Raw genomic sequence first — 57,671 nt, 5'->3', positions numbered from 1 at the left:
ATAGCACTGGCGTATTCCGTCCTTGCGATCGCAACTTCTGGCAAATTGCCAGTCCGGTTTGTCTCGGTAGCATCCAATCCAAAATTAGCAAATCGTAATTGCCCTGCATGGCTAAATTGCTGCCACTTGCTCCATCGAATGCCACATCAACTGTATAACCTTCGCGGCTTAAAACTCGACTCAAAGGGTCAGTCAACTCAACTTCATCATCAACTAAAAGAATCCGCATCCTGATTTTAATTTTAAAACTTGAGATTTGAGGTTAAGTAAACTAATTTTTGCTACATTTTAAAATGTGTAATACTTTCCGATTCGCTGTAAGCTGCTGCTACCCATTCCTGGATGGCAGGCAAGGCTAAAATCGCATCCGCATAAGCTTTTGTTACTGAATCTAATTTGACTCCGTAGGTGACAAAACGCATGACAACCGGGGCAAACATAGCGTCAACTACTGTGAATTTTCCGAACAGCATATTGCCACCTGTTCCGAATTTTTGGCGGCATTGGCGCCAAATGGCAAAGATGCGATCGATCTCTGCTTCTACACCGGCAGTCATCCCTTCTCCCGGATAGCGGTTGCGGCAGTCCATCGGCATATTTTCGCGCAAATTTTGGAACCCCGCGTGCATTTCGGCACAGATGGAACGGGCGATCGCCCGTTCCGTTACATCTGTCGGCCACAAATCATTAGCAAATCGTTCTGCAACGTATTCGCAAATTGCTAAAGATTCCCACACTTTGATGTCACCGTCGATTAAAACTGGCACTTTTCCCGAGGGAGAATAGCGCCGAATTTCCTCATAGCTTGTCGGCAAGTATAAGGGGATTCTGACCTCGGTAAATTCCAGTCCAGCTTGTTTCATCGCTAGCCAAGGACGCAGCGACCAAGAGGAATAATTTTTGTTGCCAATAACGAGTGTCAATTTGGTCATAGTTTAGCTGTCAGTTATTTGTGATCGCCAGTTAAATTTTAAGTTTTAGAGTTGAATACACAAAGGCGTGAGACTGAATGACGATCCTCTTCGAGGGCTTTTCTTCAGATCGCTTCGCTAACGCTAACCCGCGTTAGCGAAGCCCTCGAAGAGGATTGCCCAGTTCTGTGCACCAACCTCTGCAAGCATTTTACCTTAACAGCCTCCCAGCGTTCCGCGTTTTTCTGCAAACGGCGATCGAGGGGCTTGATCGAACACGCTTGATTGCACATGAGATGAGAAGCCTCTGTCCCTGGGAACCCTTGCCTGGTTAGCGCTAGGTACAGCTACTGTATAGTCCATCTCCTCCCTCTCTACACCACCGCCTGAGAGGATTTCATCTACTGTAATCTTTTTCAGGGAATCCGGGTCTACACTGTGAAAATTTTCGTCAAATTCCTGATGGTTTTCCATACCGACAGTCGTTAAAAAATTGACTAAATAAAAAATTACTAAATATAATATATCCTCAAACAAAGGATCGAGCAATACCCGAAATTTATTTTTCGCTAGGAACTCTATGTGTTATTCTGAGTTGGGTAAAAGCTGTTTTTGCTTAGACCGCGATCGCCCCCTTGCCAAATTAAGCAATTTAGACTCTAAAAATTGACATGATTACTGTTGCACTTCCCAAAGGCGGATTGTTAGGAGATAGCATTCGGCTGTTTAAATCTGTTGGATTAGACTTCAGTGCTTTTCTCGATTCATCTAACCGACAACTTCAAATTTATGACCCGACAGGCGCTGCCAAAGCTTTGCTAGTAAGGACGCATGACGTACCGGTTTATGTGGAATATGGTCAAGCAGATTTGGGGATTGCTGGCTATGATGTTTTGCGGGAAAAAAAGCCGAAAGTTGCCAATTTAATTGACTTAAAATTTGGCAAGTGTCGGCTGTCGGTGGCGGTGAAGGAATCTAGTTCTTATCGACGAACTGTGGATTTACCTCCTCACGGTAGAGTTGCTTCTAAGTTTGTACACTGTGCCAGGGAATATTTTCACAATTTGAATTTGCCGGTGGAAATTGTGCCACTTTACGGTTCTGTGGAGTTAGGGCCGATTACGGGTATGTCCGAGGCAATTGTGGATTTGGTTTCGACTGGCAAAACTTTGCGAGAAAATGGTTTGGTGGAAATTGATGTTTTGTTTGAAAGTTCGGCTTATTTGATCGGTCATCCTCTGAGTTACCGTTTGAATACGGGGGGGGTTAATGAGTTGATCGGGAAGTTGAGAGAGCAAGTTTCGACGACTGTTTGATACTAACTCCACTGAGAGTAGGCTTATTGCATAAATCTTTCATTGATAGGGAAAGCAGACACGCAACGTAGATGCAATGCAGGATAGTTAGCGACTTTTGCAATAGGTCTAAACTATTGTGGGGTGGACACGGGAGCCTGCTCTAAAAGTTAAATATTTATGAGCTGCTACTCGCAGGTATAAAACCTAGTTTTTCCTCGCAGCGATTTATATAAAAACTGACGACTGTATCCGCAGGATTTTGTTCGATTAGTTGCTGAAAATATCCCAAGGCGGCGACAAATTTTTCGGATTGCCATCCTTGAATTCCTTTGTCAAATAAACCCTGGGTAAGTTGCTTTGCCTCCGAGTCGGGACAGGATGCGCTCCAGATTTCGTAGATTTCAATAGCTTCTTGCTTGCCGCGCGGGGTGACTCGATCGATCCAGCGATAGTAATAACTGTTGCTTGGCAAATCGCTGTCAGCAGCAGTCGCCCCAGAAGTAGAAATAATACTCTCCTGTGTTTCCATTTCTAAGTCGCACTTTAATAATAGACTTTCATTTGAGTTTGAGCTCGGACTTATGTTATTTAGAAATTCTCTCGCATGAACGATCGCATTTTCGCTAACAATAATTTGGCAGCCATATATTTTAGTTAAATTTTCTAACCTAGAAGCTGTATTGACTACATCGCCGATGACTGTAGAGTCCATGCGGCGATCGGAACCCAAAGTGCCGATCATGCCGATACCTGTGTTAATTCCTGTACCGATATAGAGTGGATTTGTTAAATTGTATTTGTGGCGACTGGCATTAAATTTTTGCAAACTTTCTTGCATTGCTACTGCGGCTTCGATCGCATCCATAGCGTGAGAATTCGGCTTGTCAAATACTGCCATGATTGCATCGCCTAGGTATTTATCAATAAACCCGCCGTGGGACGTTATGCAATCGTTCATTTTAGTAAAAAAAGCGTTCAACCATTCAAAAGTCTCGCGAGCTTCTTGAGATTCTGCGATCGCAGTAAACCCGCGAATGTCGCAAAATAAAATAGTCAGCTCTTCTTCTGTGACATTGCCCAACTGAATAGATTCTATTCCTTGCGGCGCAATTCGTCCGAGAATTTGCTCCGGCACAAATAGCTGAAATTTTTCGGAAAGATATTCGTTTGCCTCCCAAGCTGCGGCAATTTGGCGCTTGCTTTGCTCTTTCACTTGCTGATTGAATTGGGAAGATACAGCTTGCGATCGCATTTGACTCAACTGCAAAATATTTTCAACTTTTGCCAGCAGCAAGCGACTGTTAAAAGGCTTAGTCAAATAATCATCGGCCATCATTTCTAGCCCTCTGATGCGAGAGGTATCGTCATCGAGGGCAGTCAAAAAAATCACGGGTACAGTTTGCAATGCTGTATCCTTCCGCAGGATCTCGCACACATCAAAACCGTCCATCTCCGGCATCATAATATCTAGTAAAATTAAATCGGGTCGAGAGGTGCGGGCAAGGGAGAGCGCTTCATGGCCAGATAAAGCTGATACTGTAGCGTATCCTTTCAGGTGCAATAACTCTTCCAGTAAAGTCAGATTAGCTGGCTCGTCATCAACCAACATGATGCAGGGCGACTTGTTTGACATGGAATATGATATAATATATTGAATTTAGCTCAGGAGTTGCGCGTGGGGAAGCTCGAAAACTGGTTGATTCGTATATTTCTCCTTACTAAACTCGATATTTTTCGTAGGAACAGGATTTCGGAGGCAAGTGCGGGCAAGACATATACATATTTATCTACTCTTGAGTTTAACCTTTGTTGTTATTAATTATCATAAATGGCAGTGCTGGAACTGCAAATAATTATTGTTAGGTGAGAAAAGAACGGACAGTAGTGATCGTCAAATTCAAATCCAGCGGCTTGCTCAAATAAGCAGAAGCGCCCGCTTCCAAACATCGCTCGCGGTCACCGGGCATCGCCATCGCCGTCACAGCAATCATCGGTACCGACTCCCAGACAGGATCTGCTTTAACTCGACGCATCAACTCAAAGCCGTCAACATCCGGCAACTGGATATCCATCAAAACCAGATCCGGCAGCAATTCCGGTGCAGCAGAGGCGGCTAGAATACGATCGGCCATCGCTTTCCCATCCGCGAGTATCTCTACCCCGTACCCCTCCAATTCCATCACCTCAGAAATTAACATTTGGTTAAAAGGCTGGTCTTCGACAACCAAAATCCGCTTCCTGCTAATGGGTAAAGCAATAGCAGAAGCAGGAACTAACTTGGTATCCAAAGCACAAGAAGCAAAGTTTCCCAACTGTTGACGCATCTCCGTCAACGGCAGCCAAACGCGGAAAAAACTTCCCCGATCGCAAACAGATTGAAAAGAAACAGTTCCCCCGTGCAATTCTGCCAGACGCTTAGTCAAAGCCAAACCCAAACCTGTACCTTCGTGCCGCCTAGTCAGGGAAGAATCTACCTGTTGAAAAGGTCGAAATAGCAAGTGCCAGCGGTCTTGAGGAATGCCGATACCGGAGTCTTGTACCTCAAAACAAAAATAAGGAGTGCTGGCATTTATAGGAGAACAATCCGGCCGGTAGTCGCCGTTTATTTCACTGCCGTAGACCAGACGCCCGCTGAGTTTAACTTGTCCTTGTTCGGGGGTAAATTTGATGGCATTGGAAAGTAAATTAATTACAATTTGTCGCACTCGCCGTTCGTCGAGCAAAACTTTAGTAATGCGGTAGTCGAGTTCTACAGACAAACCGATTCGCTTTTTCTCTGCCCGTGGCTGCATCATTTTCAGACAGTCTGTCGCGAGTTCTTGAACGCGAACAGGCTGTAAGTTTAGTTCTACTTTCCCGGCTTCTATTTTAGAAAGATCAAGAATATCGTTGATTAGCTGTAACAAGTGCTGCCCGCTTTTTTCGATAAGTTCTACATAGGTGATTTGTCGATCGCTCAAGTGTCCGGCTGTTTGCCGCAGCAGCAAGTCAGAAAAGCCGAGAATGCTGTTGAGTGGCGTCCGCAATTCGTGGGACATCGAGGCTAAAAACTCGGATTTCAACTGAGAAGAATACTCTAATTGTTCGTTAACTTGGCGCAGGTTCTCTTGTGTCTGAGCCCGCTCGATCGCCGCCCCCAGAGTCCGGCAAGCAGCCTCCAGCACTTCTTGGTTGAGGGCGGTTTGCAGTTTTTTGACGTTGCGGGACTCCAGCGTCAGCACTCCGATGATTGTGCCGTTGGTAGCTGCGATCGGAAAAATGCCCAGTTGTCCGATTCCCGGATGCCGAAATTGCGGTACGGCATTGGGATGTTGGGCATAATCCTCGACAAACACAGGTTTACCAGTTTTCACCACTTCCCAAAGCAAACCGATGCCGTAGGGAATGCCTTGGTCGAGCAATTCTTGCATTCCTGCGACTACGGGTTCCCCGTATGTAGCCAGAAATTGACTAGAAACTTGGTTGCAAATCCCCGACGCTTGCCGATCGTTTCCCTTGCCGTTAATCACCTTGACATCTCCGAAAGCTGCATTCATTGCCTCTACTAAATAGGTGAGGGCAAACTGACCTATTTGTTGCAAACTGTCAGAGTTTTGCAGGCGTTCGGTTAAACCTAAAAGAAATCTCAGCCGCCTGACTTCTGCGTTCAAACTAGCTTGGGAGTTTTGATATACCGTAACGTCTCTAAAGGTCAACAGCCGTCCGCCACTGTTGGTAATCGTGGCGCACACCTCCAAACAAACCGCATTGGATTGCTCGAAATAAAATGATAAACTTTCATGCTCAGATGTTTCCAGTGCTTGCTGAAACTCTTGCCACTGTTGAACAGACAAGTAACCCCGATCGACAATTTCCGCAAACAGCAAGTGGCACTTCGGCTTTGTTGCCAGCCATTCTGGGGACAGTTCCCAGATTCCGGCCAATTTTTTGTTAAACAAAACTAAGCAGTCAGACGAGTCGAACAGAGCGATCGCATTGTCTACTTGATTGATAATCAGTTCTTGGTCTGCTTTCAACTGCTGCCAGTCTATCTCCATTTTTTCTGTGTCTGTAGCTCTTAGTTTTGTTGTCATAACTTTCGACGGATATGGCAAGAGTTGTTTGATAACTCTTTACTTAATGTTACATAATTTTAAGTTTTTTGGCAGTGAGAGGGATCGATCGGCTTTGTGATCTGAGACACTTGCTGGTTGCGGAGGGCGAGGGGAGCGGTTTTTCGACTGGATCGGCTACACTGCTCGATAATGAGGCCATAAGGATGGAAAGTATGATGACAGAGGGAGAATCTTTTAATAACAATGCTGTCGGGAGCATGTCACCTTTGTAGATAAATTAAATAGTGAAGAGACCATTCAGGTATGCACAACGATGCGCCAAGACTTGCGGCACATTCTCTGCGAGCCACTGCGCCCCAGAAATTTTAATTCGTCTACCAATTTGTTTTACTGCCGACTCGACCGCACCTGAACCAATTGAACAAATCTGTTCAGCTTGATAATATTGGTAGTTAACAATTCGATGCTGATGTTTTACTAAATAATTACAAAAATTTTGGCTCTTCTGGGTTTGGGGTGGAAACTGTATAATATAGGAACTTTATGCTAGAGGCTAAGCTCATGGATTTCCATCTTGACGGATTACTCAATTTGCCAGAAATTACGATTGAAAGATGTATTAAAGATGATAAAAAAACAATTTTAAAAGTGGGTTTTTTGACGATTATGCTACTTGTTTTCACTGTCAAAAGTCCACAGATGAACTCCATCAGATTCGTCCAATCTTGATTCGAGATTTACCGATTTCAGGTCAGTTAATCGAATTGGAAATTCCTCGTCGCCAATACTACTGTAAAAATTGTCAAAAATATTTCACAGAGCAACTGTGTTTTGTTGATGAAGGTCGGCGCTCTACTCAACGATATGAGGAGTATATTTATCACCGTGTTCAGGTGACAACAGTGGCACAGGTAAAACGAGAGGAAGAATTAAGTTGGGATCAGATTCAAGGAATTTTTAATCATAAGCGTTCACAAGTAAAAAAGCCTCATGGGGAGCGGTTAAACGTCTGAGTATCGATGAAATTAGTATGAGAAAAGGGCATCAAGATTTTGTGACTGTAGTTTCCGATATTGACCAAAGTCAATTGATTGAAGTGATCGACAGTCATGAACAGCAAGGTATCATGGAAGTCCTTCTTCAGCAACCGATTGAGGTTCGCGAGCAGGTGTTAGAAGTGAGTGTAGATATGTGGGGTGGTTTTCCCAAAGTAATCCAAGAAGTTTTTCCGAATGCGATTGTGGTGTATGACCGATTTCATGTGATGAAATATGTGAATGAGGAATTAAATAAAATCCGAATACAAAGCAATATTAAAGGAAAAGGTAGCAGATTTATTGTCCTGAGAAATGGTGTAGATTTAAAAGAAGAGGAACGGGTTAAATTGGCTACAGTTTTAAGTCAATCTAAGCGCATTAAGCTTGCCTATGAATTGAAAGAAGAATTCAGAGAGATTTTTGAAAGTCATCATAGTGTGGAAGAGGGGAAAGAATCACTGCTTGAATGGATTAAGAAAGCACAGCCAATTTACAGTGATACCCTAACCATGCTTCGCAATCATATCGATGGAATTTGTAACTATTTCTTGAGCCGAACAACGAGTGGTGTTATGGAGGGAATCAACAATCGTCTCAAACTGATTAAACGTCAAGCCTATGGATTTGTTAATTTTGACAATTTTCGAGTTCGACTATTAGCTTGCTTTTCTAATTAGTCTTTCTTATCACCGTAAACCCAGAAGACCCGCTGCGATTGAATTATTCCAGGTTAAATAATCCATTTTTAGGTTTTATATAATTTGACGGGAATTGGTAATTTTAAGTATTATAAGCCAAGTTGCTAAGCAGGTGAGTATGGATAAAATTAATTATGTCAAAAGCGCAACCGGAGATTGCTCCTAAGATTCTGCGATTGCTTCCGCATAGCGAACAATAACACGCTATATACCCGTGAAGTTACTGAATTAAATATGATGTCGTGCCAAAGTTTCATAAATTAATGACAGATAAGATCGATCGACCTTACGCAACAGTAATACTCGCGATCAGTGCCGATGGTAAAATTGCCGATGAAGTACGATCGCCCGCGAGATTCGGTTCTGCCAACGACAAAGCCCACCTCGAGCAGCAAGTAGCAGCAAGTGACGCGGTTTTGTTCGGCAACGGCACTTTACAGGCTTATGGGACGACGATGAGAGTGATTTCGCCGGAATTGCTCAAACAGAGGGAACTACAAGGGAAGCCCCCACAACCGGTGCAAATTGTGTGTTCGCGATCGTCCCAATTTGACTCAAACTTGCGGTTTTTCCAGCAACCGGTGCCTCGCTGGCTGCTGACGGGGCAATACTCTAGGGAAACGGCATTGCCGTCTCCTCTCAAGAACGGGCAAGATGCCCGTTCTACAAGAGATGAATTTTCTTGTGGAACAGGCATCTTGCCTGTTCATAAAATGCTTATTGAGAATGGTGCAACATCTCAATTCGATCGCACTGTCTATGCGAAAACCGCAGGTGGAGAGATTGATTGGATTGATGCGTTTCAACAGCTAGCAAGCTTCGGTTTAAAACGGTTGGCGATTCTGGGCGGCGGAAAACTCGTCGCGTCTGTGCTAGCTGCGGGCTTGGTTGACGAACTTTGGCTGACGGTTTGCCCGTTAATTTTGGGGGGCGCGGATGCACCGACGGCTGTTGAGGGAGAAGGTTTTTTGGGGGATTTAGCGCCGAAATTGGAGCTTTTGGCGGTTAAACAGGTGGGACAAGAGGTATTTTTGCATTATCGGGTCGATCGATTTAACTCGTTACCAGGCTCTGCCTAGTAACGAGTGTCGAACAGAGGAAATTGTATTAACTTAAATGAAGTTCGATCGCTCTACGCTCAAATCTCCCTATGCTGAAACAGCCAAAACCTGAATATTCTGTAGCCTGGATTAGCAAAATAGGCGAAATCCCGCAAGCATCGTGGGATGCCTTGGCGATGCCCCTCAAAACTCCTTTTCTGGAATGGGATTGGCTTAACAATCTCGAAATCTCCGGTAGCGCGTCAGGTAAAACCGGTTGGCTGCCGCATCACTTGACTGTGTGGCGCGACAAACAGTTGATTGCTTGTGCGCCGCTTTATGTCAAAGGCCACAGCTACGGCGAATTTGTGTTTGACAATCAGTGGGCCGATTTAGCTCAGCGTTTGGGTGTACAATACTATCCGAAGTTGATGGGAATGACGCCGTTTACTCCGGCTGAAGGCTATCGGTTTTTGATTGCCGAGGGGGAAGATGAAGATGAATTAACGGGAGTAATGGTAAGCGCGATCGACCATTTTTGTGATCGCCACAATATCTCCGGCTGCAATTTCCTTTATGTCGATCCCGAATGGCGCGAAAGAATGGAACGCCACGGTTTCAGCAGTTGGCTGCACCACAGCTATATTTGGCAAAATCAAGGCTATCAAAATTTTGACAATTATTTAGGCGCATTTAATGCCAACCAGCGCCGCAATATCAAACGCGAACGCAAAGCAGTTGACCAAGCTGGTTTGTTGGTAAAAACGCTGACGGGCGATGAAATTCCCCAAGCGATGTTTGCTCAAATGTATGCTTTTTATGAGAATACTTGCGACAAATTTGGTTGGTGGGGAAGCAAGTATCTGACTAAGCGATTTTTTGAACAGTTGCACCACAATTATCGCGATCGAGTTTTATTTGTAGCCGCCTACGACAAGGAAGATGAGAGACAGCCGGTGGGTATGTCTTTTTGTTTGTATAAGGGCGATCGGCTGTACGGGCGTTATTGGGGAAGTTTGCAGGAAATCGACTGCTTGCACTTCGATGCTTGCTACTATACGCCGATCGAATGGGCGATCGATCGGGGCATCCAAAGCTTCGATCCCGGTGCCGGCGGGCGGCACAAAAAACGGCGCGGCTTTCCAGCTACGCCAAATTATAGTTTGCACCGATTTTATAACAACCGTCTGGCGCAAATTCTCAAGTCTTATATCGGTCAAATCAACGAAAGAGAACAGGAAGAAATTGATGCAGTCAACGAGGATTTACCTTTTACTAAGTTGCCTCCGTTGTTACTCGGTGAGTGACGGTTGACTGGGAATTTGGAATAGGAAATTGGGAATTAGTAACAGCCCATCGGTGTCAACATAATACTAAAACCCTGTGTATATCTCGTTTGTATCGAAGTTTCGATCCCCCTCGCATCCCCCTTAAAAAGGGAGACTTTGAATGCTCTTCTCCCTTTATTAATGGGAGTTAGAGGGGACGTAAGAATACTCTTGTTCCCCCCTTATTAAGGGGGAGCGAAACTCAACTATAAACGATATTTATTATGGATTTTAGTCTTAAGTTGACACGAATGGTAACAGTCAACCGTCAACCGTCAACCGTCAACCAATTAACCTAATTCAAAATTACCTTGCCATCTTCCTGAATTTCCAACGATTTTGTATCAGTGCCCAACTCAGTTGTCGCGCCGAAACTGACTTGCAACATTCCCGGCATCGCGGTTGCTTGGGGGCGAACCAGCAGCAATCCGCCGTCTGGGCGCTGGTAAGTGAGGGTGATTGGCACTGGGATGGTTTTCAGCAAAATTTCCGATTGTTCGCCCAGAGTGCGCTGCTGGGTGACGCCTACGATTTGATAATTGATGACAGCATTGGTGGTATTCACCAGTTTAATTACTATCATGCCTTCGCTAGGCGTAACTCGCGCACTGGGCATTGGGAAGCGGGGAGGCGCGTTTGTGGGTGTAGAGGGCATCCCGCTGAGGCCCGGACTTGGTTGGCTGACGGGTTCTTCAGTGGCTGCGGGAGTGGCTGCGGGCTGGGAAACGGGTTTTCCTTGTTGGGGCGGTGGGCCACCGGCCTGGGAAAGTGTTGCGAGACTAACAAGTAAACCTCCGCAGGTGGCTGCTAGCAAGCTGATTTTTTTTAACGGTAGATTGTGGCGAAACATAAATAACTCCTCACAAGTTCGATCGAGGTTTTCCAACAACGTTTATGTTAATCTATGCTGGAATTGAATTTTAATAGCTGGGTTTGGGCGCGATGTAGGAAGAATCTGGCTTGAGGGGTAGATTTTTTTTAACCGCAGAGGGCGCAGAGGGCGCAGAGGAGGAGGGGAAGTTTTAGAGGCGAGATGCTTCTGATTTGTGTGGGGGGAGGGTGACGGTAACGGCGGAACCTCGATCGACTTCACTGTCAATGCGGATTTGGCCGCGGTGATTTTCGACAATTGCTTTGGCGATGGCTAATCCTAAACCGGAACCGGCGGCGCTGCGGTGGGTGCGGGCGGGATCTGCGCGGTAGAATCGATCGAACAAATGCGGCAGGGCTTCTGCAGAAATTCCGATACCGGTGTCTGTTACTTTGATTTGCAGTGCAGGATTTAACATCGGGGAATTCCTTTTGTTTTTCGCTGCAAACAGCAATTCTACTTCAATTTCGCCGCCAGAGGGCGTGTACTGCACCGCATTGCTGACAAGATTGGTAAACAGTCGCGCTAGTTGATCCCAGTCGCCTAAGACTGTAAAATTATTCTCAGCGTTGGGCAGATCGACTATTTCCAAAGAAAGAGAGAGATTTTGGGTAGTGGCGATCGCCTGTTGTTCTTCAATTACCTCCATCAGCAAAGCATCGAGAGGAACTTCAATCCACTGCTGCTGCACGATACCGCTATCTTGTCTGGCTAAAAACAGTAAATCATCAACCAAGCGCCCCAAACGGCGCGTCAGGCGTTCGATAACTTGTAGCTGTTGATGCTGCTGCGGTTCGATATCCGGTTCCGCCAAAGCTACTTGGACGTTAGTTTGAATAGTGGCGATCGGATTTCTGAGTTCGTGAGAAGCATCAGCGGTAAACTGTTTGAGACGCCCGTAAGACTCCCGCACCGGTGCCATCGCCAATCCCGACAGCAGCCAGCCAATAGCTGCAACGCAAATTAGAGTTAAACCCGCGCCCAAAATCAAATCAAGAATTAATTGGCGGATGGGTTTTGTCACTTCAAACCAAGGATGGCTGACGCGCAAATATCCCAGAACTTGGCGGCCGGTTTCTACTCGCTGCGTGACTTGTCTGAGGGAATAGTTTTGATCCGACTGCAACTTATTATTAATTATCCAAACTGTTTCGCCAGTGCGGTTAGCGTGAATGGGAATATTCAGCGGTTCGGATAATGTAGACCACAGCAATTCGCCCGTAGGACTGAACCATTCTAAATCAATGTGGTCGTCTTCTACGGCATCGGTGCTATCTGGAAAACTGGCTTGAATATTAACTTGTAACTTAATTTTATCTTCTCTAGTAGGGAAACTTAGCGGTTCGATAACGAGAGTTCGCTCTATTACTTCAACAACATGATTGAGGGTGTCGTCAATGCGATCGATCAAAGTATTGCGGACGTAGAAATAGAAACCAGTGGCGAATACAAGCAACAATACAGCAGTAACGGCTGTGTACCAAATAGCGAGGCGGCGGCGGGTAGTTTGAAACATTGGAAATGGGTAATTTTTTTTTACTAACGAACCGCGAAGACGCGAAGGGCGCGAAGGAAGGAAAGATCGAGAGAATCTTAAAGCGATTGTGAAGTAATAATCATTAACTAACTCTTAACCAACCATTTACAAATATAACGCTCTTCTCTTCTCTTCCTTTATGTCCTTCGCGCTTTCGCGGTTCGTTAAAAAAAGCCTTGTTCAGAAGTCCTGCAATAATTGCTACCACAATATTCCATTATTAATACTTCAGACAGATGTGGAGGTCGCTGTCAACCTGGTAATCTACTCGCTAAACTTTTTAGGTAAAAGCCTGTGAATAAATTTTTATTTCGAGCCGCGATCGGGCTATTAATGGCATTTTTTGGGGCCATTACCTATTTTACAAACGATGTACAAAATCCGGTAACAGGAGAGAGACAGCGGGTGCAGCTTTCTCCCCGCCAAGAGATAGTTTTGGGATTGCAGTCGCGAGATCAAATGGCAGCCAAGTACGGGGGGCTTTATCCCAGCCAGAGTATTCAGCAGTATGTCGATCGAGTAGGAGAACGAGTTGTCAACGGTTCGACGGCGAAACAAGCGGGTTATCCGTTTGAATTCCACCTGCTGCGAGACCCCGAAACTGTCAATGCTTTTGCTTTGCCAGGGGGACAAGTTTTCATTACTGCGGGGCTGCTGCGGCGGCTGAATTCCGAGGCTCAGTTGGCTGCTGTACTGGGACACGAAAGCGGTCACGTTGTGGCGCGCCACGCTGCGGAACACTTGGCCAAACAGCAGTTGGGCAGGTCTTTGGTAACGGCGGTTGGGGTGGCTACTAGCGACGATCGCGGGGGTGGCCAGCAGGCAGCATTAATTGCTCAAGCTGTCAATCAAGTTGTCGGTTTGCGGTACGGTAGAGCGGACGAACTTGAGAGCGATCGGCTCGGTTTTCGGTTTATGACGGAAGCGGGTTACGATCCTAGAGGTATTGTTGAGGTGATGCAAATTCTCGGTGCCTCTAGGAAGGGCGAAGCGCCGCCGGAGTTTTTGAGTTCTCACCCAAACCCTGAAAACCGAGTTGAAAAGTTGCAAGCTTTAATCGCGCAAAATTACCCTAACGGCGTTCCGGCTAATTTGGTGTCTGGACGCGATGAGTTTGCTAAGAATGTGTCGGGCGGTTAGCGAGAATTGCATCGGGCTTTACAAAAGTTATTACTAAAGGCGGATCAAAGTTCGGCTTAGATTTGACACGATCGACTTAATGAGCGATCGAGCAATTTGAAAGTTGAGAACCATGATTGAATCTTGGATGATTATTGGCGGCGTGACTTTCTCAGTCGCCTTCGGCACTTTGTTGTTTAAGCTCCGCGATATTAACTGGGCAGTCAAACTTCAAAGACCGGATTGGATGTTTTTTGAGCCTGCTATTCCGTTAATTTGGACGGTGATTTTCGCTTGCGGGGCCGGCAGCGCTACTTTCGTGTGGGAACAGGAGCCAGGGAGCCTTAAAACATGGCTGTTGATGGCTTTGTACTTGCTTTTAGAAATTGTCACAGTTGCTTATATTCCTGCTACTCTCAGAGCCAAAAGTCTCAAAGTAGGGACGATTTTGGGAGGGACTGGCGAGATTGTGGGAGTTGTGCTAACCTTGGCTGTTTTGCCAATTTCTCAAACAGCAGCTTTGTTACTTTTGCCTTACGTGATTTGGGGTGCGATCGGCACTTATACTACTTGGGAAATGATTGATTTAAACCCCGAAGCTGCATAAATATAACGAACCGCGAAGACGCGAATAATAACAGGCGAGACGCCTGTTCCACGAAGTAAGAAAAGAGCGAGAAAATTTTAAAGCGATTCTGAAGTAATAACCATTGAATAACTATTAATTAACTATTCACAAGGATAATGCTCTTCTCTTGTCTTCTCTTGTCTTGTGGAACAGGCGCGACGCCTGTTGTTATTCACACCTTCGCAGTTCATTAAAAAAAAGGATTGTTAATAGTAGCAAATCCTTGCAGCCTGGTTAACCGACCCAATCGAGTGAGGAAATCCGCTTGACTGTGCGTGCATATTTGATGAGAAAATAGATGAATAAAACTGGTTTAAATCAAAGGATGACAGTTATCAATGGCAATTAAAGACCAGCCCCAACCCCCTCGTTTTCGGCAAATTAGCAATATTTTGTTATTGCTATCAAGTTTGTTCCTGCTGGCAAATATCTTTTTGCCCAATTTGTTCGGGCCCCAAATTCCGCAAGTGCCTTACAGCTTGTTCGTCCATCAAGTGCAAGAACAAGATGTAGTCCGAGCTTCGGTAGGCCAAAATGAAATTCGCTACCAACTCAAAGGCGAAGGCGACAAACCCGGTCAAGTGCTCTCCACTACGCCGATTTTTGACCTGGAATTGCCTAAACTTTTACAAGAAAAAGGCGTTGAATTTGCGGCAACTCCCCCTTCCAAAAATGGCTGGATCGGCAGTGTTTTAAGCTGGGTGGTTCCGCCGCTGATTTTTGTGGCGATTTTTCAATTTTTCGCGAACAGGCAGGGTGGCGGGCCGCAGGGTGCACTGTCGATCGGCAAAAGCAAAGCTAAGGTCTATGTAGAAGGCGAATCGGCGAAAATTACTTTTGCTGATGTGGCTGGAGTAGAAGAGGCTAAAACTGAATTAGTCGAAGTTGTTGAATTCCTGAAAACTCCCGACAGATTTACGGCAATTGGCGCGAGAATTCCGAAAGGCGTGCTGTTAGTCGGGCCTCCGGGAACTGGCAAAACTCTGTTAGCAAAAGCAGTGGCTGGTGAAGCTGGCGTGCCGTTTTTTAGCATCTCGGGTTCGGAGTTTGTGGAACTGTTTGTAGGTGTGGGTTCTGCAAGAGTTAGAGATTTATTCGAGCAAGCTAAGAAACAGGCTCCTTGTATTATTTTCATTGATGAATTGGACGCGATCGGCAAATCTCGTAGCAGTAACGCTAGCTTCGGGGGGAATGACGAACGCGAACAAACTCTCAATCAACTGTTAACTGAAATGGACGGTTTTGCGGCGGGCAATACTACGGTAATTGTGCTGGCTGCAACTAACCGCCCGGAAAGTTTGGATGCTGCTTTGTTGCGCCCTGGCCGTTTTGACCGCCAAGTTTTGGTCGATCGCCCGGATTTGTCTGGCCGCGAAGCAATTTTGAACATTCACTCTCAAAAAGTGAAGTTGGGCCCGGATATTGACTTGAAGGCAGTTGCCACTCGCACCCCCGGTTTTTCGGGCGCAGATTTGGCAAATTTGGTCAATGAAGCTGCTTTGTTGGCGGCCCGCAACAAACGACTAACTGTAGCGCAGGAAGACTTTTTTGAGGCGTTTGAGCGCGTTGTAGCTGGCTTGGAAAAGAAAAGCCGGGTGCTCAACGAAAAAGAGAAAAAGATTGTAGCTTACCACGAAGTCGGGCACGCGATGGTGGGTGCTGCGATGACAGGCGGCGGCGAAGTGTCAAAAATCTCGATCGTCCCGCGCGGTATGGCTGCATTGGGTTACACGTTGCAAGTACCGACTGAAGACCGTTTCTTGTTAGATGAATCGGAGTTGCGGGGTCAAATTGCAACTTTGCTGGGCGGGCGATCGGCTGAGGAAGTCGTGTTTGGCAGCATTACTACCGGCGCTTCAAACGACTTGCAAAGGGCGACTGATTTAGCTGAACGGATGGTGACGACTTACGGGATGAGTAAGGTTTTGGGGCCTCTAGCTTACGATCGGGGTCAACAAGCAATGTTCCTCAACGATGGTATGGGAAATGCCCGTCGCGCTGTCAGTGCTCAGACTGCTGAGGCGATCGACCAAGAAGTGAAGGAAATTGTTGAAACTGCCCACCAGCAAGCTGTGGATATTCTGACAGCAAATCGGGAATTGTTGGAAACAATTACGCAGAAACTGTTGGAGACTGAGGTGGTGGAAGGTGATGCACTTCGCGAATTCCTCCGTCAAGTGCGGCCTTTAGATAAGGTTCCGGCTTCAGTTTAATACGGTTTAATTAAACCGCCGATGAACGCAGATGATTCCAAATCATCTGCGTTTTTCTGTCTTAAATTCTAAACTTTCAAGCAGAAGCCCTCGGAACAGGTGCGCCGTAGCGTTTCTTTTGTAGTGAGGTCTTCATCTTCTATTCTTCGATGACACGGGTTTTGTACAATTCTCGCATTAACTTTTTCGTAATAGTTGAAAGTAATTGAATTTGCGGTGGTTGGCTTGGCGGCTTTGTGCGCTCCAACAGCAGGCGGGTTAATGTTTCTGCTCAAGCTGTGCTTTCAAATCCTGACAGCGTTGCAGAAAGATGAACCCACTGAAACAGACAAGAGCAAACCGAAAAACCCGCGTTTGTGCGATCGCAAGTAATCGTATTAAGGGAGAGCAATCACAGGGCGCTCTCCCTGATACTCCAATTTCTTCTTATTCGTTTTTCCCTCCTACCACAGGGAGCATTATAAACAAACAGAAACCCGGCTGCTTCAAAACACCGGGTTTCTAAATATTGTTGCTGCATTTTCGACGATTAAATTCCGGGCACGTAGGCCATAACTGGAGAACCTTGCTGCTGCTGCGCGATTTCCAAAAGGCGCTGAATCCGCTCCTCTGTCGGCGGGTGAGTGCGGAAAAGTGACTGCAAACCTTTAGTCGAAAAAGGATTCACAATCAGCAGCGGCGACATCGCAGGATTGCCGTGCATCGGAATTTCATGACCGATTTTCTCCAATTTTTGCAGGGCGTTTGCTAAGCCGATCGGGTTATTCGTAATTTCCACCGCACCCCTGTCTGCTGCAAATTCCCTCGTCCGAGAAATCGCCATTTGAATTACGGTTGCTGATAGGGGTGCTAAAATGATTAAAAACAGCAAACCAAACGGATTCGGCCCTTGTCTGCTATCCCGCGTCACCGGGCCGTAAAGCGCTCCAAAAGTCAGAATTCGCCCGACAAATGTAATCGCGCCGGCAATTGTCCCTGCAACTGCTTGAGTCAAAGTGTCGCGGTTGCGGATGTGCGTGAGTTCGTGCGCTAAAACGCCTTCCAATTCTTCGCGGGAAAGCAGATTCATGATGCCTTCAGTAACTGCTATTGTCGCGTGTTCTGGGTCTCTTCCTGTGGCGAAAGCGTTGGGAGATTGAGTGGGAACTACAAATATTTTCGGTACGGGAATTTGGGCTTTTTCACTCAGCGATGCTACCATATCGTAGATTTCTGGTGCTTCGCTGCGGGCGATCGGCTGAGCGCGGTAAGCCATTAACGCGGCCGTGTCGGAATAGTACCAAGAGCTAAAACTTGAGAAGGCGGCTAGTGCTAAACCGATGTAAAGTCCTTGCTCGTTGCCGATTAAATAATAACTTCCTAAAACGAGAATGCCGCTTAGCAGTCCTAAGAGAGCGGCTGTTCTGAGTTGATTTGTTCCTAACATGGCGGGTTGAGGGCGATCGCTATTTTGATATTTTTTATCTTGTTATTAGATTTTCATACTTGGGGGCGATCGCGTCTCTATCTGCCGAAATAACTGCTGCCGCCAATAGTAGTATTTCACCTTTTCAGTGAGAAACTGGGAATCCCTCGGGAGGCTCTCTCGCCTGCTTTCAAAAGGCGGTCGAGCCGCAGGTTATGACATTTCCAGCCCCAACCTGGAACCGAGATTAAAAATAAAATAAACGCAGACAATCTTACATTCATCTGCGTTTACCTGCGTTCATCTGCGGTTGAATTCTCCAACCCTAAACCGCTTGCACTTGCTTTTCCTCAACAGCAACAGGTTCTTGATATACAGTTTGAGACTCATTAGCCAAAAAGTCAGCCAATTGAGCTTCAATTTCATCCCGCACAATCTGACGGTATTCGAGGAAATGCTCGTTGTGAGCACACACTGTTAAATAGTGATCCCAAACTGCCGGATTGCGTTTGATGATGCTGAACAAATGATGCCAGAACTTCCACCGAGTGCTGCGCTTGACTCCCTGCCGCCACACCACAGTTAGCAGTGCCCGCAAGTCGATCCAACTGGGAATTCTTGCAGGTATATTTGCTGTAGGTGCACCCAACATTAAGAAATGGCGATAGGTGCGGTCTAAATATTTCTCAGCATCGTACACATCAGAAAATGCCTGAACATATTCCCTTGCGATATCTTCTAGCGGCCGCGTGGGAATGAAGTTCATCAAGGTAGTCTGGTTGAGGTTGCCCGATTTGTCGCGCAACCGCCCTTCTTTTGCTAGTCGGTGGGACAATGCAGTATGAGGCAAAGCTTGCAACATTCCAAAGGTTGTGCTCGGAATTGCTGCTGCTTCAGCAAAGTCTACAATGCGTTGACCCGCACCGGGTTTTTCGCCGTCGAATCCGATGATGAATCCGGCCATTACTCGCAAACCAGTTTTCGCAATCAATTCTACGGATTCTATTAGGGAATTGCGGGTATTTTGGAATTTCTTGGTCATTTGCAGGCTTTCTTCATCGGGAGTTTCAATCCCTAGAAAAACTGCATTGAAATTGCAAGCTACCATCATCTCCATCAATTCTTGGTCTTGGGCTAAATCGATGGATGCTTCTGTGTTGAAAGTAAACGGAAATTTGTGTTCTTCTTGCCAGACTTTTAAGTCTTTTAGCAATAGTTTGACGCTGCGTTTGTTGCCTATAAAATTGTCATCTACCATGAACACGCCGCGCCGCCAGCCCAAGTTGTAGAGATAGTCTAATTCTGCTATCAATTGTTGGGGGTTTTTGGTGCGGGGTTTTCGGCCGTAGAGGACGATGATGTCGCAGAATTCGCACTGGAAGGGACAACCTCGGGAAAATTGAATCGACATCGAATCGTAGGCGTCTAATTCCAGCAAATCGAAGCGAGGGACTGGGGTTGTGGTAACATCGGGTTTTACGCCATCCGATCGATACATTCCGCTTTTTTCGCCCCGCAGTACCGCTTCTACGAACATGGGCAAGGTGATTTCGCCTTCGTCTAGAATCAGGTAATCTATGCCCGCGGCTTGAGGTTCTTCGGGTACGGAAGTCGGGTAAGGGCCCCCGCAAGCTACGGATTTACCGCGCCGTTTTGCTTCGCGAATTATGTCTAGCAAATCTTCTTTTTGGACAATCATTGCGGACAGAATAACGAGCTCTGCCCATTCCCATTCTGCTTCTGTGATTTGTCTGATGTTGCGATCGACTAACTTAAATTCCCATTCTTGGGGTAAAATTGCTGCTACCGTTACCAAACCCAGCGGTGGCAGCAGCACTTTACGATCGACTAATTCTAGGATTTTCTCGTAAGACCAAAATGTTTTCGGAAACAGCGGGTAAACTAGAAGAACTCGCATTATATGTTAAACCTCACATCAGTAAACAACTTGCGATCGGGCTGGCGTGTTTGAAAGTTCGATCGACTCTCAAGACTTCATGTTAAGGCTAAAATTACGATCTTGCACTCGATCGAATATCTGGCGAGGGGTGACACCCCCTAAGACAAATAGAATGAGCGCAATTTTTAGCTGGCAGTTCCCTGTTAAAGTGTGCAAATGCTGATATCTTATCGTATTTGACCGTTAATTGACGATAATCGCATTTAAAAAGCATGGGACTAAGGCAAAAAAGAATTTGAAACAGTAGAGTTGAATAGGATAAAGAATTAGGGACGGGCTAGAAGCCCATCCCACAAATTTTTTTTCTTGTGGCATGGGATTTGAGAAGCGCAAAAATAATTAGGGACGGGCTAGAAGCCTATCCCACAAGAAAGATTGTGGGATGGGCTTCTAGCCCGTCCGATTATTGGTGCGGAGTGTATGCGCTACTTTACATTTTTATCGGGAATCCCGCTAGTTCTTAACATATCGGCAACTGTGCCACAGTAACTAGGCATCCCTATGCTTTCGGGATTCACAAGATTCTGATAAGTAAAATGGCGGTAGCTGATGCAAAATCTATCCCAAGCAGCCACCTGAATTCGGAACAGCCAAATAAAGAAATTGGCTAGCCAAGGTGACAGAGTAATCCGAAAAAATATGTTTTTATTCAAATACTGACAAGCTTGTGCAACAACTTCGTTAGCTGTAATCGCTGGATTTCCTAGCACAAAATGTCGCGGTTCCTCAGAAGCAGGCGGATGCTCAACTAAATAATAAACTACTTTAGCAATATCCGCGCCGTGGATGAAATGAAAACTTCCGTCTGCCTTAAACCAGCGAATCAAACCAATCCATTTCGCCACAAGCGGCAAGCCAGATGACAAGTGAGAGACGGGTTTTTCTGCGTCTCCTCCCAATACTAATGTCGGGTAAAGTGCCGTAATCGGAGGCACATTTGTCAAGGCTGACAAATGCACCATGCAGTTGTATTTCGAGCGAATATAATCTGTTCCCAGTTCCCCGGCTTCTTTCAGCAAATTGTTGTCTCGACCGAGAATGCTAGCCGTTGAAAAATAAATTACTTGCTGGCAAGTTTGTGGCGAAAGTAGTTGAATTAGGCGGAGAGTTTTGGTTACGTTAACATCAAAAACTTCTTGAGTTCCTCCCCAAGCAGTGGCAGCTAAAATTGCGACATTAATTGTTTGCAGAAGTTCGGCGTGTTGATCGATATCTCGCATATCGCCTTGTATGATATTAATGCCGGGGCGAGCTTTCCAGTCAAATTTTAATTTTTCGGGGTTGCGAACTAATAGGTAAAGTTCGTGGTTTGTATCTTGAATCAAAGTTTCGGCCATGTAGTGACCGATACAGCCACTTGCACCCGTCACAAAAATTTTTTTGGAGTTCATTTTGCCGCAGGGGAAGAGGGAGGATTTGACGCTTTTAAGGGCGGTAGGGAGACGGCATTGCGGTGTCCCTACAAATATCAGATGCAATTAAACTTACATCTTGCAGCATTCTCAAGAACAGGCAAGATGCCTGTTCCACAAAAATTAAATTGTTACTCGTTACCAGGCTCTGACCTTGTAACGCAGATCCGGAGGCTCTGCCTCCATTTTACGCGAGGCAGAGCCTCTGGATATGGGTTCACCAGGCAGAGCCTGGGAACCAGTTAATCGAATTCTAGAATCGAAATCAATTTCAAGCAGCAACTGCAAGCAATTTGTCGGCTTGTTTTGCGGTTTCAAAGAAGAAACGCACGTTATCTTCCGGAGTTCCCGGTAATACGCCGTGTCCCAAATTGAGGATGTGTCCGCGATGACCAGCTTTGCGAATTGTATCAAGAATTCGATCGCGAATAAACGGTTGAGAACCAAACAATACGCCGGGATCGAGATTTCCCTGAACGTTCATATTGGGGCCCAAACGCTTGCGCGCGTCGGCCATATCCACTGTCCAATCGACGCTGATGATATCAGCGCCGGATGTTGTCATGCGTTCGAGGAGGCCGGCGCTACCGGTGACTAACAGAATTAGCGGGGTGTCGGGATGGGTTTTTTTGACTTGCTCGAATACTTGTTTCTGGTAAGGTAGAGCGAAGGTGTCGTAGTCCTGCGGCGACAGTTGGCCCGCCCAAGAGTCGAACATTTGCACTACTTGCGCGCCGCAGTCGATTTGATAGCGCACGTAAACTGCGATCGCATCTGCAAATTTCGATAGCAACTGATGCAGTAAAGTTGGATCGGAAAATGCCATGTTTTTGATGATGGCATAATCCTTAGAACCTTTGCCCTCAACGGCATAGGCCGCCAACGTCCAGGGCGCGCCCACAAAACCGAGCACGGTGGATTTGTTGCCGACTTCCTCGCGCAGGGATTTCAGGATTGTTTTGATAAACGGCAAGCTTTCTTCCGGGTTCAGCGGTTGCAGGTTGTCGATTTGCTGCTGAGTGCGGATGGGTGCGTGGATAATCGGGCCTTTGCCTTCGGCGATGTCCATGTCGATTCCCAAACCCGGCATGGGGGTGACAATATCGGAAAACAGAATTACGCCGTCGGGTTGAAACGCGCGCCACGGCTGAAGGGAAACTTCGATCGCAACTTCGGGAATTTCGGAACGTTCGCGAAAGGAGGGATACTTTTCTCGCAAATCTCGATAAGCCTTCATGTAGCGGCCGGCTTGGCGCATCATCCACACGGGCGGGCGGTCTAGGGTTTCGCCGCGGGCTGCCCGCAACAACAAGGGAACTTCATTTAATGCCGACATCTTAACTTTTCTCTACCTTAGATATTTCAATGCCTTTGGTAGCTTACCATTGTGCGATCGTCCTTTTTGACAAAATCCTTGTGTGTACAAATGTGTATTTTGTCATTGCCAAAGAAAGTGAGGCGATAGCCAGAAATCGACTCGTATATAAAGGACTGGTATAAATCCTGTGTATAAGGTCAGAAACCCGGTTTCTACGAAGAAACCGGGTTTCTGATTCCGCGCTACAGTTTGACCTACTTACCTCGTCACACAAACTCCGCCCACCACTACCCGACATTGATCGCGGTTCTGATCGAACCTACTATTATCATTCACCCTCGCCGAATCTAAATCTCTAGTCCGCGAATTGTAGTAATAATCTCCCGCTGGAAAGTTTCTAGTCGGGACAGCGCAGTAAGTGGAGTCTTGATTATTATCGTCGAACCTTACTCTCACCATAGAACGTCTCTCGCGACAATCAACAGACCGCAAGCCAAAATCATTTTGCAGAAGCTGTGCTCTGTCATCTCGACCGTCATCTCGCCTTGTGTACCCATCGTCCCGCGAATTGCGAGATCGTGTGTCGCCCCCATCAATTCCCGCAACTTCCAGCGTGTAGCTACCGCCTCGGGCAGCATCTTTTGCTAATACTAAAAGCTTGTAATCGCCACTACGGGGAATTTGATAATTAAAAGAACCGTCTTGCGTAAAAGCGACTTGTTTGTTGTTCCCGTAAAACAGCACCATTACGGGAGTAAAACCGCGACTTCTATCTGTGTCTAAAAACACTTCAATGTTATCGCCTTCGCGAGCGCTGAATGTGTATTCTTGGCCCCGCAATTCTTCCGTCGGAGAGCCCGGAACCCACATATTGCGAAAACGGTAAATCGGGGAAGTGCGGCGAATTACTCCATCTATGCGATCGTTATTCCGTATCTGTTCGCCAACTGCACTTGAGGAAATCCCTGTAAGTGCCAATCCCGTAACTAGGACTGCGGCAGCAATACTGTTTAACAAGTTGTGTTGTTTCATATCAACCTCTCTAAAATTTTAAAATCTTTTTGCTTTTTTGGTGCCGACATTTGCATACACAATCCATTTTAAATGTAATTTCTGCCAACCGTGTCAACCTCACCCAACCCCAGGGCTGTTTAGCGGGTGCAAAATCTCAAGCTAAAGTTACAGACGTTGATCCTTAATCTAAAGTTGCGATTTATCGCCGCAAATCAGCAATCCCGATTCAGCGTCGAGACTCGCCATAATTCCCGTGGGTAAAGCAGCGTTAACCCCCTCGTGGCCGAAGGGCAAATCCGAGACAATGGGAATATTTAAGTCCGACAGCCGATCGCGCAAAACCTCTTCAATGCTAAAACTGGGAATACTCGGGTCAATCTCGCAGCGGCTGAAGCGCCCCAAAGCAATGCCCCGCACCCCAGCGAAAGCCCCCGCCATCCGCCACAAAGTCAACATTCGATCGACCCTGTAAGGAGCCTCGGAAACATCCTCAAATGCGAGAATAACCCCGGTCAAATCCGGTTGATAGGGGGTTCCGAGCAAATGAGAAGCCACCGTCAGATTCGCCGGAAACAGCCGCCCGGTGGCTTGTCCGCCGCCCCATCCTTTACCTTGCAAAGATTGTAAGGGACGACCTTCTATGCAGTCAAAAAGTCGATCGACAGACCAATCCGGTTCAGCAGCCAAAGTTGTCAGCATCGGCCCGTGAACGCCCCAAACGCCCAATTTATCCTGATTCCACAGCAAAGCAGTAATGTCGGAAAAGCCGATTAACCATTTCGGCGAATGGGAATCGGGAGTTGGAAATTGGGAATTTTCCGCCTTTCCCACTTTTCCTTTTTCCAAAAGTCGAGTGCTGCCGAAACCGCCTCGAACACAGAGAATACCGCGACAATCCGGGTCATTGAGGGCATCTGCTAGCTGTCGGACGCGGTTTTCATCGGAACCGGCCAAATAGCCCCAGCGATCGTCAAAACCGGGACTTAATTCAACTCGATAGCCGCGGGATTTCCAAATTTCTACACCGCGTTCAAAGGTACTTAATTCTCGCAGAGTGCCGCTGGGAGCAATTACCCGCAGCAAATCTCCCGGTTGCAGCCATTTAATGTTAGTCATTAGGTTGATTGTTGACTGTTGACTGTTAACTGTTAACTGTGGACTGTTGACTGTTGGCTTTGTGTTTTAGTTAGTTAAGATAGGCATTAAGTTTTGGTAAAAATTTATTTAATAAAGGATGCAGCCGATCGATATGTTCTTGAGTTAAAAGATTGCGGGTGTAGGCAAGTCTTAACCAGTGTCTTGTTTCGTTTAATGAACCTGGGGCAATTTTCACAAAACGCTGATTATCTTGGCAGCTATAGCGTCCATGTCCTTCTGCAATATTAGCCCCCACACTATCAGCCGATCGCACTATTTGTTTGCCCATCGTATCCTTCGTAAACTCGTCCCATTTTTTAACAATAAACCATATTTCGTTTAATCTTTTTTCAGCTAGTTGATAAACTTGTAGCTGTTGAAAGCTTTCCCTATTAGCTTCTTTAAATAATTGATAGCCAACAATTGATTAATCAGCAATGACCAATACAAGTTAACCCTCAACCACAACATTGCCCTGAGCGAAGTCAATCGTTAACAGTCAACCGTCAACCGTTAACCGTCAACAATTAAGGCAAAGTCAGAATTTCCACCCCAGAATCAGTCACAGCCAGAGTGTGTTCGAATTGAGCCGAAAGCTTTCCATCCTGCGTGATAGCAGTCCAACCGTCGCCCAAAATTTCGACTTCCCAAGTGCCCTCATTAATCATCGGCTCGATCGTAAAAACCATGCCTTGTCTGAGCTTCTTCCCCGTGCCCCGCTTGCCGTAGTGCAAAATTTCCGGTTCTGTGTGAAAGACTCGGTGAACCCCGTGCCCGGCAAAATTTCGCACTACCGAAAAACCCTGTGCTTCAGCATATTCTTGAATCGCTGCACCGATATCGCCAGTACGAGCCCCCGGTTTGACTTCCGCAATTCCTCTTCTTAAGCATTCCTCGGTTACTTCAACTAACTTTTTAGCTACAGGTGAAGGTTTGCCCACAAAAAAAGTTTTGGAAGTATCGCCGTGATAGCCGTCAACTAGAGGTGTTACATCAATGTTAATAATGTCGCCTTCTCTCAAAATTTGTTTAGCATTGGGGATGCCGTGACAGACGACTTCATTGACGCTTGCACACAGAGATTTGGGAAATCCTTTATAGCCTAGGGGAGCGCTTTTTGCTCCGTGTGCCAAAGTCCAACGTTCGGCTTCGTCGTTAATTTCTAGAGTGCTTACTCCCGGTTTAACCATTGGTTCGAGATGTAGCAGGAGTTCGGCAGCTAAACGGCCTGCTTGGCGCATTTTTTCTATTTCTCTACTGGATAAAAGCACTAAACGTTCGGTTGCCATAGTTTTTTTGTGTTTTCTTTTTTTGTGGTTGATTAAGAGTTTATTTAACTCAATTTTAGAATAGAGTTGAACCACTGTTCAATACGATCGCCCAAAGCTGCTAAAGAATATTCTACCTCTGCTTGTCGCCTGCAAGCGCTGCGGTCAATTTGGTCTAAGCGGGCGATCGCACCTACCAAGCCATTTACACTATCAGGCTCCACTAAAAAGCCCGTCAGTCCGTCTCTAACAATTTCCGCCGGCCCCCCGCGCTCGTAAGCAATCACGGGCACACCGCACGCTAAAGCCTCGATCGCGACATTTCCGAAAGCTTCCACCCAACGTGGTGTCATCAACAATGCTCGGCACTGACGGACTTGCTCTTGCATTTGGGTTGTTGTCAGAAACCCTAAATATTCTACCGGAGCATCCGGGTAATCTGCACAAATTTTTTGCCAATAATCCTCATCTTGCATTTTGCCCATAATTTTCAGGGGAATGCGTGTAATTTTCGCTGCTGCTACTGCATCTTCTAAGCCTTTTTCCGGGGCGATGCGGCCTAGCCAAGCTAATTTAGACTGCGGTTGGTTGCAAAATTCGTACAGGGATAAATCTATGCCATTTCCCAACAACTGACATTCATCGGCAAAGGCGAATGTTTTGGCTTGAGAAGCGGTGTGAACTCCGATCGTACCAGGAAACTGGACTGCGGTTTGTCCGGCGATGCGATCGAGGGCAGCAGAAAGGGAGCCCATGCTGATCAAATGTGCGATCGGAGTCCTAAAAAATGGTGTCAAATAAAATGGCAGCCAATCGTAGGCAAAATTAACAATGACATCCCATTCATCCTGAACTTGGCGAGTATATTCCCACATATTCGCCAGCACAGAATCTGTGGGCATCACAATAGGATGATTGTAATCTTGTGTTTGGGCGGTTACTTGCAAATCACCCGTTATTTCGATTACTGGAATTGATTCTAAGACTGAATCTATCGGCGCTACAACTGCTATTTTATGACCGCGACTCTGCAATTCTTTAGCAATGTTAAGGACTGTAAGTTCGACACCGCCACCCAACCCTGAACCTAGTTGACCGACAGAAGTTGACAGGAACAATAGTTTTAAATAGTTATTAGTCATTAATCAGTAGTCATTAATCAGTAGTCCTTAATTCTAACATAATCTAAATTCTCAATTCTCCCCTCTCTAATTTCCCATCTCAAATTACGTGAAAATTGCTAGATTTATCAATCCCTCCCAGGACGCGGACGGATGCGATTCAACTGATTGATTGCCCAGCGAGCAGTTTCCTGAACTTCTGGATCGGGATCGTCCGTCGCACGGTGCAACAAGTAACTGATTTGATTCACCAATTCATAAATCCGCGTCAAGTCGCGAATTGCATTTTTACGCACTTCGGGATTTTCATTTTGCAGCGAAATTGACCACGCATTATTCATGGGTTTGAGCGTGCGAATGCCAATTTCCGAGAGACTTGCCAAAATTAAACTGTACTGCTTCGAGTCGGAATTTGGTAGCAAATCGAGCAACGGCTCAACTGCTCTGGAATCTCCCCGCTGACCTAGTTCCCAAATTGCTTTGCCCCTCTTTGCCGGATTTAGGTGCTGCAAATCTTCAATCAGTGCTTCAATAATATCAACTTTAGGTCTACCATCCGTTTCGGGAAGGGAAATATCTTTCTTGCGACTCGCTAGGGAATCGCCTTGATTAGTTGTTTCGGGAATGTTGAAACCTGTGTCGCTGTACCCATTGCTGTGAGTGTCCAAAGGCGAGGTGTCGGAATGAATTCGATCGCCCTCGACTGCTCCATCCTGGGATTCGGGGTCCCCGGATTCCCTGATAAAAGGTAAAGGTCGATCGCTATTCTCGATACTGTAGTCTTTTGGCAAATCCAAAGGGTAGGGCAAGGCTGACAGCGGCTTTGATAGCCCAAAAGAAGCCTCTTGCTGTGTGATTGCGTGCGAGTTTGTAGGAGAATCGGGATTAGTAAATTGAGAGTTCCTTTGGTTGTGGCGATCAAATCTTCCCCGTCTTCGCTTAGAATAATTTGACTCGTCACTGCTAACTAATTTGAGCATGATAAATACTGCCGCTGCCGTGACGACAACTGCTGCCAAACCCAACATTAACAACCCCCGCTGACGAGACAAAGTGACGATCAAATTGGAGATAGGTTTCGGAATCTTAGAATTAGATTTGGACGTTTTGGACGGCTGAGATTTGTTTTTATAGGGCGCTGGAGACGGTTTGGCAGGCTTGGAGTCCTGGCGATCGTCCGGGGGAGAGTTCGCCTGAGCAATTTCCGGGGAAACAGCTCGGTAGGAGGCATTTAGTACCTGTTGCATTCCGTCGGCACTGGGACTGAACGCAGCGCCCAGACAGGCAATGCAGGTGAACAAACATACAGAGGAGCGGTAGTGCGCCATAAGACTCAATCCGGGTTTTGAGAGGCAACGCCGCATGACGAGCTTTAGTGTAACCTTGAGTTAGCTCGATCCTAGCTGCTATGGGCTTAACTAACTCACAAATAGCACCAGACTCGCAAAAAACCCGGTTTTGATAGGGCAGCGAGCCAGATATGATTAACACAATTGCGTCATTGACGTGGAAGTCCTTTAACTAATTAGTTTGAGACGAGCTACATCTGCGGCCGCGAATAAAGCGGCATCGAGAAAATGGATTGCAGCTCACCTCAGCAAGCGGAGCCTTAGCTACGTGCAGTGCAGGCGCAGCGCCACGGGGTCTCCGGGGCGCTGGCGGGCGATTGTTGCTAGCCGTCGATTTCTGACGGATAGCGTGGCATGACCAAGAGTTTAACAAGCTTCCGAGCCTACGGCTCGATCGTTTTTGTTTTAATCTGGACGGCAGGCAGTCGGACAAGGTGTATTTGCAGTGGAAACGATAAACTGTGTTTTTGAGTGTATTCTTGGCTGCTAAACCGAATATTTTAAGTACATTCCAGGACGCACTCTCGATCGAAGAAACCGGGTTTTGTTACCGAAACTGTTGGCTGCAACGAAGTATTTTTGTGAAAAAACTTGATGGATGGCCGCCCGTCCGGGAATGTAAATAAGATTAATTTCAGCGGTGCTGATTTTCTCTGGCGCTAAGAAAGAGAGCGCTGATTAGACCAAGGTTAATTTCAAGGTGGGGAATTATGGCGGATAGAAGTGTTTGGGCGATCGACTAAGATAACCGTTAGGAAATATTGTATTCAGCCAGCAATGGCCAAAAATTATACTATCTTGTAGAACTGGGGGCCAGTTTACTTAGGAGCTATAGTGAGAGCGAGTAGACTGTTTCACGCACGCGCCCTCTCCCTACGTTCTGTTTATTTGTACCCCCTTATTTAAGCTAAATTAATCGGTATTTAATCCTGGGCCGCCAAATTTGATATAAGATCGAGCTAAATTTCTAGTGTGAGAGTAGAGGCATTTGTGAGCCAACAAGATATTTTAAATTTAGCAAAAGAAGGCGATGCCCGGGCGATCGCATTTCTGATCAGCCAAGCACTCCAAAGCTTCGGCGTCACGGCTAAAGCCAGCCGGGAAAATGACACCCTGCACCTGCTGCTGGAAGCAGAACATTTACCCGCAGAAGAAGCCTGTCTCCGAGTCGCAGTCAAAGGGTTGCAGCGGCTGCAACCAAATAACCTTTACTCAGTGACAGTTTACGGGCGGCGCGACGACCAGCAATTGCCCGCTTGGACTCAGACGGTAGAATTAAAAAAACGCTTGACTTCCGAACCCGTGAGTGCGTTAGTTGCCGTGAATGCCGCAGTAGCTGCGAGTGCAGCAGTAGCCGCTAGTGTAGCCGTTTCTCCCATTCCTGTGACTTTGCCCAAACTAGAAAAAACTCAAAATGTCACAACGGCGCCCACTCAAAAACCAGAAAAATCTCCGCCCCAACCCCCTAAAATCCCAACTCCACAACCCCCAAACCAAAGGCAGAAAAAGCCATCACCGCAGCCAGAATTAGCAGGCACTAAAACTAAAAAATCGGGGCTGTCAGTCGGTGCTCTGAGTCTAATTCTCGTAACGATATCCGGCTTTGTTCTGGCTTCTCAACTTTACAAATCCTCAACCACCGCTACTAATAACCCTCTAACGTCAAAGGCTGCGGTACAAAAAGCTATCTCGACACCCGCACCTGCATCCGCAACAAAACCCCTTCCCGCTCCAAAATCGCCCTCCCCGGCTGCCAAAAAACCTGCCATTGTACCCGCAACTGTCAGCATCAAAGCAGTTGGTGACATGATCCCCGGCACAAATTATCCCTACAACAAACTGCCGGCAAAAAAAGAGATGCTATTAGAGTCAGTAAAACCTTACCTCAAAGGAGCTGATATTCTGTTTGGCAATTTTGAAAGCACGATGACCGATTATCCTTACAGTTCCAAAGCAGGCGGCGGACGAATACTGTTTGCCTTTCGGACGCCTCCGAGTTATGCCAAAATTTTCAAAGATGTTGGTTTTGATATTTTGAATGTTGCCAACAATCACTCTTACGATTTTAACGAGCAGGGATTTAATGACACGATTAAAAACATCGACAGCAACGGCATGAAGGCTGTTGGTAAAAGAGATCAAATTGTTTATCAAAATGTCAAGGGTGTGAATTTTGCCTTTATCGGTTTCAGCAACTACGGCGAAGTTCACAATTCCTTGCTGGAACTGAAAGCGGGAGCCGAAGTTGTCAAAAAAGCCAAGCAAAACGCTGATATTGTAGTGATATCAGTTCATGCTGGAGCTGAAGGAACGGGAGCTCTGAATGTGAGAAATAAAACTGAGTTCTTTTACGGAGAAAACCGGGGAAATATGGTTTTGTTTTCGCGGACGATGATTGATGCGGGAGCCGATTTGATTTTGGGACACGGGCCGCACGTTACCAGAGCTATGGAGCTTTATAAAGGTAAATTGATTGCTTATTCGCTGGGAAATTTTTTGGGTTATCGCACTTTGTCCACAGCAGGAGCACTCGGTAAATCTCTAATTTTGGATGTGAAAATGACTCCGCAAGGGGATTTTGTTTCTGGTAAGATTATCCCCATCCAACTTGACGGGCGAGGTGTGCCGGCTGTTGATAACAATTTTAGGACTGTGGGGTTGATTGACCGTTTGACAAAGAGCGATTTTCCCAATAGCGGTTTGACAATTGATGACAAAGGACAAATTTTGAAAAAGAGTAAGTAGTTATTGGGAATTGGGAATTTTAACTGGTTCTCAGGCAGTGCCTGGGAACCGAGATCCAGGGACTCTGCCTCGAAAAGTGATCGGGAAAGTTGGAGGCTGAGCCTCCGGATCTACGTTACCAGGCAGAGCCTGGGAACAAGTAATAATCAATCACCCATTACAAATGATTAGTGATCGATCATCGTTTTCAAAGCTTCTTTCATTTCCTCTGCTGTTGTCGTTGCTGTACCGAATTGACGCACGACAATACTAGCCGCCAAATTTCCCAAAACTGCCGCTTCCCAACCCGATGCACCAACGCACAAAGCTAAAGTCATTGCTGCTACAACTGTATCTCCAGCACCGGTTACGTCGAATACATCAGTCTTGTTAAAAGGGGGAATGTCCCAACTTTGAATGGCAAATTCCCCTTTTTCACAAATGGATGTTGGAGAAGGTGAATTTTTGATTTCTTCGCCGTTCGCCCTTTCAAACAAAGTCATCCCTTCTTCGCCGCGAGTAATCAGGATTTTTTGAGCTTGAGTTAAGTTCAATAAATCGCGTCCTGCTTGCATTAAAGTTTGAGGGTTTTTGATGGCATATCCGACGGCTTGCTCGGCTTCGGGCAAGTTCGGGGTAAATAACATTGCTCCGGAATATCGCTGCAAATTTGTTTGAGCGTCTACAATTGTTTTGCCGGGAACCACTGCCGATTCGATCGCCAAATTCGTCAAAACTCCGTCGCCGTAGTCGGAACAAACCACTGCATCTACTGTCGGTATTTGCTGCCGGATGTAGTCTGCCAATTGCAATTGCAAATCTAAATCCGGCAACTCGTCCGATTTGCGATCGACTCGGACAATTTGCTGAGTCACCGACTGCCGCGCGTGCCCGGAAATTCGAGTTTTGGTGACAGTTGGACGCTGCGAATCGATTAAAATCCCACCCGTATCAATTCCCGCCGCCTCAAAAATACCGCACAAAGCCTTTCCCTGGTCGTCTTTTCCCACCAAACCAGCAACTTTTACTTTGCCTCCCAGTTTGGCTAAATTATAGACAGCATTTGCGCCACCTCCGGGTACTTGCTGAGTATTTTCGTAGCGCAAAATCAACACAGGTGCTTCGCGGGAAATTCGCTCTACTTGTCCGGTAAGAAACTCGTCCAAGGTCAAATCTCCGATCGCTAATACCTGCGCTTGATCGAAGCAGTCTAATCTTTTCAATAATTGCTCAGTTGAGGCACGGAGTTGAGGCAAAAAATCGGAATAGTCGTTAGTCATTAACCAAAAAAATGAGACTGAGGAGTTGATTGTTGAGGAGGGAACGAGCGGGAATTAAAAATCATACTATAAATTAATAATTAATTTCCTCCCTTATTTGATTTTTAACTTTTAATTGATTGTCTCACTGGGATTTTGAGAAACCAGTTGCAGACTGTTGGCGATCGCACTCGCTCAAACAATTTGGCAAAAAAATGCCGATAAAATCGCAGCCTTTGAGACTCAACTGAAAGTTTCACGGTGTGGAAGTTTCCTTCTACATCAGTGCCTTCAAAAAACAGCAGAATTATTTCAATTTCTGCTTGATGATCGTAATCACCTGAGTCATTTGTTTTTTGAGTGCATCAATTTCCGCTTGCATTTTCGCCATTTTCTCAGTCATCGCCTGAATGTCGCCCGCGCCCGCTCCGGAGCTGGGTGCAGCGGCGGCTGCTGGGGCTTCCGGCACTGGTTTCTTTTTGGCCAGTACCATCGCCGATTTGATCGCCTCGGTTAGCTGCTTCTTCTCAAACGGTTTGGCGATGAATGCAAAAAAATGCTTCTCAAAGGGTTTCGGAATTTTTTCCATCACCTCTTCTTCGCGGCCCGACATGATCACCAAAGGTATCTTAGAAAGCTCTGGATGGGCTTGCACTTTTTGATACACTTCCCAACCGCTGACTTTGGGCAGTAGGAAATCTAACATAATTAGATTTGGCCGGGCTTGACGGATCAGTTTGAGTCCCTCTTCGCCGTCTTTTGCTTCTAGAACTTCAAAGTTACCCTGAGGCAACATCTCTCGGACTCGGACGCGGATGACTTTACTGTCATCGATTACCAAGATTTTTTGACCAGCCACGACTGACTCCTTCAGTAATGAATGAGTGATGATTTGCAACCTTCAGTATATCCCTAACAGAATTCTACCCATAATTCTGGGCGAGTTTAGTTTTGTTGCACCTCGGCGCGATTCTGATTTCGGGTGATACTCCTACAAGTTCAGGGGCTTTGATTTCGGATACGATCGAAGGAATTAACTCAATCGCCACTTAATTTTATGTCGCGCCAAACTCCTCAAACTCCTACTGTCAAAGCAGTTGCCGCCCAAATGCGCGGTGAAATCGAGGCGATGCCGGAGTGGTTGCGTAGGCCCGTTGGCAAAGCTAGCGAACTTTCGCAAGTGCAAAAAATTATCAAACAGCGGCAAATTCACACGATTTGTGAGGAGGGGAGATGTCCCAACCGGGGCGAGTGCTACGCGCAAAAAACGGCGACTTTTTTGTTGATGGGGCCGACTTGTACCCGCGCTTGTGCTTTTTGTCAAGTAGATAAAGGTCATTCTCCGATGCCGCTAGACCCGGAGGAACCGAACAAGGTGGCCGAGGCTGTGCAGTTGTTGGGTTTGCGCTATGCGGTGCTGACTTCGGTGGCGAGGGATGATTTGCCGGATGGGGGTGCGGGTTGGTTTGCCAAGACGATCGCCCAAATCCGCCTTCTTAACCCGGATACTGAAGTTGAGGTACTGACGCCGGATTTTTGGGGGGGAATGGGGAGGAGTTCAGAGGGGGAGAAGTCCGGGCTCGATGAGTTGCAGCGACAGCGGATTCGCACGGTGGTGGAGGCTAAACCGGCTTGTTACAACCACAATATTGAGACGGTGCGTCGGTTGCAAGGGCCGGTGCGGAGGGGGGCGAAGTACGATCGCTCGATCGAGGTTCTGCGTATTGTTAAGCAATATGACCCAACTATTCCCACCAAATCCGGTTTGATGTTGGGGCACGGGGAAACCGAAGCCGAGATAGTCGAAGCGATGATTGATTTGCGGGATGCCAAGTGCGATCGGCTCACCCTCGGTCAATACATGAGACCATCTCTAGATCACCTCCCAGTGCGTAAATACTGGACGCCGACCGAATTTGATCGTTTCGGGTCGATCGCGCGGGAGATGGGGTTTGAGCGCGTGCGATCGGGGCCTCTCGTCCGCAGTTCTTACCACGCCGGAGAGAGTGATTGAAATTAATCTCAATTCAACTCGCTATAAACTCCTTGTTACAAAAAATAACTCTAGAGGATTGTGCATAAGTGCGACGCTCTCTGCTATTTGTAAATAGAGTGACATTATGAATTAGGAGCTTTACCTATGCCAGAGATAGCGAAGAACCAATTAAAATCCGAGTCCGTGATGAAAACGGGCAAATTCCCTTACCCCTTTCGGGCCGGCTGGTTTCTGTTGCTGTTAGCCATCAATTTTGTGGTTGCAGCCTTTTATTTCCATATCATTGAATAGTTCTGCAAGTTAACTTTTAGCAGACCCTGTTGTTCTCGACCTCAACGTCAGAGAATGGGAGAAAGGGAGAGGGGGAGAGTTGGGAGTTTTGAGTTGGGGAGAATATGACTTTATTTTTCTAACTAATTACTACTGACTTTTTCCTTCTTCCCTCTTCCCCCCTCCTTCTGACAACTGACAACTGACTAACTTAGCGATTTCTCGACGATTCTAGCTTTGATAACCGCTCTTGAATTTTAATAACATCTTGCTTAGTTTCAATTGCCAAAGTTGCTAAATTGTCAAACATCGGGTCTCCCGACAGCATTCTAGCATTTGTCCGACCCGAACCGGAAGGAGACGGAGGCCTGTTAACTCTAGAACCTTGATTCTGCAAACTGTAGATTTGTCCTCTGAGTTCAGAAATTTGACTTTCTAATTGAGTAATGCGAAATTCTAATTGACTTGTGGATTGAGCGGGCGTAAAAATTGGCGCTACAGCAATTGCTAAGGCACAAGCCAGACACAAAATACAGAGTTTCAGAGCGCGATGGCGAAATTTTTTCGGCATAGCTTTAATGATTTAAATTATACCATTTGTACGATAACAAATCGCCGAGATTTTTGGCCTCTATCAGAAGTATGTCTTATGGCAAGTAGGAACGTAGCTATTTTAATGTTCGATGATGTCGAGGTACTAGACTTTGCAGGCCCTTTTGAAGTGTTTTCGGTGACATCAGAATTAAGTAAGGGGGAGCGACCTTTTGCAGTCTCTACCGTAGCCGAACATCCGGGTGCTGTCAACGCCCGCAATGGTTTGAGTGTAAATCCCCACTGCACCATTTCCGATTGTCGGCCACCGGATATTTTAATTGTACCGGGAGGACAAGGTACAAGAAAGTTAATCGATAATTTAGCAGTTATTAATTGGATAAAAGATTGTGCGCCAACAACAGAATTAGTGCTTTCTGTCTGTACGGGTTCGCTGCTTTTGGCAAAAGCTGGTTTGTTGGAAGGTTTAGCCGCAACTACACACCATCGCGCATTGGAGTTACTGAGAAAATTAGCGCCCAACACAACTATTATCGAAAATCAGCGATTTGTAGATAACGGCAAAATCATCACTTCTGGGGGAATTGCTGCGGGAATTGATATGTCTTTGCACGTTGTCGACAAACTTTTGGGTACAGCACAAGCTGAACAAACAGCAGAGCACATGGAGTATAAAATTGGGAATTGGTAATTGGGAATCCCGTTAATTCAGCCCTTATGCAGAACCTGTCTATGTATAGTGCACACTGCGCGCCTTACCGCTATAATTCTCGCGCGTCCAACTACGCATAACCTAATTAAGAATCTTCCCCCCAAACTTTTAGTTGTAAATAGACCAATAGCAAAGCTACAGCCATCAGGAAAGTTGCGGCAGCGGCTGCATAGCCAAAATCAAATTGCGAAAAAGCTTGCTCGTAAATATAATAAACTAGCAAATTAGTAGAGTTCAAAGGGCCGCCGCCAGTGATGACGTAAACTTGCTCGAAACTCCGCAGGGTAAAAATAGCAGTAGTAACCGTAGCAAATACTAAAGTCGGCCGCAAACCGGGTAAAGTGATGTACAAAAATTGCTGCCAAGCATTAGCTCCATCCAATTCTGCGGCTTCGTAACGATTTACCGGAATTGCTTGCAATCCTGCTAAAAATACTACCATATTAAAGCCTAATTGTTTCCAAACACTGAGCAGAATTATCACAGGCATTGCCCAAACTGTGCTGCTAAGCCAAGGAATTGGATTTAAGCCGATCGCCATTAGCGCATTATTCACCGGGCCTTCGGTTTGAAACAACCACCGCCAGCCCAAGCCAACTGCCACTAAAGAGGTAATCGAAGGAATAAAATAAGCGGTGCGGAGAGCTCCTCGCCAAGCAAACGAGCGATTTAGCAAAACTGCTAAGCCCAATGGAATCACTAAACTGGGAATGACTGTTGCGGTAGTAAAATAGAGCGTATTTTGGAGAATTTGCCAGAAATCCGGGTTGGTGACTAGACGCCAGTAGTTGTTGAAGCCAATCCAACGCACTCCCGACTGGGTAAAGCTGCCGCTGGTAAAGCTGAGGTAAAATAAATAGGCGATCGGCCAAATCAAAAAAGTACCCAGAAACAGCAAAGCTGGGGCCAGGAAAGTCCAAGCTGCGATCGTATCATTATCCAACCAGTTAAAACGCCCAAATTTTATCCGAACCATTGGCTTGTAAATTTTAGCTTTTAGTTTTAAATGGTATCACAATATAGGTCAATGTCAAAATGAACCTTCTCGATATATTAGCTCATTTACCCACTATAGAAACTGAAAGGCTCCTGCTCCGAAAGATTACTTTAAACGATGCTAGCGATATGTTTGAATATGCTTGCAACCCCGAAGTATCAGAATACACAATGTGGTCAACTCACACCTCACTAGAAGACACTAAATACTTTCTCAAGTCACTTACAAAAATGTACAAACGACGAGAGCTGGTAGATTGGGGAATTGTCCACAAAGCGGAGAAAAAATTTATCGGTACTTGCGGATTTGTGGAATGGAGCATGACGCACAGCCGCGCGGAAATTGGCTACGCACTTTCTAAGAGATATTGGGGCGAAGGATACATGAGCGAGGCTGTCAATGCCGTTATTGAATTCGGTTTTCGCGAGATGTTGCTGAATCGAATTGTGGCTCGATGTGAAATTAACAATATTGCTTCAGCTAGGGTGATGGAAAAAGTGGGTATGCAATTGGAAGGGATATTGCGACAGCAGCTATTTGTGAAAGGCAGATATTGGGATCTCAAAATTTATTCGCTTCTAAGGGAAGAGTTTTTTAGTAACATTGTAGAATAGGGTTGAATCATTAAGTCACAGAATAAAATATACTTAGGAATGAGCCAATATCTCGATGTAGAGTGCGCCGAAGCACACCTTACCCTTTACCTCTATAGCAGTCCTAAATCAGTCGCAAAATTGATCGATATCAGAATCCTTGTAGTGCAAGCATCTTTCTAGCGTATGGTTTTGCAAATCATTTAGGATTGCTATATAGTAGAATACGAGTGAATAGTTTTTATCTTTATGACCGCTAATCCAGTATCTGTTAATTCCAATTCCTGCCTGATTTCTCCTGAGATTAGCCAAAGTGCGATATCTCCGGCTCATCCTCCATTAAAATTAGGAGTTTTAGCATCAGGAAGCGGCAGCAACTTCGAGGTAATTGCCCAAGCCATCCAAAACCAAAAAATCAACGCTCAAATCCCAGTATTAATTTACAACAACCCCGAAGCCAAAGCCGCAGCCAGAGCAGAAAAATACGGCATTCCCTCGATTCTGCTCAATCACCGCGAGTGCAAAAGCCGCGAAGAATTAGATACAAAAATTGTCAAAACTTTTCAAGAATATGATGTAGAATGGGTAGTGATGGCGGGTTGGATGCGAATTGTTACCAAAGTTTTGTTTGATGCTTTTCCCGATCGCGTTATTAACATTCACCCCAGCTTACTGCCGAGTTTCCCAGGAATTCGCGCCGTCGAGCAAGCACTAGCTGCCAAGGTTAAAATCACCGGCTGTACCGTGCATATCGCCCGTTTAGAAGTAGACAGCGGGCCGATTTTAATGCAGGCTGCTGTGCCAGTATTGCCTGATGATACCGCAGAAACACTGCACGCGAGAATTCAGGTGCAAGAACACAAGATTATGCTCGGTGCGATCGCACTTATTGCCGAATCTAATCAAAAATATTGTGACTAAAAACCTCACCAGTGCCGCATCTTCCCCGGAATGGCCCGTCAGCGAATCACCCGCAACAGGCCCGCCGTTGACTGACTCCAATCGCCTGAAATTAATTCTCAAAGAAAGGCTCAAAAAGAGCATGGGCATCAAGGGAGAATTCTATCTGCCTTGCTTGCCATCAATGCTAGAAGACTATCTTAAATTACTGTCAGACTTCTTAAACATTCTCGGACAAAACATCGACGCTGCCCAAACCGAAAACTTGCGAACATTAATCGCCAACGCCTTAGCAGAAGGATTCAAAAATTCCCCCCACGCTAATCTCATAGTCTCATATTTTCCCGCTAATTCCCAAAGCGGTTTAGCCGGCGGCATTACTCTGAATACCAAGATTCAAGTCGAATCAATGGCCCAGAAATATCATAGCTGGCCAGATATTCGCCCCGAACCTTTATTCGGTAGCCATCCCGATGCCAAAGTCATCGCCACTGCCGCCGAATTAGGCGAACCGGGAAAAGCACCTATTTTAGATGTTGGTGCGGGCCCAGGGCGCAATAGTTTGCCTTTAGCAAGGTTAGGTCATTCCGTGGATGCGATCGAACTAACGCCCATATTTGCCGAGAAACTCTCAGCAGCAGCAACCGCCGAAAACTTGCCCATAAATGTCACCCAAGGCGACGTTTTAGACCCATTATTGAGGATGAAAACTTATCGGTACAAATTAGCAATTGCTACCGAAGTTCTCTCTCATTTCCGCTACCCCGAACAAATTCGTCTTTTCCTCGGCAAAATGTCAGATGCTGTTTTAAGCGGCGGGTTTATATTATTCAGTGCTTTCTTAGCTGTAGATGGGTACGAACCGGACGAGATGGCAAAACAAATGTCTGAATTGTGTTGGTCTTATCTGATTACCAGACAAGAATTGCAAGCAGCAATAGAGGGTTTGCCGTTAGAAATTATTTCTGATCAATCTGTGATTGAATACGAACAAAAACATTTGCCGGAGTCTGCGTGGCCGCCGACTCATTGGTTTGTGAGTTGGGCCAGCGGGCGCGATTTATTTTCTGTGCAAGAAACGCCGCCGTTGGAGTTGCGGTGGATACTTGTTAAACGCTTGTAGAGAGTTAGTATGGTGCGTTACAAAGTAGTTTATGGATGATTGATAAAATAACGCGGTCTAACTCACATCTTGCACCATTCTCAAGAACAGGCAAGATGCCTCTTCCACAAAGACGGAGTTTTCTTCTTGTGGGGTGGGCATCCTGCCCGCCCGCAAAAGGCTAATTGAGAATGGTGCAATATCTCAGGTCTAACGCATCCTACGACAATTTTTAGGAGTTAAAAATTCAATTCTCAACCTCAGAAGCCCGCAATTGTCCGCAGGCAGCATCTGCTTCTAAGCCGCGAGAATACCGGACGCTAACTGCAATTTTCTTCTCCTTCAAAACCGAAACAAAACTGTTAATTCGATTGGGAGTCGGTCGCTGATATTCAGCTTCCTGAATCGGATTGTAAGGAATCAAATTGACATGACACTGAAAACCGCGCAACTGACTTGCTAACTCGGCTGCGTGTTCCGGCAAGTCATTTACATTAGCTAAAAGCACGTATTCAAAACTTAATCTGCGCCCCGTCGATCGCACATATTCACGGCATTCTGCGATTAACTCACCCAAAGGATAAGGGCGGGCGCTAGGAATTAACTCTTCGCGTAATCTTTGATTAGAAGCGTGGAGGCTGACGGCGAGGGTAACTTGCAGTTGATGTTCAGCTAGTTGGCTGATGCGATTGCGAATTCCGACTGTCGAAATGGTGATGTTTCGCTGTCCAATTCCTACGTCTTGATTCAAACACTTGACAGCAGCTACAACATTATCGAAATTCAGCAGGGGTTCGCCCATTCCCATAAATACGATGTGGCTGACTCTGCGGCCGAAGTCTTGCTGTACTGTCAAGACTTGATCGACGATTTCGTTTACTTCTAAATTGCGCTTGAAACCGCCTTTTCCGGTAGCGCAAAAGTCGCAGCCCATCGCGCAGCCAACTTGGGCGGAGACGCAGACAGTCAGCCGTTTATCGGTGGGAATGCCGACTGTTTCAATGATTTGACCGTCTGCCAATTTTAAGAGATACTTTACCGTGGCGTCTGGTGCGACCGATCGCAAATGAATGGTCGATCGCCCGATCGGGATTTTAGCAACAGTCTCGCGCCACTGTTTCGAGAATACAGAAATGTCAGAGATCGATCGCGCACCTTTCTCATAAATCCACTGGTACAACTGCTTTCCGCGATAAGCCGGTTGTCCCTGCTGCTGCACCCACTCCGTTAACTCAGCTAAACTCGCCCCCAGCAAGGGCGGAATTTTACCCGACTCAACAGCCAAAGCAGCAGTCTTGCGAGACTGATTCGCACCCTTGGAATTACCAGAAGAGTACACCTGAGAAACGGAAGTAGGAGACATAGGTCATCAGAAAATTTAAAGCCATTCTCTATATTAAAACTTCTCGACCAAAGCTGCCGTTAATCATCAAAAAGGTGAAGTCTCGATCCCCTAAATCCCTCTTAATCAGGGGGAATTTGAGGATAATCCGGTTCCCCTCTTAAAAAAGGGGGTTAGGGCACTCTTATTGTGGACTCACAAAGAAAACTCCAGACACCAGTGTCCGCAACAAAGTTAATTTTTGGCAAAATTCCCCAAATATTGCGTGTAAATGACCATACCCACCTAAAATAAACTCTGGAGTTTGTTAAAGGGTATGCAAATTTGACAGCTTTCCATCACAATTAATGCAACTTTTATGGTGCTAAATATTCTGGCGCTGCCCTTAGCGTTTCAATTTACATCCCCAGGCCCGATTATCTTTCAACTCGGCCCCCTAGCCATCCGCTGGTACGGGCTGTTGATAGCTTCTGCCGTCTTGATTGGGGTCAGTCTGTCCCAATACTTGGCCCAAAAACGCCGCGTCAACCCGGAATTATTGGGTGATTTGGCAATTTGGCTGGTTCTGGGCGCTATTCCCTGTGCTCGAATTTATTACGTAGCTTTTGAGTGGCAGCAATACGCCCAGAGGCCTGAAGATATTATTGCGATTTGGAAAGGCGGAATTGCCATTCACGGGGCGATTTTGGGTGGCACGATCGCAGCTTTAATTTTTGCGAAAATTCAGCGAGTTTCTTTTTGGCAATTGGCAGATTTAATCGCGCCTTCGGCAATTCTCGGTCAGGCGATAGGACGCTGGGGAAATTTCTTTAACTCCGAAGCTTTTGGCAGTCCTACAGATTTGCCTTGGAAACTCTATATTCCCCCAAACCGCCGCCCGCCCGCCTACGCTAATTTTGAATACTTCCACCCCACATTTCTCTACGAATCCCTGTGGAATCTGACAGTATTTGGGTTGCTTCTAACTTTATTCTTCAGCGATTTGCAGGGCAAAATTCGATTGAAAATTGGTGCTTTGTTTTTGGTTTATATCGCAGCTTACAGTTCCGGTAGAGTCTGGATTGAAGGGTTGCGGACTGATAGTTTGATGTTCGGGCCGCTGCGGACGGCGCAAATGGTAAGCTTGACTGGGATTGTTTTAGGGTTAGGCGGGTTGGCTTGGCTTTATTTGCTCGATCGACCTTTACCTGATGTTGTCTCCCCCAATAGAGATCGGGCAAAGATCACTCAGAAATTGCCAGAGGATCAATAAAAAACCCCAGAGAGGTTAGTCTCTAGGGGTCAAAACCAGGGTGCATCTACCATCTCTTACTTCCAACCAAAATAGGTACATCCGGAAGCGTCCGTAAATTTAGCAAATTTTTTAGCAGCAATGAGTTTGACAGAGATTGAAGCCCTAATTCCAGGGGTATACATTGTAGGTGCAGGCCCGGGAGACCCGGATTTGTTGACTGTTAAGGCTCAAAAATTACTGGCTGCGGCCGATGTCATATTATTTGCTGATTCGCTAGTTCCAGAGCAAATTTTGCAGGGTGTGCGCGCGGATGCTGAAGTGATCCAAACTGCGGATAAGACCCTCGAAGAGATTGTACCTTTGATGTTGGAGCGAGTGCGCGACGGGAAAAGCGTCGTCCGTCTCCATTCGGGCGATCCCTGTCTCTACGGGGCTGTCGGCGAACAAATGCAAGCTTTGGCCTCCGAGGGAATTGCTTTTGAGGTAATCCCGGGAATTAGCGCTTTCCAACTTGCCGCAGCTAAACTTAAAATTGAGTTGACAGTTCCGGGAGTTGTGCAGACAATTATTTTGACGCGAATTAGCGGCAGAACAGAAGTACCTGAACGCGAAGAATTGGCGAGTTTAGCGGCTCATCAAGCGAGTTTGTGTCTGTATTTGAGCGCCCGCCATGTCGAACAGGCTCAAGCTAAATTGATGGAACATTACCCACCGGATTTGCCTGTAGCGATTTGTTATCGGTTGGGCTGGCCCGATGAAAAAATTGTGCTAGTTCCCCTTGACAGAATGGCAGTTGCTACCCGCGAAAATAATTTGATCAGAACGACAATGTATGTTATTAGTCCGGCGTTGGGAAAATCAGCACAAGGGCGATCGCGCTTGTACCATCCAGAACACGATCGGCTTTTCCGACCCTCGAAGGAAGAAGGAAGAAGGAAAAAGGAGCAATTATGAAATAACCAATTACCAATTCCCAATTCTCAATTCCCCAATCTAAAATCTAAAATCTAAAATCGCCATGACTGATTTAACTCGCAGACAATTTATCACTGTCACCGCATTAAGCGCCGGATTTGCCTTAGCAGTTCATCCTATTGCGGCTGCCGTTATCAATACCGATGCTGCTGGTTTAATAGCAGGTGAGGTAAAAATTCCGGTAAAAGAAGGCTCAATTCCAGCCTACAGAGCAATGCCAGCCACCGGCAGCAATTTTCCAGTAATTTTAGTAATTCAAGAAATCTTCGGAGTTCACGCCCACATTCAAGATATTTGCCGCCGTTTGGCCAAATTAGGTTATTTAGCGATCGCCCCAGAAATGTTTGCCCGTCAAGGTGATGTTTCTAAAATTACTGACATTCAAGAAATTATCAGTAAAGTTGTCTCGAAAGTTCCTGACGCTCAAGCTATGTCCGATTTAGATGCTACCGTAGAGTGGGCACAAAAGTCAGCAAAAGGCAATATTAATAAGTTGGGAATTACAGGATTTTGCTGGGGTGGCCGAATGGTTTGGCTGTACTCTTCCCACAACCCAAAAGTCAAAGCAGGAGTGGCTTGGTACGGGCGTTTGGTTGGCAATTCTACGGCTTTAACTCCCAAACAGCCGATCAACCTGGCAGCAAATTTGAAAGTGCCTGTCTTGGGGCTTTACGGCGACAAAGACGAGTCAATTCCCAGCGATACAGTCGAGAAAATGCGGGAAGTTCTCAAAACTGGTAGCAGCGGTTCCGAAATTGTGCTTTATCCAGATACGCCCCACGGTTTTAACGCTGACTATCGCCCCAGTTACCGAGAAAAAGAAGCTGAGGATGCTTGGAAACGGATGCAAGATTGGTTTAAGAAGCACGGAGTTGCACAATAGTTTTGAGATTTCTTCGTTCTTTGCACCCCTTCGCCTCTCGATGAGTTTTGAGGTTCATAAACCCGGTTTATTCGTAGATATGTAGTCGCCCAACCATGATTTTTTCGTATAAACCGGGTTTATGAGGCAAGCGCCTCTTATGATAATTTCTGCCCCTGGCAACTCTGCGAAAATCAAGCCATTTCTTGCTGAAATCCTTGACTGGATTTAGCTTTCATGCTGAATGCAAGAACACCAACTACCAGCATCAAAACAACAATTGTTCTCCAGTGAATCAAAAAAGGTAGACCCGCTGCTAAAAATATTCGTCTCGGGAAAAAGAGCAGAAAAACTAAAGTAATACTGCTGAGCAAAGCATTGCGGTTATTGCTGCAATACAGCCACAGCGATGTCAGGATGGGGAACAAACCTACATAATCGTAAACGTGAGTATATCCGAGAAATGTGAAGGATATACCCATCAGCACAGCAAAGACATCTTCTCGATTAATTGTATTGCGGAACACCCACAGCAGAACCGTTAAAATTACTGCCACAATCTTGATAGCCGGTATCTTCAAGCCGAAAGAAGCGAAAAGACTTTCCATACCAACTTTATCTTGAAACCCGGGTTGATTGAAAGGCAAAGAGGTATAGCTGTCTTGAATTCCTTGATGCCACCCTGCCAGCATCCCAACGGGCCCGCCGTACAGCACCAATGGGTAAGCGCTCATAATTGTAACCGTTGCGAAGGCTACAGCTAATATTTTCCAGTTCCGTTCTAGCAAAAACCAAATACCGAGCAATAAGCATAGTTGTGGCTTAAAACTGGCGATACCTAAACAGATTCCTGCCCATACAAATTTTTCCCGCTGGCTGAAAAACCAAGCAGCCATTGTCGCAGCAAAAGCCATCAAAGAAGTTTGACCCATCCACACAACGTGGGCCGTGAATGGGTTGCCGATAATTATCGCAGCCATAATCCAACCGCCCAGGTGATTTTCACTATTATTTTGATGTTGATTGACGGTACGAATAGTCATGAAAATAATAGCTGCGATTGACAGCAAGTTGAGTCCTAGCCAGATGAACTTGCCAACCGAGTAATCGAAAACACCGGCCAACATACACAGTGCTGCCGATTGAGGAGGATAAAAGAAAGCGGCAGTTTCCAGACTGCCAGTTTCAAGTATTCCTGCTACACTTTGAGTCAGCATATCGTGGTTGTAGGCATTTAAACCCTTCAGCCAAGCACGTCCAGCAGCATAAAGGACGGCACCGTCAGCATTGAACGGGCCGTCTCTGCCAATCCCTACTATGCCGAAACAAATTAGAGATAATATACTGACGGCTAAAAGACCTAAACCAAAGTTCCGCTTAAACGATTCTGTCATCGAATTCTCTCCGATTTTGTTAACGACTTGAGCGACTACGTTGAGATAGCAATATTAATGGCTAAAGTTTTAACACACTATATAGTTAGTTTCAAAAAAATCCGAGCAATTTAATTTAACTTAATAAAAATAAATGTTGGGGGAAGCAGAAGATTTGGTATCCAAAAAAACAATATTGGCAATCTCAAAAGTTGCGGTATGGCGATCGCCCTTAAGACAGGTGGGTTTGTGGGCCCGACAAAGGTAAACTGATCGATGTAGAATTATCGATCGAACAGGTAAGCCCGTGCTAGACGAACAAGCTAAAAAGACCATCTTGCGGAAAATCCCTCACGGATTGTACATCTGCGGTGTCAAAGACGGGGAGGAAGTCAACGGTTTCACCGCTAGCTGGGTGATGCAATCTTCCTTTACCCCTCCCTTAGTTGTCAACTGCGTTAAACAAGACTCCAAATCCCACGGCATGATCAAAGCCAGCGGTGTCTTTGCTTTAAGTTTCCTAGAAGCAGGGCAAAAAGAGTTAGCCCAGAAATTCTTCAAGCAGCAGCGCCGCGTTGGCAATAAATTTGAGGATGTAGAATTTTATCCCGGCGCGGAAACTGGTTGTCCGATTATCTCGGATTCTCTGGGTTACATCGAATGCAAAGTTGTCGGTGCTGTGGAACACGGGGATCACACGGTTTATGTGGGAGAAGTTTTGGCAGCCGGTGTCCACCGAGAAGGCAATCCGTTGCTGCTAGAAAGCACTGGTTGGAATTACGGCGGCTAATGACTTGGCAGTTGGCAGTTGTTAGTAAAAAAAACTAACACTGAGAAACCCGGTTTCTTTAACAGCCCGGGTTTCTGAATACTAAACAAATTTTTAATTTGAATTAGAGCGACCTATTTATTACTTGCCAGAGTTAGCCGTCGCATAACTAATAGAAAATCGGCGACAATTCTGTCAGCGTTGTCGGCAGTTAAAATTGGTACGTGTACGAAAATACATTTAGCGGCTATTTGAGAATCGCAAATATGCTTTAAAACCGCATAATACAGAGCTTCGCATACAAATTTTCCGGCTTCGTGACTGATTTCTGTTGCAGCTAAATCAGCGACTAGCGGTTCGAGATTAACTGCTGTTTTCAGAATGTCGCTATCGCAACAAGCGCAAGATTCTACGGTTAATTTTTGCCGACTTTTGGCCATGCCGCAGCAGATAATAGTGTCTGGTCGGAGTTGGTTGATTTGGGCGATCGCCAATTTGGGCGCTAGTTCAAAATCAACCGGCAGTTTCCTCAAAAAAGTCAGGGAATCAGGCAAAGATTTGATTTGGGAAATCTTGGCTAATAAGTCGTCCGAAGAGTTGGATTTCTGATGGGGAAGCCAAGTATCAAATGAGGTTAGCAGGATTTTCGCCGTCATATTTGTGCAATAATACTGATATTGATAATATAAGGCAAGTAAGTCAATGTCTGTCATTGCAGTAGTAGACTATGACATGGGCAATCTGCACTCGGTCTGTAAAGGCTTGGAAAATGTGGGTGCAGTGCCAAAAATTACAGATTCTCCTGCTATAATCGAGCAGGCTGATGCGGTGGTTTTGCCAGGGGTGGGTTCGTTTGACCCGGCAATGCAGAATTTACGATCGCGCAATTTGATAGAACCGATAAAAAGGGCGATCGCCTCGGGAAAACCTTTTTTAGGCATTTGTTTGGGTTTGCAAATTCTGTTTGAAAGTTCAGAAGAAGGCGTAGAACCGGGATTGGGCGTTATTGCGGGAAAAGTGCGCCGATTTCGATCGGAACCGGGTTTGACAATTCCCCACATGGGATGGAATCAATTGGAATTTACTCAGCCGAATTTGCCGCTGTGGCAAAATTTACCGTCTGATCCTTGGGTTTATTTCGTGCATTCTTATTATGTCGATCCGGTGGATTTGGAAGTGCGATCGGCAATTGTGACTCACGGTAGTCAAAACGTGACGGCGGCTATAGCTAAAGACAATCTGATGGCCGTGCAATTTCACCCGGAAAAGTCTTCGAGTACGGGATTGCAAATGCTGTCAAATTTTGTCAGTCTGGTGAGGGAAAAAGTCCCTGCTTAGGCGATTTGTACAAAACCCGGTTTGTGGTATAAACCGGGTGTTTATAGTTTTCAATGATACCAGTTTCAATAAAGAATGCAATTGTAAGTATGCACCAAATTCATATTTAGTCAGTCATCCCCAATCTAAAATCTAAAATGTAAAGTCTAAAATTGTATGAGTCTGAGAATCAGTGGCAATCGCCAAATCAAAACTCTGTCGGGACTCGCAACTCGCCCGACACCTTCGCGAGTCAGAGAAGCTTTATTTAATATTTGGCAAGGGACGATCGCAGATTGCAGATGGCTTGACATTTGTACCGGCAGTGGTTCGATGGGTGCAGAAGCTTTGTGTCGTCAAGCCGCGAGTGTCACTGGCATCGAACAGTCGGCGAAAGCTTGTGCGATTATCCGCGAAAACTGGGAGCAAATAGCAGACTCGTCCCAAACATTCCAAATACTGCGGGGAAACGCGACGGCGAAATTGGCGACACTAGCGGGGCAGCAGTTCGATCGCATTTACTTCGATCCGCCCTACGCCAGCGACTTGTACGAACCTGTGTTAAGCACGATCGCCAGCCAAGAAATGCTAGCACTCCTCGGCGAAATGGCCGTCGAACACAGCCCGGAGCGATCGATACAACCGATTTCCGGCCTAGAAATTTGCCGCCATAAAATATACGGCAATACAGCATTAACCTTCTATACCCGCAGTTGCTGACAGGCTCAAGCAGCAGCAGCGTAACGTCTGGAGACAGAAAGAAACCCGATTTCGTGGCGCGCGCGCGCGCCCGGGACTCAAAGTTTTTCCCTTGGATACAATACAAATTTTTCCGATGAAGTTAAGCTTTGTGCGTAGGTTGTCAGAGCAAGTTGTCTAAGCAATCGACGAAATAAATGGAGTTTACGCTGAAAATAAAGACTTTCAGTTGTAACATAAACTGCAAAGTGTGAGTGTGAATATTCCTAAAGGAGTGAATATGGTTCAGACACCTTCGCGCCATCGTGGCAGCGAGTTTCAAGCTGTTAACTCGGTACAGCCAGCCAAACGCGATACGATTCTGGCGGGAGATAGCCTCTCCCTGCCAAATACCAAACTCTTCGGCACAGACGGCATTCGCGGGAAAGTTGGAGAATTGCTGAATGCACCCCTAGCCCTGCAAGTTGGCTTCTGGGCGGGACAAGTTCTACGGCAACATTCCCCCAACCAGGGGCCTGTGATTTTGGGGCAAGACAGCAGGAATTCCAGCGATATGCTGGCAATGGCACTGTCAGAGGGTTTGACGGCCGCCGGTTTGGAAGTGTGGAATTTGGGATTGTGTCCCACTCCCTGCGTTGCTTATCTGGCAAGCGTTTCGGATTCTGTCGGCGGAGTGATGATTTCTGCCAGCCATAATCCCCCAGAAGACAACGGCATTAAATTTTTCGGATCAAACGGCTCGAAGCTGTCGCAGCAGTTGCAGGAACAAATCGAAGCGGGAATCCGGGGGGCAAAGGTTCCGGTTGCTAGCTTGGGTTGGGGACACCACTACCATCGCTCAGAGTTGGTGAAAGATTATGCTACTTCGCTCTGTGATTCGCTGCAACAGATGAATTTGCAGGGAATGCGGATAGTTTTGGATTTGGCTTGGGGGGCGGCCGCGGGTTTGGCAGCGGCGGTGTTCGCGCAAATGGGGGCGGATGTGATCTGTTTGCACGACTCTCCTGATGGATCTCGTATTAATGTTAACTGCGGTTCTACTCATCTCGACAGTTTGCAAGCGGCGGTTTTGGAACACAATGCTGATTTGGGATTTGGTTTTGACGGGGATGCCGATCGAGTTTTAGGTGTTGACAACAAAGGTCGAGCGATTGACGGCGATTACATTCTTTATCTGTGGGGTCGGCAGTTGTGCGACTCCCAACAGTTACCATCCAATTTAATTATTTCTACTGTAATGGCTAACCTCGGCTTCGAGCGAGCTTGGGAAGAATTGGGGGGCAAACTAACTAGAACCGACGTGGGAGATCAGTACGTTCACGCTGAAATGCAGCGCACTGGTGCGATGTTGGGCGGTGAACAATCGGGACACATTCTTTGTCCGCATTACGGTGTCAGCGGCGACGGTTTGCTGACAGCTTTGCATTTGGCTTCGCTGGTGCGCCAGTCCGGGCAATCTTTGGCACAATTGGTAAGTGGCAGTTTCCAAACTTATCCGCAGTTGCTGCGAAATATTCGGGTGGACGATCGCGAAAAACGCCTGAAATGGCAGGAGTGCGAGGCAATGCAAAGTGCGATCGAACGTGCTACAACTGCAATGGGAGAACAGGGACGGGTTTTGGTTCGCGCTTCTGGTACTGAACCGCTAATGCGAGTTATGGTGGAAGCTGCTAGCGCCGAATTGGCTAATTTCTGGACTGAAAATTTAGTTTTAGCCGTTGGGCAACACATAGCTATCTGATGGAAATGGGGAATTGCTAAAACTTTTGAATTTTGAGTTTTGAGTTTTGAGTTGAAATCCTTTAATTCAAAATTCAGAAATCAAAATTTATAACTATTAATTTCGAGTTTTAATCAACTTCTCCAAAAATAACGAGTGGGGCAGGCATCCTGCCTACCCTTAACTTTATTTTCACTCAATTGTGTGATGATGATTTCTGTTGTGATACCCACCTACAACCGCGAGCAGCCCCTGCGAGAGACATTGGCTGATGCGATTCGGCAAAATTACCCGAATTTTGAAGTGCTGGTAATTGATCAAACTCGCACCCACGAATCAGAAACTCAAGTTTATTTAGAGGAATTGGCAAATGCTGGCAAAATTCGCTGGTTTAGAGTAGATTGGGCGAGTTTGCCGGCTGCTCGAAATTATGCAGTGCGACGCGCAGTTGGAGAGATTATTTTATTTATTGATGATGATGTAAAATTGCCCGATGGTTTTTTGGCGGCTCACGCTGGCAACTATTTAGAAAAACCGGATGTGGGATGTGTGGCGGGCAGGGTTTTTGACAGAATGAAACTGGATAATTCTGGAGGCGATTTGGCTATCGAATATTTGCCAAGAGAAGCGATGGATGCGGGCATTGCCTGGTATTTTATCGATTTGGTGCATACAGTAAAACCGCAGCAGGTGCTCTCGGCTAGAGGCTGTAATATGTCTTTTCGCCGGCAGGTTTTTGCCGAATGCGGGCTGAGGTTTGACGAGCGGTTTGCAGGCAGTGCGGTGCGGGAGGAGTCGGATTTTTGTTTGAGATTGCGATCGACTGGCATGAAAATTTGGTACGATCCCAATGCCTGTTTAGTTCATTTAGGCGAAGAGAGCGGCGGATGTCACGATGTCAGCACGCGATCGATCAAGTATCAAGTCACATTTTATCACAATCACTTTCTAATGGGATTGAAAAATTTAACAGCCTTTCAATGCCTGCGATTTTTCGCCAAACTCTTTGACTGCCACGTTTTGGGGAATCCGCCTTGTTATAAAAGTGCCTCGCCCATTAAAATCCTAACTAGATTTGCTTTTTATATCCTGGGTTTTCTCAGTGCTATAAATACACTAATTCAATCTCTGTGGAATGATGGACAAAGTTATAGCCATCAAGATAAGATTAACGCTCAATAATTACCTATTCCCATGGGCCCTTCCCGATAAATGAGAATTCTCGTGGCTAGTCACACCTATATTGTGGACATTAATCGGGAAAAATTCAAGATATTAGCCAACCTAGAACCCGATATTGAAGTAACACTTGTAGTGCCGCAGCGTTGGAAACCCGGAGGCGTACAAAATAAAATTATAGAAACGCAATTTTATCAAAAAGGTTCATTTAAAGTAATTCCTGTCTCCAACTTTAGTCAAAATAATCAAGGTTTACTAACTTTTGGTATAGATTTAATTGAACTTTTGCACAAGTTTAGACCCCAGATTATCCAAGTTGAACAAGGTTCAAAATCCATCGCTTGCGCTCAGTTAATCTTACTAAATAAACGGCTCAAACTGCAAGCAAAAAATATATTATTTACCTGGTGGAATCTCCCTTATCGATTGAATTGGCCTGTGTCTGTCTTAGAAAATTACAATCTTCAGCACACGGACGGAATTATTGCAGGTAACTTAGATGGAGCTACAATTTTGCGGCAGCGGGGCTATCAAGGTGCGGTAAAAGTAATGCCGCAACTCGGAGTAGATGAAACTTTGTTTCGCCGCAGTGGTAAAGATTATGATTTATCGCGCAGGTTCGGCATTGAACCGAGGGATTTTGTGGTAGGATTCGTAGGGCGATTTGTAGAAGAAAAAGGACTGTTAACTTTAGCTGAAGCCTTGGCAGGGTTGAAAAAAAGCTCTTGGAAGTGGCTGTTAGTAGGACAAGGAAAATTGCGGACCCACCTGGCCGAAAAATGTATTGAATGGGGAATAAGCGACCGAATAATCTGGGTTGAAAGCGTTGCCCACGAAGAAATTCCCCCCTACATTAACTTAATGAACTGTTTGGTATTGCCCTCGCAAACCAGCTATAAATTCAAAACTTTGACCACTGTGGGCTGGAAAGAACAATTCGGTCACGTTTTAATCGAAGCGATGGCCTGTAAAATTCCGGTTATTGGTTCCGACTGCGGGGAAATTCCCCACGTCATCGGCGATGCGGGGTTAGTATTCCCCGAGGGAAATGCAGGGGTTTTGCGAGAGTGTTTGCAGCAATTGATGGAGCGGCAGGAGTTGGCGGAAAATTTGGGCGATCGGGGTTATCATAGAGCGATGAGCAATTATACAAATAAAGCTTTAGCTGAGCAGTTGTTGGAATTTTACAAAGAATTGCTGTAACTTTTAGCAGTATAATGCAAGTGTTAAATAAAAAAAACTGTGGTAAATGTCTATTCCTTCCGACATACGCTCTTTGGTTAGCGAACTCTACCAGGTACTAGACGATACCGATCGCCAAGCAACGCAGGGACTTTTTGCACTTAGAAGAGCAATGTCTCTTTTTCCCCAGAATGAAATACTGATGCAATACTTTTCTTCCATCAGTAATTTTCAATTCTGCGTATCAGGAGTTCGCTTACAAGCCGAGCACATTGTGGGCAATATATTGATGGCTGGCGTACCAGATGAAGATGTTCAAAAAGCAGGAGATTATTTAGCAGCCTTGCTGCATATGGCTCCTGAATCGAAAATTATGATTGACAAAGTAGTTGAGAGATTAGAAGTATTGCCATGAAACAATTACCTGATGAAAGCCAACTCCTGGAAATTCTGGAAATTGTGAAAACCGCAGAAGCCAAAGCCAGTGAAATGTATGAATTTTCCAAGAAAATATCTCACAATACCCAAATTACAGCCACAAAGAGAGAGGAAGCTGAACAGCTAGACGGGCAGCCTTTTCCAGATAATTAAATTTGTCATGGGAGATGTTGATATTTTGATTGAAAGAACTATCCCCCATGCGGATTCTCCAAATTATCCCCTCAATTTCCCTTGTCTACGGCGGGCCGAGTCAAATGGTAATCGGACTTTCTGCGGCTCTTGCTCTCCAAGGTATTGATGTCACAATTATCACCACAGATTCTAACGGAGATATCGGTCAACATCCCTTAGATGTCCCTCTCAATGAACCAATACAACAAAACGGTTATCAAATTATTTATTTCCGCTGTTCTCCGTTTCGTAGATATAAGTTTTCTCTGAGTTTATTGCAGTGGTTAAATGAAAATGCGCGACACTTTGACCTGGCTCACATTCACGCTCTTTTCTCACCAGTAACTACCCTCGCGGCTACAATTGCAAGATATCATCATTTGCCATATATTATCCGTCCCTGCGGTATGCTTGACCCCGCGGATTTGCAGAAAAAAAAACGCTTGAAACAGATTTATGCCACGCTTTTAGAACGCCCTAATTTAGCAGGGGCAGCCGCAATTCATTTCACAAGTAAAGAAGAGGCTAAAATCTCAGAAAGATTTGGTTTTGGCAGCACAGGCAAGATGCCTGTGCCACAGGATTTGGACTTCACAGGCAAGATGCCTGCGCCACGGGATTTGGACTGCACAGGCAAGATGCCTGTGCCACGGGATTTGGTGATTCCATTGGGGGTGACAGCAGGTTTGTTTCCTAAGAGATTGCGGGAATCTCAAGTCCCAATCATATTGTTTATGTCGCGAATTGAACCTAAAAAAGGGATTGATTTATTAATTCCAGCATTAGAAAGTATTTTGGCATCGGGCATAGAGTTTCACTTTATTTTAGCGGGTTCAAATCCCCAAGATGCTGATTATGAAACACAAATTAAAATACAAATTCAGAATTCAAGCTTAGCAAAATACACAACAATAACTGGCTTTGTGAGCGGTGATTTAAAAGTTGAACTGTTGACACAAGCCGACTTATTTGTATTGCCTTCTTATTACGAAAACTTTGGCATTGCTGTAGCAGAAGCGATGGCCGCGGGTGTACCTGTCGCCATTTCCGATCGCATACATATTGCGGAAAACATACAGCAAGCAGAAGCTGGTTGGGTGGGGCCTTTGGAAGTAGGGGCGATCGCCAATTCAATCAAATCAGCACTTCTCAATCCGCAGGAGCGCCAGCGGCGGGGATTGAATGGCAAAGAGTATGCCAAAAAGCATTATAACTGGGATGTGATCGCCCAGCAAACCATCGATGCTTACCAGCAGATTTTGTCATCTCTTAACTAATGCAACAGGCGTTTACCTTTTACTTCTTCTCCTGCTGCGAGTTCTTGTGCTGCTGCTATCAGAATTGGCAGGCGAGATTTTTTCAACGCTGCTATTGTTTTTAACAGCAGTAGACTCAGAGTTTGAGGTAGCAGTCGCGGATTTTCTTCTAATTATAATCGGAACATTAACAGATCGACCGCAAGGTCGGCCGAAGGAGTCTATCTTCCTTCGATAATCGCAGATTGCAGCCTCTGCAATCGGTTCCTGACAATCTTTAATAAAGCTTTGTGCTAATTTGTAATTCTTGCCGTCTCCTTGCTTTGAGAAAAGTTCTCCAGCTTGTTTGAAATCTGATACTGCTTGCGATTTAGTTCCCAACATACAGCGAATAGCACCTCGTTCCAAATAAGCCAAACCATAATTAGGATTAACGCGAATAGCTTGTTCGTAATCCCCGATCGCCTTTTGCTTGTTTCCCAATTCATAGTATGCTTGACCGCGACCGAAATAAGCTTCTGCCAAGTTAGGATTAAATTGCAGCGCTCGATCGTAATTGTAAATTGCCTGCTGCTTGTTTCCCTGTTGGCCAGTAGCAATTCCCAATCCGAGGTAAGCTTGAGGTATGTTCGGATTCAGCGCTAAAGCCTGAGTAAAATTTGCGATCGCCCCCGGAACATCTCCCTTTTGAACTTTCAAAGAACCTTGGTTGCTGAAATTTGCAGCTTTTTGAGCTAGCGCAACTCTTTGACTGATAACAGCGCGATTGGCCCGGTAATTAGATAACTTATTTTGAGCTAGATTATAAACGGGTGTACGTGAATCGATCGCTTCTAAAAGTGCGATCGCCTGTTGCCATTTACTTTGCGACTGCTGCCAAACTTCGATCGGATGAGGCGGTTTTTGCACAACCACAGCAGCTTCCATCGCCAATTTTTGAGCCGTTGCTAGACTTTCTGCCGCCTGTAAGTTTTGCTGTACAGGAAGCAAACTCGGGCGCAGTTTAAGCAAATCAGCACTAGCTTGTTGATACCCAAAGCCGGGGAGGTTAGGAATTTTCTCTAAATTCGCGATCGTTTCTTTAAGTCGTTTATCGAAACTTCTGAGCAGATTGACATCGGTTGCTTTCGCTGCATTCTGCGTTTCAACTGCCAGTATTTTCGCTTGCTTCAGCGTTTCATTTCCCGATCGCATAAAAAAGGCGATCATCCCTACACCTGTTCCCAACACCAGAACCCCTAAACCTGCTAATAAAGCTGCAGGTATTTTGCGGCTTCGCGAATTATTATTAACTTGATTGTTAATTCGTGATGGCTGTACCCTTCGAGTCTGACGAGACTGTTCCGCTTCCGGTTCGGGTTCCACCTCCAAATCCCAAGCAGGCAACTGCAAATCATCTGCTGCTGTTCCCGCTGTCAACTCTCTACTAATGGGAGCAATATTATTGCTGTTTCCGCTTTTATACTTGTCAACAAAACTCTGCAATCCTGACTGATATCCTTCTCCTATCGCCTGAAATCTCCACTCTCCATTCTTTCTATACAAACGACCAAATTCTACAGCAGTCTCTCGCGAAAAGTTCTCTTTTAATTCATAGCGAACCAGTTCGCTTCCCGTATCCAAATTGGTAATTTTGATAAAACCATTTTTGATATTGCTAAAATTTGCCTTGATCTTATCTGCTTCGTGAATAGTGACCGCAAAAGTTATTTCCTCAATTTCAGCATTAATTTTCTCTAAAATAACGCCGTAAATAGTCTTCTTTTCTTGACCTAGGTTATTTTTGTCAGGAATCGATTGCAGTAGCGAACCGTCACAGGATTGCAGATTATTGTAAAAGATAAAATATTTATCATTAGGTAGTTTGCCGTCAGCACCTAGCATAAAGGCAGAGACATCAATCTCGTAGCTTTGTCCTGCCTCTGTCGCCTGCCAACCTAGGGCGATCGCCATTTTTTTTAAACCGGGCGCTTCTTTAGAGATATTAAATCTCTCACCCTTACTTAATTGCATTGCCATCTGCTGACTTGTTAAACATAAAATTTTATACTACTCATCTTAAGGTTAAGTGCCGCAAGAAGTTCTTTAATTAATGAAATTTAACATACTTTATCTAATCGCGGGCTGGATAAAAAGTATCTGCTGCCTGTCTCCGAATTTATTGATATTTACTTAGAGAAAATTACCTAAGTAAAAACCGGGCTTTCTGCCAAAACCGGTTTCTACAAGTGAACTTAATTTGACATGAGTTTTGAGCATTTTCAGAACTATAGCAATCCTAAATCATTTGCATAATTATTGTAGGGGCAATCCCACGCCCGGTTCCCCGATAGATAGGGGGTAGGCACTCTTGGCACTACCCCTACAAATTTATCTGAATCATTTAGGATTGCTATAAGTAGCAAGGTAACAAAGTTACCAAAAGCTCAAGACGAGACTGTTCCGCTTCCGGTTCTGGCTTCACCTCCAACTCCCCAGCCCGGAACTGCAAATCATCTGCTGTTCCCGCTGCCAACTCGTGAGGAAGTGGAGCAATATTATTACTACTTTAGCTGCAATACTTGTCAACAAAACTCTGCAATCCTGCCTGATATCCTGCTCCTACCGCCTGAAATCTCCACTCTCCATTCTTTCTATACAAACGACCAAATTCTACAGCAGTCTCTAGCGAAAAGTTCTCTTTTAATTCATAGCGAACCAGTTCGCTTTTTGTATCCAAATTGCTAATTTTGATAAAAGCATTTTTGATATTGCTAAAATTTGCATTAAATTTCTGTGCTTCGTGAATAGTCACAACAAAAGTTATTTCCTCAATTTCAGGATTAACTCTTTCTAAGATAATGCCGTAAATAGTCTTATTCTCTTGACTTCGGTTATTTTTGTCAGGAATCGATTGCAGTACCGAACTGTCAAAGGATTGCAGATTATTGTAAAAGATAAAATATTGCTCGTTAGGTATTTTGCCGTCAGCACCTAGCATAAACGCCGAGACATCAATCTCGTAGCTTTGTCCTGCCTCTGTCACCTGCCAACCGAGGGCGATCGCCATTTTTTTTAAACCGGGCGCTTCTTTAGAGATATTAAATCTCTCACCCTTACTTAATTGCATTGCCATCTGCTTATTTGTTAAAAATCAAACTTTATAGCGTTCATATTAATATTAAGTGGGACAATAACTTTTCTTCTTTAATAAAACTTAATATAGCATTTATCGAAAAGATGAGGTATGATATAACTGACTTGAAAGGAGTGAAAAATATAAGACCCCAAAATGTTATGCAATCTAATTAAATGGAGCGGGAGCGAGCACTCGCTCGGCTCATAGGA

Annotated in this window: 52 protein-coding genes and 2 pseudogenes (1 of these 54 running past the window's edge); 27 read left to right on the top strand and 27 right to left on the bottom strand. The window is 45.7% G+C overall.

The window, feature by feature from the left end:
• From rppA to QUA40_RS08680, 3 genes are all read right to left on the bottom strand, one after another.
• Positions 1-229 carry the beginning of a two-component system response regulator RppA gene (rppA, locus tag QUA40_RS08690; RefSeq protein WP_333124037.1) on the bottom strand. Its footprint begins 458 nt before the window's first position, so the window shows 229 of its 687 coding nt (coding positions 1-229); the start codon lies at positions 227-229; the stop codon falls past the left edge of the window.
• Between the two features lie 52 nt (positions 230-281).
• Positions 282-932 carry a glutathione S-transferase family protein gene (locus tag QUA40_RS08685; protein ID WP_333124034.1) on the bottom strand — a complete coding sequence of 217 codons (651 nt, stop codon included), beginning with the start codon at positions 930-932 and terminating at the stop codon, positions 282-284.
• 195 nt (positions 933-1,127) lie between these two features.
• Positions 1,128-1,385, bottom strand: coding sequence for a hypothetical protein (locus QUA40_RS08680; protein ID WP_333124031.1), 258 nt, complete (start codon positions 1,383-1,385; stop codon positions 1,128-1,130).
• Positions 1,386-1,582: 197 nt separating this feature from the next.
• On the opposite strand from QUA40_RS08680, the gene hisG reads away from it, so the two are divergent.
• The gene (gene hisG, locus QUA40_RS08675) at positions 1,583-2,227 is read left to right on the top strand and encodes an ATP phosphoribosyltransferase (RefSeq protein WP_333124029.1); all 645 of its coding nucleotides are present in this window, start codon (positions 1,583-1,585) and stop codon (positions 2,225-2,227) included.
• Positions 2,228-2,384: 157 nt separating this feature from the next.
• On the opposite strand, the gene QUA40_RS08670 is transcribed toward hisG, so the two are convergent.
• The 3 genes and pseudogenes from QUA40_RS08670 to QUA40_RS08660 form a co-directional block, all read right to left on the bottom strand.
• Entirely contained in the window at positions 2,385-3,842 is a 1,458-nt protein-coding gene (locus QUA40_RS08670; protein ID WP_333124026.1) for a response regulator, read from the bottom strand.
• A 226-nt stretch (positions 3,843-4,068) separates the two neighbouring features.
• Positions 4,069-6,282: an ATP-binding protein gene (locus QUA40_RS08665; protein ID WP_333124023.1), complete on the bottom strand. Its 2,214-nt coding sequence runs from the start codon at positions 6,280-6,282 to the stop codon at positions 4,069-4,071.
• 259 nt (positions 6,283-6,541) lie between these two features.
• Positions 6,542-6,763 (bottom strand): annotated as a pseudogene (locus tag QUA40_RS08660) (ISKra4 family transposase); the annotation flags it as partial.
• Positions 6,764-6,938: 175 nt separating this feature from the next.
• Here QUA40_RS08660 and QUA40_RS08650 point away from each other — a divergent pair.
• The 3 genes and pseudogenes from QUA40_RS08650 to QUA40_RS08640 all read left to right on the top strand — a co-directional run.
• Positions 6,939-7,978 (top strand): annotated as a pseudogene (locus QUA40_RS08650) (ISL3 family transposase); the annotation flags it as partial.
• 284 nt (positions 7,979-8,262) lie between these two features.
• Positions 8,263-9,078: a dihydrofolate reductase family protein gene (locus QUA40_RS08645; RefSeq protein ID WP_333124016.1), complete on the top strand. Its 816-nt coding sequence runs from the start codon at positions 8,263-8,265 to the stop codon at positions 9,076-9,078.
• 71 nt (positions 9,079-9,149) lie between these two features.
• Positions 9,150-10,346 carry a GNAT family N-acetyltransferase gene (locus tag QUA40_RS08640; protein ID WP_333124013.1) on the top strand — a complete coding sequence of 399 codons (1,197 nt, stop codon included), beginning with the start codon at positions 9,150-9,152 and terminating at the stop codon, positions 10,344-10,346.
• Between the two features lie 316 nt (positions 10,347-10,662).
• Here the strand turns inward: QUA40_RS08640 and QUA40_RS08635 are convergent, their stop codons facing one another.
• Together QUA40_RS08635 and QUA40_RS08630 are read right to left on the bottom strand one after the other, a co-directional pair.
• Positions 10,663-11,217 carry a hypothetical protein gene (locus QUA40_RS08635; protein WP_333124010.1) on the bottom strand — a complete coding sequence of 185 codons (555 nt, stop codon included), beginning with the start codon at positions 11,215-11,217 and terminating at the stop codon, positions 10,663-10,665.
• 172 nt (positions 11,218-11,389) lie between these two features.
• Positions 11,390-12,754, bottom strand: coding sequence for an ATP-binding protein (locus tag QUA40_RS08630; RefSeq protein ID WP_333124007.1), 1,365 nt, complete (start codon positions 12,752-12,754; stop codon positions 11,390-11,392).
• Between the two features lie 315 nt (positions 12,755-13,069).
• Between QUA40_RS08630 and QUA40_RS08625 the strand changes: the two genes are divergently transcribed.
• From QUA40_RS08625 to QUA40_RS08610, 4 genes are all read left to right on the top strand, one after another.
• Positions 13,070-13,915, top strand: coding sequence for a M48 family metallopeptidase (locus QUA40_RS08625; RefSeq protein WP_333124004.1), 846 nt, complete (start codon positions 13,070-13,072; stop codon positions 13,913-13,915).
• A gap of 112 nt (positions 13,916-14,027) precedes the next feature.
• Positions 14,028-14,501: a tryptophan-rich sensory protein gene (locus QUA40_RS08620; protein ID WP_333124001.1), complete on the top strand. Its 474-nt coding sequence runs from the start codon at positions 14,028-14,030 to the stop codon at positions 14,499-14,501.
• 359 nt (positions 14,502-14,860) lie between these two features.
• Positions 14,861-16,735 (top strand): ATP-dependent zinc metalloprotease FtsH4, encoded by a 1,875-nt coding sequence (ftsH4, locus tag QUA40_RS08615; RefSeq protein ID WP_333123998.1) that lies wholly within the window; start codon positions 14,861-14,863, stop codon positions 16,733-16,735.
• Positions 16,736-16,930: 195 nt separating this feature from the next.
• Positions 16,931-17,107, top strand: coding sequence for a hypothetical protein (locus QUA40_RS08610; RefSeq protein WP_333123995.1), 177 nt, complete (start codon positions 16,931-16,933; stop codon positions 17,105-17,107).
• Between the two features lie 157 nt (positions 17,108-17,264).
• On the opposite strand, the gene QUA40_RS08605 is transcribed toward QUA40_RS08610, so the two are convergent.
• The 10 genes from QUA40_RS08605 to QUA40_RS08560 form a co-directional block, all read right to left on the bottom strand.
• Complete coding sequence (locus QUA40_RS08605) at positions 17,265-18,161, bottom strand: M48 family metalloprotease (protein ID WP_333123992.1); 897 nt, start codon at positions 18,159-18,161, stop codon at positions 17,265-17,267.
• Positions 18,162-18,465: 304 nt separating this feature from the next.
• Positions 18,466-20,058: a B12-binding domain-containing radical SAM protein gene (locus tag QUA40_RS08600; protein WP_333123990.1), complete on the bottom strand. Its 1,593-nt coding sequence runs from the start codon at positions 20,056-20,058 to the stop codon at positions 18,466-18,468.
• A 467-nt stretch (positions 20,059-20,525) separates the two neighbouring features.
• Entirely contained in the window at positions 20,526-21,491 is a 966-nt protein-coding gene (locus QUA40_RS08595; protein WP_333123989.1) for an NAD(P)-dependent oxidoreductase, read from the bottom strand.
• Positions 21,492-21,783: 292 nt separating this feature from the next.
• The gene (hemE, locus tag QUA40_RS08590; protein ID WP_015178097.1) at positions 21,784-22,848 is read right to left on the bottom strand and encodes a uroporphyrinogen decarboxylase; all 1,065 of its coding nucleotides are present in this window, start codon (positions 22,846-22,848) and stop codon (positions 21,784-21,786) included.
• A gap of 240 nt (positions 22,849-23,088) precedes the next feature.
• Complete coding sequence (locus QUA40_RS08585; RefSeq protein ID WP_333123987.1) at positions 23,089-23,862, bottom strand: hypothetical protein; 774 nt, start codon at positions 23,860-23,862, stop codon at positions 23,089-23,091.
• Positions 23,863-24,030: 168 nt separating this feature from the next.
• Positions 24,031-24,960, bottom strand: coding sequence for an LD-carboxypeptidase (locus QUA40_RS08580; protein WP_333123984.1), 930 nt, complete (start codon positions 24,958-24,960; stop codon positions 24,031-24,033).
• 70 nt (positions 24,961-25,030) lie between these two features.
• Positions 25,031-25,405, bottom strand: a complete 375-nt coding sequence (locus QUA40_RS08575) for a four helix bundle protein (RefSeq protein WP_333124046.1) — start codon at positions 25,403-25,405, stop codon at positions 25,031-25,033.
• Positions 25,406-25,508: 103 nt separating this feature from the next.
• Positions 25,509-26,270: a type I methionyl aminopeptidase gene (map, locus tag QUA40_RS08570; protein WP_333123982.1), complete on the bottom strand. Its 762-nt coding sequence runs from the start codon at positions 26,268-26,270 to the stop codon at positions 25,509-25,511.
• A 44-nt stretch (positions 26,271-26,314) separates the two neighbouring features.
• Positions 26,315-27,391 (bottom strand): glycosyltransferase family 4 protein, encoded by a 1,077-nt coding sequence (locus QUA40_RS08565; RefSeq protein WP_333123979.1) that lies wholly within the window; start codon positions 27,389-27,391, stop codon positions 26,315-26,317.
• A 107-nt stretch (positions 27,392-27,498) separates the two neighbouring features.
• Positions 27,499-28,698, bottom strand: a complete 1,200-nt coding sequence (locus QUA40_RS08560; protein ID WP_333123977.1) for a HEAT repeat domain-containing protein — start codon at positions 28,696-28,698, stop codon at positions 27,499-27,501.
• Between the two features lie 1,011 nt (positions 28,699-29,709).
• On the opposite strand from QUA40_RS08560, the gene QUA40_RS08555 reads away from it, so the two are divergent.
• Complete coding sequence (locus QUA40_RS08555) at positions 29,710-31,464, top strand: CapA family protein (protein WP_333123975.1); 1,755 nt, start codon at positions 29,710-29,712, stop codon at positions 31,462-31,464.
• Positions 31,465-31,631: 167 nt separating this feature from the next.
• Here the strand turns inward: QUA40_RS08555 and QUA40_RS08550 are convergent, their stop codons facing one another.
• Positions 31,632-32,723 carry a PfkB family carbohydrate kinase gene (locus QUA40_RS08550; RefSeq protein WP_333123973.1) on the bottom strand — a complete coding sequence of 364 codons (1,092 nt, stop codon included), beginning with the start codon at positions 32,721-32,723 and terminating at the stop codon, positions 31,632-31,634.
• A gap of 286 nt (positions 32,724-33,009) precedes the next feature.
• Complete coding sequence (locus QUA40_RS08545) at positions 33,010-33,561, bottom strand: response regulator (protein WP_333123971.1); 552 nt, start codon at positions 33,559-33,561, stop codon at positions 33,010-33,012.
• A 198-nt stretch (positions 33,562-33,759) separates the two neighbouring features.
• On the opposite strand from QUA40_RS08545, the gene lipA reads away from it, so the two are divergent.
• Both lipA and QUA40_RS08535 read left to right on the top strand, forming a co-directional pair.
• Positions 33,760-34,716: a lipoyl synthase gene (gene lipA / locus QUA40_RS08540; protein WP_333123968.1), complete on the top strand. Its 957-nt coding sequence runs from the start codon at positions 33,760-33,762 to the stop codon at positions 34,714-34,716.
• A gap of 126 nt (positions 34,717-34,842) precedes the next feature.
• Positions 34,843-34,989, top strand: a complete 147-nt coding sequence (locus QUA40_RS08535) for a photosystem I protein PsaX (RefSeq protein ID WP_333046472.1) — start codon at positions 34,843-34,845, stop codon at positions 34,987-34,989.
• 190 nt (positions 34,990-35,179) lie between these two features.
• Here QUA40_RS08535 and QUA40_RS08530 read toward each other — a convergent pair whose 3' ends face one another.
• Positions 35,180-35,539 carry a hypothetical protein gene (locus tag QUA40_RS08530; protein WP_333046471.1) on the bottom strand — a complete coding sequence of 120 codons (360 nt, stop codon included), beginning with the start codon at positions 35,537-35,539 and terminating at the stop codon, positions 35,180-35,182.
• 78 nt (positions 35,540-35,617) lie between these two features.
• Between QUA40_RS08530 and QUA40_RS08525 the strand changes: the two genes are divergently transcribed.
• Positions 35,618-36,211, top strand: coding sequence for a DJ-1/PfpI family protein (locus QUA40_RS08525; protein WP_333123966.1), 594 nt, complete (start codon positions 35,618-35,620; stop codon positions 36,209-36,211).
• A 106-nt stretch (positions 36,212-36,317) separates the two neighbouring features.
• On the opposite strand, the gene QUA40_RS08520 is transcribed toward QUA40_RS08525, so the two are convergent.
• Complete coding sequence (locus QUA40_RS08520) at positions 36,318-37,208, bottom strand: sugar ABC transporter permease (protein WP_333123963.1); 891 nt, start codon at positions 37,206-37,208, stop codon at positions 36,318-36,320.
• 59 nt (positions 37,209-37,267) lie between these two features.
• Here QUA40_RS08520 and QUA40_RS08515 point away from each other — a divergent pair, with 59 nt between their 5' ends.
• The 3 genes from QUA40_RS08515 to QUA40_RS08505 all read left to right on the top strand — a co-directional run bounded on the left by QUA40_RS08515 (position 37,268) and on the right by QUA40_RS08505 (position 39,845).
• Positions 37,268-37,843 carry a GNAT family protein gene (locus QUA40_RS08515; RefSeq protein ID WP_333123961.1) on the top strand — a complete coding sequence of 192 codons (576 nt, stop codon included), beginning with the start codon at positions 37,268-37,270 and terminating at the stop codon, positions 37,841-37,843.
• Positions 37,844-38,071: 228 nt separating this feature from the next.
• Positions 38,072-38,743 carry a phosphoribosylglycinamide formyltransferase gene (gene purN, locus QUA40_RS08510; protein ID WP_333123959.1) on the top strand — a complete coding sequence of 224 codons (672 nt, stop codon included), beginning with the start codon at positions 38,072-38,074 and terminating at the stop codon, positions 38,741-38,743.
• The gene (locus QUA40_RS08505) at positions 38,736-39,845 is read left to right on the top strand and encodes a class I SAM-dependent methyltransferase (protein ID WP_333123956.1); all 1,110 of its coding nucleotides are present in this window, start codon (positions 38,736-38,738) and stop codon (positions 39,843-39,845) included. The genes purN and QUA40_RS08505 overlap by 8 nt, the downstream gene beginning before the upstream one ends.
• A 226-nt stretch (positions 39,846-40,071) precedes the next feature.
• Here QUA40_RS08505 and rlmN read toward each other — a convergent pair whose 3' ends face one another.
• Complete coding sequence (gene rlmN / locus QUA40_RS08500) at positions 40,072-41,187, bottom strand: 23S rRNA (adenine(2503)-C(2))-methyltransferase RlmN (RefSeq protein ID WP_333123954.1); 1,116 nt, start codon at positions 41,185-41,187, stop codon at positions 40,072-40,074.
• 337 nt (positions 41,188-41,524) lie between these two features.
• Between rlmN and lgt the strand changes: the two genes are divergently transcribed.
• The 3 genes from lgt (at position 41,525) to QUA40_RS08485 (ending at position 44,258) form a co-directional block, all read left to right on the top strand.
• Positions 41,525-42,418 (top strand): prolipoprotein diacylglyceryl transferase, encoded by an 894-nt coding sequence (gene lgt, locus QUA40_RS08495; protein ID WP_333123952.1) that lies wholly within the window; start codon positions 41,525-41,527, stop codon positions 42,416-42,418.
• Positions 42,419-42,538: 120 nt separating this feature from the next.
• Positions 42,539-43,354 carry a precorrin-4 C(11)-methyltransferase gene (cobM, locus tag QUA40_RS08490; RefSeq protein ID WP_333123950.1) on the top strand — a complete coding sequence of 272 codons (816 nt, stop codon included), beginning with the start codon at positions 42,539-42,541 and terminating at the stop codon, positions 43,352-43,354.
• Positions 43,355-43,418: 64 nt separating this feature from the next.
• Positions 43,419-44,258: a dienelactone hydrolase family protein gene (locus tag QUA40_RS08485; protein ID WP_333123948.1), complete on the top strand. Its 840-nt coding sequence runs from the start codon at positions 43,419-43,421 to the stop codon at positions 44,256-44,258.
• A 173-nt stretch (positions 44,259-44,431) separates the two neighbouring features.
• On the opposite strand, the gene QUA40_RS08480 is transcribed toward QUA40_RS08485, so the two are convergent.
• Entirely contained in the window at positions 44,432-45,631 is a 1,200-nt protein-coding gene (locus QUA40_RS08480; protein ID WP_333123946.1) for a glycosyltransferase family 87 protein, read from the bottom strand.
• Positions 45,632-45,917: 286 nt separating this feature from the next.
• Here QUA40_RS08480 and QUA40_RS08475 point away from each other — a divergent pair, with 286 nt between their 5' ends.
• Positions 45,918-46,400, top strand: coding sequence for a flavin reductase family protein (locus QUA40_RS08475; protein ID WP_333046458.1), 483 nt, complete (start codon positions 45,918-45,920; stop codon positions 46,398-46,400).
• A gap of 113 nt (positions 46,401-46,513) precedes the next feature.
• Here the strand turns inward: QUA40_RS08475 and QUA40_RS08470 are convergent, their stop codons facing one another.
• Complete coding sequence (locus QUA40_RS08470) at positions 46,514-47,092, bottom strand: pyroglutamyl-peptidase I family protein (protein WP_445301134.1); 579 nt, start codon at positions 47,090-47,092, stop codon at positions 46,514-46,516.
• On the opposite strand from QUA40_RS08470, the gene hisH reads away from it, so the two are divergent.
• From hisH to hpsP, 8 genes are all read left to right on the top strand, one after another.
• Complete coding sequence (hisH, locus tag QUA40_RS08465; RefSeq protein ID WP_333123944.1) at positions 47,082-47,717, top strand: imidazole glycerol phosphate synthase subunit HisH; 636 nt, start codon at positions 47,082-47,084, stop codon at positions 47,715-47,717. The two genes, QUA40_RS08470 and hisH, sit on opposite strands and share 11 nt — an antisense overlap.
• Positions 47,718-47,873: 156 nt before the next feature.
• On the top strand, positions 47,874-48,416 hold the full coding sequence (gene rsmD / locus QUA40_RS08460; protein ID WP_333123942.1) for a 16S rRNA (guanine(966)-N(2))-methyltransferase RsmD: 543 nt from the start codon (positions 47,874-47,876) through the stop codon (positions 48,414-48,416).
• Between the two features lie 259 nt (positions 48,417-48,675).
• Positions 48,676-50,136, top strand: a complete 1,461-nt coding sequence (gene glmM / locus QUA40_RS08455) for a phosphoglucosamine mutase (protein ID WP_333123940.1) — start codon at positions 48,676-48,678, stop codon at positions 50,134-50,136.
• A gap of 186 nt (positions 50,137-50,322) precedes the next feature.
• Positions 50,323-51,297 (top strand): hormogonium polysaccharide biosynthesis glycosyltransferase HpsN, encoded by a 975-nt coding sequence (gene hpsN, locus QUA40_RS08450; protein WP_333123938.1) that lies wholly within the window; start codon positions 50,323-50,325, stop codon positions 51,295-51,297.
• A gap of 30 nt (positions 51,298-51,327) precedes the next feature.
• The gene (hpsO, locus tag QUA40_RS08445; protein WP_333123936.1) at positions 51,328-52,497 is read left to right on the top strand and encodes a hormogonium polysaccharide biosynthesis glycosyltransferase HpsO; all 1,170 of its coding nucleotides are present in this window, start codon (positions 51,328-51,330) and stop codon (positions 52,495-52,497) included.
• Positions 52,498-52,543: 46 nt separating this feature from the next.
• Complete coding sequence (locus QUA40_RS08440) at positions 52,544-52,891, top strand: hypothetical protein (protein ID WP_333123933.1); 348 nt, start codon at positions 52,544-52,546, stop codon at positions 52,889-52,891.
• Positions 52,888-53,067, top strand: a complete 180-nt coding sequence (locus tag QUA40_RS08435) for a hypothetical protein (protein ID WP_333123932.1) — start codon at positions 52,888-52,890, stop codon at positions 53,065-53,067. Before QUA40_RS08440 ends, QUA40_RS08435 begins: the two co-directional genes overlap by 4 nt.
• 47 nt (positions 53,068-53,114) lie before the next feature.
• The gene (hpsP, locus tag QUA40_RS08430) at positions 53,115-54,365 is read left to right on the top strand and encodes a hormogonium polysaccharide biosynthesis glycosyltransferase HpsP (protein ID WP_333124041.1); all 1,251 of its coding nucleotides are present in this window, start codon (positions 53,115-53,117) and stop codon (positions 54,363-54,365) included.
• Between the two features lie 12 nt (positions 54,366-54,377).
• Here hpsP and QUA40_RS08425 read toward each other — a convergent pair whose 3' ends face one another.
• Positions 54,378-56,363, bottom strand: coding sequence for a TerD family protein (locus QUA40_RS08425; protein WP_333123930.1), 1,986 nt, complete (start codon positions 56,361-56,363; stop codon positions 54,378-54,380).
• Positions 56,364-56,892: 529 nt separating this feature from the next.
• Positions 56,893-57,459, bottom strand: a complete 567-nt coding sequence (locus QUA40_RS08420) for a TerD family protein (RefSeq protein WP_333123927.1) — start codon at positions 57,457-57,459, stop codon at positions 56,893-56,895.
• Positions 57,460-57,671 lie beyond the last annotated feature (212 nt).

It is taken from the genome of Microcoleus sp. Pol11C3 (assembly GCF_036701485.1).
Classification (GTDB): Bacteria; Cyanobacteriota; Cyanobacteriia; order Cyanobacteriales; family Microcoleaceae; genus Microcoleus.
Note: the sequence above shows the minus strand (reverse complement) of the source record. Positions and strands in the feature narration are given on the sequence as shown.

What these genes read in the sequence shown, in the direction of transcription:
- QUA40_RS08520 (WP_333123963.1), bottom strand. Translation starts at nt 37,208, where the DNA reads ATGGTTCGGATAAAATTTGGGCGTTTTAACTGGTTGGATAATGATACG.
- QUA40_RS08670 (WP_333124026.1), bottom strand. Translation starts at nt 3,842, where the DNA reads ATGTCAAACAAGTCGCCCTGCATCATGTTGGTTGATGACGAGCCAGCT.
- QUA40_RS08425 (WP_333123930.1), bottom strand. Translation starts at nt 56,363, where the DNA reads ATGGCAATGCAATTAAGTAAGGGTGAGAGATTTAATATCTCTAAAGAA.
- QUA40_RS08565 (WP_333123979.1), bottom strand. Translation starts at nt 27,391, where the DNA reads ATGACTAATAACTATTTAAAACTATTGTTCCTGTCAACTTCTGTCGGT.
- QUA40_RS08530 (WP_333046471.1), bottom strand. Translation starts at nt 35,539, where the DNA reads ATGCCGAAAAAATTTCGCCATCGCGCTCTGAAACTCTGTATTTTGTGT.
- hisG (WP_333124029.1), top strand. Translation starts at nt 1,583, where the DNA reads ATGATTACTGTTGCACTTCCCAAAGGCGGATTGTTAGGAGATAGCATT.
- QUA40_RS08600 (WP_333123990.1), bottom strand. Translation starts at nt 20,058, where the DNA reads ATGCGAGTTCTTCTAGTTTACCCGCTGTTTCCGAAAACATTTTGGTCT.
- QUA40_RS08550 (WP_333123973.1), bottom strand. Translation starts at nt 32,723, where the DNA reads ATGACTAACGACTATTCCGATTTTTTGCCTCAACTCCGTGCCTCAACT.
- lipA (WP_333123968.1), top strand. Translation starts at nt 33,760, where the DNA reads ATGTCGCGCCAAACTCCTCAAACTCCTACTGTCAAAGCAGTTGCCGCC.
- QUA40_RS08665 (WP_333124023.1), bottom strand. Translation starts at nt 6,282, where the DNA reads ATGACAACAAAACTAAGAGCTACAGACACAGAAAAAATGGAGATAGAC.
- QUA40_RS08435 (WP_333123932.1), top strand. Translation starts at nt 52,888, where the DNA reads ATGAAACAATTACCTGATGAAAGCCAACTCCTGGAAATTCTGGAAATT.
- QUA40_RS08595 (WP_333123989.1), bottom strand. Translation starts at nt 21,491, where the DNA reads ATGAACTCCAAAAAAATTTTTGTGACGGGTGCAAGTGGCTGTATCGGT.
- QUA40_RS08480 (WP_333123946.1), bottom strand. Translation starts at nt 45,631, where the DNA reads ATGACAGAATCGTTTAAGCGGAACTTTGGTTTAGGTCTTTTAGCCGTC.
- hpsP (WP_333124041.1), top strand. Translation starts at nt 53,115, where the DNA reads ATGCGGATTCTCCAAATTATCCCCTCAATTTCCCTTGTCTACGGCGGG.
- purN (WP_333123959.1), top strand. Translation starts at nt 38,072, where the DNA reads ATGACCGCTAATCCAGTATCTGTTAATTCCAATTCCTGCCTGATTTCT.
- QUA40_RS08440 (WP_333123933.1), top strand. Translation starts at nt 52,544, where the DNA reads ATGTCTATTCCTTCCGACATACGCTCTTTGGTTAGCGAACTCTACCAG.
- QUA40_RS08560 (WP_333123977.1), bottom strand. Translation starts at nt 28,698, where the DNA reads ATGGCGCACTACCGCTCCTCTGTATGTTTGTTCACCTGCATTGCCTGT.
- rlmN (WP_333123954.1), bottom strand. Translation starts at nt 41,187, where the DNA reads ATGTCTCCTACTTCCGTTTCTCAGGTGTACTCTTCTGGTAATTCCAAG.
- QUA40_RS08640 (WP_333124013.1), top strand. Translation starts at nt 9,150, where the DNA reads ATGCTGAAACAGCCAAAACCTGAATATTCTGTAGCCTGGATTAGCAAA.
- ftsH4 (WP_333123998.1), top strand. Translation starts at nt 14,861, where the DNA reads ATGGCAATTAAAGACCAGCCCCAACCCCCTCGTTTTCGGCAAATTAGC.
- hpsN (WP_333123938.1), top strand. Translation starts at nt 50,323, where the DNA reads ATGATGATTTCTGTTGTGATACCCACCTACAACCGCGAGCAGCCCCTG.
- glmM (WP_333123940.1), top strand. Translation starts at nt 48,676, where the DNA reads ATGGTTCAGACACCTTCGCGCCATCGTGGCAGCGAGTTTCAAGCTGTT.
- QUA40_RS08580 (WP_333123984.1), bottom strand. Translation starts at nt 24,960, where the DNA reads ATGACTAACATTAAATGGCTGCAACCGGGAGATTTGCTGCGGGTAATT.
- QUA40_RS08685 (WP_333124034.1), bottom strand. Translation starts at nt 932, where the DNA reads ATGACCAAATTGACACTCGTTATTGGCAACAAAAATTATTCCTCTTGG.
- QUA40_RS08585 (WP_333123987.1), bottom strand. Translation starts at nt 23,862, where the DNA reads ATGAAACAACACAACTTGTTAAACAGTATTGCTGCCGCAGTCCTAGTT.
- cobM (WP_333123950.1), top strand. Translation starts at nt 42,539, where the DNA reads ATGAGTTTGACAGAGATTGAAGCCCTAATTCCAGGGGTATACATTGTA.
- hisH (WP_333123944.1), top strand. Translation starts at nt 47,082, where the DNA reads ATGTCTGTCATTGCAGTAGTAGACTATGACATGGGCAATCTGCACTCG.
- rsmD (WP_333123942.1), top strand. Translation starts at nt 47,874, where the DNA reads ATGAGTCTGAGAATCAGTGGCAATCGCCAAATCAAAACTCTGTCGGGA.
- lgt (WP_333123952.1), top strand. Translation starts at nt 41,525, where the DNA reads ATGGTGCTAAATATTCTGGCGCTGCCCTTAGCGTTTCAATTTACATCC.
- QUA40_RS08525 (WP_333123966.1), top strand. Translation starts at nt 35,618, where the DNA reads ATGGCAAGTAGGAACGTAGCTATTTTAATGTTCGATGATGTCGAGGTA.
- QUA40_RS08515 (WP_333123961.1), top strand. Translation starts at nt 37,268, where the DNA reads ATGAACCTTCTCGATATATTAGCTCATTTACCCACTATAGAAACTGAA.
- QUA40_RS08535 (WP_333046472.1), top strand. Translation starts at nt 34,843, where the DNA reads ATGCCAGAGATAGCGAAGAACCAATTAAAATCCGAGTCCGTGATGAAA.
- QUA40_RS08420 (WP_333123927.1), bottom strand. Translation starts at nt 57,459, where the DNA reads ATGGCAATGCAATTAAGTAAGGGTGAGAGATTTAATATCTCTAAAGAA.
- hpsO (WP_333123936.1), top strand. Translation starts at nt 51,328, where the DNA reads ATGAGAATTCTCGTGGCTAGTCACACCTATATTGTGGACATTAATCGG.
- QUA40_RS08470 (WP_445301134.1), bottom strand. Translation starts at nt 47,092, where the DNA reads ATGACAGACATTGACTTACTTGCCTTATATTATCAATATCAGTATTAT.
- QUA40_RS08635 (WP_333124010.1), bottom strand. Translation starts at nt 11,217, where the DNA reads ATGTTTCGCCACAATCTACCGTTAAAAAAAATCAGCTTGCTAGCAGCC.
- QUA40_RS08620 (WP_333124001.1), top strand. Translation starts at nt 14,028, where the DNA reads ATGATTGAATCTTGGATGATTATTGGCGGCGTGACTTTCTCAGTCGCC.
- QUA40_RS08605 (WP_333123992.1), bottom strand. Translation starts at nt 18,161, where the DNA reads ATGTTAGGAACAAATCAACTCAGAACAGCCGCTCTCTTAGGACTGCTA.
- QUA40_RS08680 (WP_333124031.1), bottom strand. Translation starts at nt 1,385, where the DNA reads ATGGAAAACCATCAGGAATTTGACGAAAATTTTCACAGTGTAGACCCG.
- QUA40_RS08630 (WP_333124007.1), bottom strand. Translation starts at nt 12,754, where the DNA reads ATGTTTCAAACTACCCGCCGCCGCCTCGCTATTTGGTACACAGCCGTT.
- map (WP_333123982.1), bottom strand. Translation starts at nt 26,270, where the DNA reads ATGGCAACCGAACGTTTAGTGCTTTTATCCAGTAGAGAAATAGAAAAA.
- QUA40_RS08645 (WP_333124016.1), top strand. Translation starts at nt 8,263, where the DNA reads ATGACAGATAAGATCGATCGACCTTACGCAACAGTAATACTCGCGATC.
- hemE (WP_015178097.1), bottom strand. Translation starts at nt 22,848, where the DNA reads ATGTCGGCATTAAATGAAGTTCCCTTGTTGTTGCGGGCAGCCCGCGGC.
- QUA40_RS08485 (WP_333123948.1), top strand. Translation starts at nt 43,419, where the DNA reads ATGACTGATTTAACTCGCAGACAATTTATCACTGTCACCGCATTAAGC.